The following is a 57,671-nucleotide window of genomic DNA, read 5'->3' as shown; positions in this document are numbered from 1 at the left end:
GGAGCCCACAGCCTTCTTCGTCGCCTCCCGCCCCGCCTCCGGCGAGGGGGAGTTGACCGTCCACCACCCGTACGACGGTCGCCCGGTGGGGCGTACCACGTTCGCCACGACCGACCAGGTCGAAGCCGCCGTCGGCGCGGCGGCCGGGGTGGCCGCGCAGGCCGCGGGCCTGCCCGCGCACGCCCGCGCGGCGGCCCTGGACCACGTGTCCCGGCGGCTCGCCGAGCGTGCCGAAGAGGTCGCCGCCCTGATCACCGCGGAGAACGGCAAGCCGCTGAAGTGGGCGCGCGCCGAGGTCGGGCGGGCGGTGTCGACCTTCCGGTGGGCAGCCGAGGAGGCCCGGCGTTTCTCCGGGGAGTTGCAACGACTCGACACCGACCCCGCCGCCAACGGGCGGATCGCGCTGGTCCGGAGGGTGCCGAGAGGGCCGGTGCTGGGCATCGCGCCGTTCAACTTCCCGCTCAACCTCGTCGCGCACAAGGTGGCACCGGCCATCGCCGTCGGCGCGCCGATCATCGTCAAGCCCGCACCCGCGACGCCCCTGTCCGCGCTGCTGCTCGGCGAGCTGCTGGCCGAGACCGACCTCCCGGAGGGGATGTTCTCGGTGCTGCCGCTGCCCAACGACCGCGCCGCCGAGCTGGTCACCGACCCCCGGCTGCCGGTGGTGTCGTTCACCGGCTCCGGACCGGTCGGCGCGGCCATCCGCCGCGAGGCGCCCCAGAAGCACGTGACGCTGGAACTGGGCGGCAACGCGGCGGCGGTGATCTGCGCGGACTGGACGTCCGACGAGGACCTGGGCTTCGCCGCGCAGCGCATCGCGACCTTCGCCAACTACCAGGCCGGCCAGTCCTGCATCGCCGTCCAGCGGGTGTACGTGCACCACACGCTCTACGCCGACTTCCTGCCCCGGCTGGCGACGGCGGTGCGTGAGCTGCGGACCGGTGATCCCACCTCCGAGCTGACGGACGTCGGGCCGATGGTGTCCGAGGACGCGGCCCGCCGGGTCGAGTCGTGGGTGGCCGAGGCCGTCGCCGCTGGCGCCACCGTCGAGGTGGGCGGCGTCCGCGACGGCGCGACGTACCCCCCGACCGTGCTCACCGGCGTGCCGGCCGACGCCAAGGTCGTCGCCGAAGAGGTCTTCGGGCCCGTGCTGGTGGTCACGCCGGTCGCCGACGACCAGGCCGCGTTCGCCGCGGTCAACGATTCGGCGTACGGCCTGCAGGCTGGCGTGTTCACCCGTCGCCTGGACGTTGCCTTCTCCGCCGCCCGCACGCTGGAGGTGGGCGGGGTGATCGTCGGCGACGTGCCGTCGTACCGCGCCGACCAGATGCCGTACGGCGGGGTCAAGGGCAGCGGCGTCGGCCGGGAGGGGTTGCGCAGCGCGATGGACGACTACACCGAGCCGAGGGTCATGGTGCTGACCGGCCTCGCGCTCTAAGTCGGCCTCATGCTCTAGGTCGGCCTCGCGCTCTAGTCGGCCTGCCAGGTGCCGTCGTCGCGGACCCGGGCGGGGGCGCGGCCGAGCAGCAGAGTGGTCAGCGCGGCGTCGATGGTGTCGCCGAGGAACCACTCGCCGGCCTGATCGAGCGCGAAGACCCGGCCGCGTTCGTCCACCGCCAGGATGCTGTCCTGTTGCTCGGTGCCGATCGGGAAGAGTCGTACGCCGAGCACCGCGCCGAAGTCCGCGAGGGTGTCGGCGGTGTGCGCGATGGTGTGCGGGCGGATGTCGAAACGGGAGATCCACACCTGCTCGCCCCGGCCGCGCCGAGCACCGACCAGGCTGGGAAAGGCGGTCAGCGCCTCCACGGCGGCGGGAAAGACCGCGTGCTGATGGGTCAGCCCCGGCACCGCCGTGACATCCCGCACGGCCGCAGCGGCCATGATCTGGTCCCCGATGTGCGGTGCCCACCCGGCGGCGACCAGCGCGTTGGCAACCTCCGGTGGGAAGCGCCCCGGATCGGGGTCGGGCTGTGTCGGCGCGCGCCACGTCTCGGTGTAGGCCCGAGCCGACTCCGGCAACACGTTGGCGCGCATCAGGAAGGCGATGCAGGAATCGCAGGGCCGGTCGGCGGGGCCACCAGCCGGATCACCCGGCTCACGGATCCGGAAGATCTCGAACCGGGCGCCGTCCAGCAGTGTCGCTGCTTCGGCTCGACCCATCGGCGCGATGCCCTCGGCGGCCCGGCGGTGGTCGTATTCGTGCAGGACGTCGGAGACCACGATCAGCTCGGCATGAGACTCACCCCCGCGGACCAGCTCGCCGGGAGGCAGCTGGTCCAGGTAGGTGCGGACGAGCGGGTGATGGTTCAGCGGGACGTCGCTCTTCGTGCCCTGGGCCGTCCAGATTCGCCCGTCGACGGTCAGGTGCGCAGCGGTGTTCGGCGTGGCCGCCCGATGGATCTCCCGGGCCGGCAGACTCGACGGATCGACAGTGCGGGGAGCGGTCGGCCCGGCGGGCTGGCTGCGCCGGTACATCTCCGCCACCAGGGTGCTCGGCACGCGGGGCCAGGTGGTGACCGTGCCGGTCTGTTTGTCGATGACGGTCGTCGGCAGGTCACCGGGGACCGTCCGGACCTCGGTGGACACGACGGACGTGATGACGTAGCCGAGGTCGAACTCGTCGACCATGGCCGTGCACTCGTGGCCGAGGCGCTGGGAGTCGCGGCGGGCCCAGGTGGCGGCAAGCTGCTCGGCCTGTTGTCGGTCGATCACGTACTGAAACTACCGGACCACACGGATCGATGGCGGCCGGTATCGTCTCGCTCTACCGACGGTGACGGGAGGAGCGGCGGTGAGCGAACAGGTGGACCGGGGTGCCAATCGCGAGCTAAGGGCCCGATTCGACGACGTGTATGGGCAATACCAGCAGCTCAGGTCCGGTTTGGACAGCCTGCAAACGCGGCTCGCCGAGCTGCGGGTGACCCGGCGGTCGCCCGACGGGCAGGTGACGGCGACCGTGGGCGCCCAGGGCCAGTTGATCCAGGTCGAGCTGACGCCGGCCGTCTACCGGGATCGGGACGCCGGGGCGCTCGGCCGGAAGATCACCGAAACGGTCCGCGCCGCCGCGACCGCCGCCGCCGACGCCACCCGCGCCCTCGTCGCCGAGAGCATGCCGGCCGGCTCCGGGTCGGTGGACTTCCTGCGTACCGGAGATTACGCCGCGCTGCTCGGCCGGGCCGATGCCGTGCTCGGCAGGGGTGAGGGGACGGCATGACCGACGGGCAGCTCTGGCTCGATCCGTCCCGGGCCCGCCGGGGCGGTGCCGACCTGGCACTCGCCGGCGAGGCGGTGGCGGCCCGTCGAGCTGCGGTGGGTGGTGCGATCGAGGCCGCCAGCGGTGCCCGGCCATGGGGTCGCGACGACATCGGCGACGCGTTCGAGCGCACCTACCGTGGGTTCGAGCAGACCGTGCTGCGGGCCTGGGCGGGCGTCGGGCACCGGCTCACCGACCTGGGCAGCGACGTGGTTCGCGCGGTCGATGCGAGCGTGCAGACCGACGGGGCCAGCGCCGCCCGGTTCGGTCGGGCCGCCGACCAGAGCTGACGACCGGCGATTCCGATGAGCGTGCTGCCGAGCCCTATCCCGCACCCCCTGGACCACGCGCCCTGGGACGTGCCGGGCTGGATCTACGAGGCCCTCGACTGGGTGGTCGGCGTCCAGTGGCCGGAGGGCAACGAGCGGGCCGTCTGGGACGTCGCCGACCAGTGGTACGCGGTCGCCGCCGTGCTCGCCGGCCCACACGCCGACGCCGTCGCGGCCGCCGTCGAGGTGCACAGTGGGTACGGCGGCGTCGGGGTGGTCGATGCCGCTTTCGAAGCGGCCTGGCGGGGGATCGCCGAGGGTGCTGACGCCCCGCTGCCCGTGCTGCTCGCGGTCACCGCCGACCTGGGCCGTCTGGTCGAGGAGTGCGGCTGCGACATTGAGGGCGCCAAGCTGGAAGTCTGGATCGAGCTGGGCATCCTGGTCATCGAGCTGCTCGCGGTGGCGGTGGCGGCGGTGCTCACCGCCGGGGCCGCGACCCCGGCCGCCGGCGCGGCGATCACCGCGACCCGGCTGCTGGTCCAACAGATCTTCAGGCGACTGATGGGCCAACTGGCCAGCAAGTCCCTCAAACACGGGCTCAAGGAGGCCGGCGAGCGGGCCGCCAAGGAGGTCGCGCGGGGTGGCGTACGCGGGCTCGCCAAGCGGGCCGCCCATGAAGGGCTGGAGGAGGCCGCGGAGGAGTCTGGTGTCACCCTGGCCACCCAGGCGTACCAGAACTCCACCGGACGTGCGCACGGCCTGGACCTGACCGACCTCGGCGCGTCGGCGGTCGGCGGGCTCGCCGGCGGGGCGGTGGCGCCACTGGCCGGCCTGGGCCGGCACGCGACCGGGCGAGCGGCACGGGTCGGGGAGCACCTGGGGCGGGAGATGACCGGCGAGGTGCTCGCCGACGGCGCCGCCGGCCTGGCCACCGGCCGGGGCCTGACCTCGCTGGAGGACGCGGCACGCGCTGCCGCTTCCGGGGCCACCGGTTCGGCGACCGGCCAGACCGACCACGCGTTGCGCGCCCGGCTCGACGCGCAGGCCAACGCCCTCGCCGGAGCAGCACTCGCCGGTCAATCCCTCCCTTCCGTGGCACCTGTTGTGGGCTCCACGGTGGCGTCCTCGGCTTCGGGGGCATCTTCGTGGGCGGGGGCATCTTCTTCGGCGGGGGCGGCGTCTTCGGCGGTCGCGCCGCCGGTCGCCGCGAGTGCGGTGGGTTCGAGTGCGGTGGCGTCGAGTGGGGCGGATTTGTCTCCGGGCGTTCCGGTGCAGTCGGCGACGGCCGTCGTCCCGTCGCAGCCTGACCACGTGGCGCCGCTACAAGCCGAGTTGCTGACCTACTCGGGTAGTGGTCTGTCACAGGTGGCCGAGGTGCCGCCATCGCTCCCCGTCGTCGCAGTGTCCGAGGTGGACGGGGGAAGCCGTTCGATGCCCGCGTCGGACGGGCCGGGCACGTCAAACCCGATCGCGGCCGACCCCACGCTCTCGTCGGCGGTCGTCGAGCCGACGCTCTCGTCCGTTGTCGCACCCGTGGCCGGGACCCTCGAACCGACCAGCGTGCCGGCCTCCGGTGCTGTGCAGGGCCACCCGAGCAGCTCGCACCACACCACCACCGCCGGCCCAACCGCCTGGTCTCCATCGACTGGCATACCAGCACCGCCGACCGCCCCCGGCCCCCCAGCGACGGTCATGGTCGCCACCCCGACCACGACCAGCGGTACGCCGCCGCCGGTCACCTCCACGCCACCGGTGGTGGGCCGAGTCACCGTGCCGTCGCGCGTCCCGCTGCGGGAGACCCTGGCGCCGGTGCGAGCACCCGACCATCCGGCCCGCGGTCGGGCCTCCATCCCCGTCGACGTGGCCGCGTTCGGCGATCCGGCGGTGCCCGCAACCGAGACCAACGACTCGTACGCGGCCCGGTGGGCGGCCGAGGCGGAAGCCGCCGAGCGGCGGCGCTACCAGGGGCACTACGAATCGCAGCGGACCGGGTTCGAGAACAATCGCCGGCAGTCGGAGGCCACCCGACTGCGCGCTCGGGCCGCCGAGCACGACCGCAGGGCCGTCGAGTACGCCACCTACGCCCGACAGCTGCATCAGGCCGGCCACCGGCAGTGGGCCGACGGCTGGCAGCGGGCCGCGAACGACGAGACGCGCGCGTACGCCCAATGGCGTGACCTGGCCGACGCGGTGCTGGTCGGAGCCACGGCGCCGCCGGTCGTGGACATCGGTGCCACCGCCTTTGAGCATGCCAACAGGGACGTGGGCGCCCTCGCGCTCGGCGCGGTGGACACGGCCGGCCCGTCCCGGCTCACCGGCGACGACGTTCCCCCGCCGATCGATGACTCCCGACCGTACGGACAGCCTGGAGGGCTGCGTCCACCACTCGCCCTGCACCAGGTCGACGTCGAACGGCAGATGCCCCGCGAGTCCGACGGCACCATCACCCGCACCGCGGACCCCCGACAGGGCGGCTGGTTCCGGCTCCTGAACGACGGAGGTCCCAGGGCCGACGCCACCCGGGGCATCAACTGCCTCGACTGCACACTGTCGATGTTCGAGACGTGGGTGCACGGGCGGCCACGGGTGTCGGCGCCGCGCACCTTCGACGGCTACCTGGACGGTGACACCCGACGCCCGATCCGTGGCGAGGCCGGCGGCCCGGGCCGCGTGGAGGACGTGACCGGCGGACGCTTCCAGCAACTCCTCTCCCCGCCGGCCGGCCAGCGCCCGCACCCCGAGCAGGCGCGACAGGCCGCCGACCGGGGCTACCGCAACCTGCACGACCAACTGCTGCTGGGAGGGCACGGCAGCTACGCGTTCCTGGTCACCGAGTGGTCGCACGGTGGTTCGCACGCCTGGGTCGCGCTCAACCAGAACGGCACGGTGCTCTACGTGGACCCGCAGAACGGCGTGGTCCGGGACCGGCCGTTGTACCCCGACGTGGTCGGCATCGACGCGCTGGTGCTGAGCGGAGACGGCCGACCGATGCCGCTCGGCGGGCTGCCCCGGGGCCGGTTCAGCGAGCGGCCCGACCTACCGGACCACCCGCCTGCGCACGACGACGGCGGTCACGGTGACCCGTACATCAACCGGATGTACCTGCTGCTGGACGGACCAGGTTCGGTGCAGCATCCGGTCACTCCGGAGGGTGGCGCGGTCGAAGTTGAGGAGCCGGATCCTCTGGGTGTTGATTTGGCGCAGCTGACGGCAGCGGAGTTAACGGCGTTGACGGACCTCCGTGATCGCGCACTCGCCGCTGCCGATCCAGTCGAAAACGCTCTGGCGCAGGTCGGGCAGAACGCGACGGAGACCATGGGCCTCAGCGAGCCGGTGCAGCTGCGCGACCGCGAGTTTCGCGTCAAAGGGTTGGATTCGCTGGCACGGAAGTATCTCGACGAGGCGCGCGGTGCGGACATCGGAGTCGAGGAATTCGCGGAGACAGTCAACGACGTCTTGAGATTCTTGTTGGAGATGCCCTCTGGGGAGAACTATCGGCACGGTGTCCAACTGATACTCGCGGGCCTCGCGGAGGCGGGCTTCTCGGTCCCGCAGTCGGACCTCAAGAACTTCTGGCGCGCCGGTAACAGGTTCTACGGCTTCAACTGCACCCTCCGATCGCCCGACGGTTTCCTGTTCGAGCTGCAGCTGCACACGCGCGAGTCGAGGGAAGCATGGATGCAGACTCACGGCGACTACGAAATCCTGCGCCGGGTCTCAAGCAGGCCGGAGGAGCATGTGCAGGCGTTCCTCCGGATGCTTGCCACGAACCGTGAGCGCCGGATGCCGGAATGTGTCCCACCCGGCTTGGATGATGACTTTCCCACCAAGGACGCCAGCTTCGCCAAGTGGTTGAGTCGGAACGGAGACGCCTGGCAGAAGTATCGATCGTGGCTTGACCGCCACGGGGCTAACTTTTCGCAGGTAGTGCAGGAGTTGGGACTCGAGTCTCGCGACTTCCCGGTAGCAGAGGACGTCGCCATCAAGTTGGAGAAGGAAATTGTTGACGTACTACGTAATTTACCGAAATGACGAGAGGGTGGGAGGGCCGGCCGGCCTGTTCGTCATGGATGTGGGCGTAGGAAAGGCGATCCTCTGGGACCACCGGAGGCGAGACTGGGCCTTCGATCCGGATCTTGTGGTGCGCTTTGTCAACGACCTTCGAAACCTTGACCGCTACGAAACTGTCGATCGTTCGACGGCCGAGAGCGTGGCTGAGATCGTCACGGGTGGCACAGCCCTGCCCAACGAGGAGGCAATCCGCGCCATGTTTGCGGCAAGTGCCAGTGGCGGCGGGCGGCAGTCGTCCGATCAGCAGTGAGCCGCGTGGCGGCAGTAGTGGCGCCGAGGGTGATCGACTCCGGTTCGGCGACATTGCGGCATCCGGGTCCGTGGATAGCCCCATGTCGGTGATGTGGAGTGGATCATGGCGCGCGACGGTGGTGCCGGGCGCGACGGTGGTGCCGGGCGCGACGGCGGTGGCGGGCAGTGTGGCGGAGGCGGTGGCCGTACAGGAGGAGTTGCGGCCGTTGGTCGACCTGGTCGGGCCGGGGCCGAGCGTGCCCGCGACGGTGGCTGGCCTGGACGTCGCGTACTCGCAGGACGGTGACCTGCTGGCGGCGGCCGTGACGGTGCTGGATGCCCGGACGTTGGCCGTGGTGGACTCCGCGGTCAGCGTGGGTCGGCCCTCGTTCGGCTATGTGCCCGGGTTGTTCGCCTTCCGTGAGTTGCCCGCGTTGCTCACCGCACTGGACCGCCTGACCACCCTCCCGGACCTGCTGGTCTGCGACGGGCACGGGCTGGCTCATCCGCGCCGGTTCGGGCTCGCCTGCCACCTCGGGGTGGTCACCGGGCTGCCCGCGATCGGGGTGGGGAAGACGCCGCTGGTCGGGACGTGGGATCCGCCGCCCGCCGAGCGGGGTGCCTGGTCGCCGTTGTGCGACGGCGGCGACGTCGTCGGTCGGGTGCTGCGAACCCGGGACGGGGTGAAACCGGTCTTCGTCAGCGTCGGCCATCGGATGAGCCTGGAGAACGCGACCGCGCAGGTGCTCGCGCTGACCCCGCGCTACCGCCTGCCGGAGACCACCCGCACCGCCGACCGACTCTGCCGCGACGCCCTGGCCCGCACGCAACAGGCGAACTGATCGCCCGAATCAGCCCGACTGGAAACGCGGACCAGCCAACTGGAAACACGGACCGGCCCGACTGGAAACGCCGATCAGCCCGACCAGAAACACGGTTCAGCCCGACCGAGAAGGCTCCCACCGCAGGTCGGCGGGCTGGGCCGTAAACCGTAACGCGGCACACATCTGGGCCGCTCAATGACCGGTGGGGTGAGTGGGCCGGTAGTAGCCTGACCCGCGAACCCCACCCGGGGAGAACGGTGAGGTAATCATGACGGTGCGTCGACGCGCGGCACGGCTCGCGGCGGTCTGCGGTCTGGTGGGCGGCCTGGTGATGCTCGGTGCGTCGCCGGCGCTGGCCGCCGACGACTCGGTCCGCGTGGGTGCGGCCAGCAGCTTCGCCGCAGGCGGCTCGCCGCAGGGGGTGAACGTCGCGGTGCGCAAGCGCTCCGACGGGTGCGTCCTGCTGCGTACCGCGCTCGGTCTGCGTCTTGAGGGTCTCGGGCCGGACCAGGTGAAGGTCGAGGTCAACGCGGGCGGGCGCTGGTTCCCGGTGGCCGTCACCGGCGGTGGCGGCAGTGTCGCGACCGCGCAGACGTCGCCGACGAAGCCGACCCTGTGCAAGGGCAAGGGCGTCACCGTGCGGTACCGGGTGGCGTTCGCCGCAACTGCCCTGGCTGGCCGACTCGTCGTTACCGGCGCGGGTGTCAGCGTGGCAGGCAAGGAGTTGGGCCGGGGAAGCGACTCGGCGAAGGTGACCGGCGGGCGGGTCACCCCGTCGCCGACTCCGACGCCGTCGAAGAAGCCGTCGGCCACTCCGAGCCCGACGGAGGCCGCGACCGTTGATCAAGCGGTGAACCCGGCGGCGCCGGGTGGCGTGTCCGGCGCGCCAGACACCACGGCGACCGCCGCCGATTCGTCCGGCGGAGGATCGCCGGTGATGTTCTTCGGCATCGTGATGGTGGCGATCGGGCTGCTGCTCGTCGGGCTGCTGTTCCGTCGCTCGCGACAGGATCGAAAGCCGTCCGCCGAGCCGCCCGTGCTGCCCGGCAACCCCGGCGGCACCACCTACCGCTCCGGCGGTGGGTCGCCGGCCGCGCCCGGTCGCCCTGGGCAGGTGTACGGCCAGCAGCCGCCGGCCACCGGCTGGGATGCCGTGCCGTCCCCGCGACCCGCCACGAGCGGGGTCTACGGTGCCCGGCCGGACAGCCCCGGTTCGACCCCGGAGGCGACGCAGCCGATGCCGGGGACGCCCGAGGCCCGGCCGCTGCCCGGGGGTCCGCCCACCGACGATGGCGGTCACACCGTGTTCATGCCCCGGCTCCCCGGCTGAGCGGGGCGCGACCCGGACCCTCCGTTAGGCTCAGGCTCGGTGTCTAACTTGCGGCCAAGGAGTGGAACACGTGTCTGATCTGTCCCAGATTGTGAAGGCGTATGACGTCCGAGGGACGGTGCCGGACCAGTGGGACGAACGGGTCGCGGAGGCGTTGGGGGCGGCATTCACCCAGCTGCTCAACTCCACCGACGAGCCGGGCGACGCGGTCGTCGTCGGGTACGACATGCGAGCCACCTCGCCCGGCCTGGCGGCCGCGTTCGCTGCCGGCGTACGGGCCGAGGGGCGCTCGGTGATCGAGATCGGGCTCGCCTCGACCGACCTGCTCTACTTCGCCTCCGGCTCGCTCGACCTGCCCGGTGCGATGTTCACCGCCAGCCACAACCCAGCGCAGTACAACGGCATCAAGATGTGCCGCTCCGGCGCCCGTCCGATCGGCCAGGAGAGCGGTCTGACGGAGATCCGGGATCGGGCCCAGGCTCTCCTGGACTCGGGCGAGACCCGCCCGGCCGGCGAGCCGACCCGGCCGGCCGAGCGGCGCGACCTGCTTCCCGACTACGCCGGCTACCTGCGCAAGCTGGTCGACCTCTCGGGCATCCGCCCGTTGAAGGTGGTCGTCGACGCGGGCAACGGGATGGGCGGCTTCACCGTTCCCACCGTGCTGGGCGACGCCGCCCTGTCGCCGCTGCCGCTGGAGATCGTGCCGCTCTACTTCGAGCTGGACGGCACCTTCCCCAACCACGAGGCCAACCCCCTGGACCCGGCGAACCTGGTCGACCTCCAGCGCGCGGTGGTCGAGCACGAGGCCGACATCGGGCTGGCCTTCGACGGTGATGCCGACCGGTGCTTCGTGGTGGACGAGCGCGGCGAGCCGGTCTCGCCGTCGGCGATCACCGCCCTGGTCGCCGCGCGTGAGCTGGCCAAGCACCCGGGTTCCACGGTGATCCACGGTCTGATCACCTCCAGCGCGGTCGCGGAGATCATCCGTGAGCACGGTGGGCAGCCGGTCGTCGCCCGGGTCGGGCACTCCTTCATCAAGGCGGAGATGGCCCGGACCAATGCCGTCTTCGGCGGCGAGCACTCCGCGCACTACTACTTCCGGGACTTCTGGTTCGCCGACACCGGGATGCTCGCCGCGATGCACACCCTGGCCGCGTTGGGCGAGCAGTCGCTGCCGCTGTCCGTACTGGCCAGCGAGTACGAGCGCTACGTCGCCTCGGGCGAGATCAACTCGACGGTGGCCGACCAGGCGGCGGCGGTGGCCGAGGTGCGGGCCGCGTACCCCGACGCGGTGGCCGACGAGATGGACGGGCTCACCCTGCGTTTCCCCGATGGCGCCTGGTTCAACCTGCGCGCCTCCAACACGGAGCCGCTGCTGCGGCTCAACGTCGAGGCGCCCACCCGGGATCGGATGGTCTCGCTCCGGGACGACGTGCTCGACCGCGTTCGCCGATAAGATCGCCTGCGCCGGTCGGCACCGCCGCCGGTGAAGCCGCACACGTGGAAGGAGCCGTGCCATGGCCCTGGATCCGCAGTTGCTCGAGATTCTCGCCTGTCCGGACACGCACCACGCCCCGCTCACCTACGACGCCGAGGCGCAGACGTTGACCTGCACGGAGTGCGGCCGGATCTTCGAGGTCCGCGACGACGTGCCGGTGCTGCTGCTGGACGAGGCGCGTGGCGGCCCGGGGCAGCCGTCATGATCGACGGTACGGCCGGGGTCAGCGGACGTCGCGATGCCGACGAGGCCCTGCTCGACGACCCGGAGGCGCTGGCCGAGCACGACCCGGGCGGCATGCTCCGGCACACGGCGTCGGCCGGTGCGCAGGTCCGTGAGAGCGCCGCACTGGCTGCCGAGGCGAACCTGGCGGTGCTCGCCGACGACGGGCGGCCCCGAGCCGTGGTCATCGCCGGCATCGGCACGGCGGGGCGTACCGGGGACGTGCTGGCCACGGTCGCCGGGCCGCGCTGCCCGGTCCCGATCATCGGGCACCGCAGCGCTGGCGTACCCGGTTGGGTGGGCGCGGCCGACGTGGTGATCGCGGTGAGCGCGTCCGGTCGTAGCCCCGAGGCGCTCGGCGCGGCCGAGGCGGCGCACCGGCGTGGTGCCCGGCTGGTCGCCGTGGGTGCCCCCGACTCGCAGTTGCAGTCGATCGCCGAGCAGGCCCGGGCGCCGTTCATCCCGGTGCCCCGGCGCGCACCGGCCCGGGCCAGCCTCTGGGCGCTCACCGTGCCGGTCCTGCTCGCCGCCCGTTCGCTCGGGCTCGTGAAGGTCAACGAGGCGGACCTGGCGGAGACCGCGGCCCGGCTCGACGCGGATGCCGACCGCTGCCGGTCCGCCGCGGAGTCCTTCGTCAACCCGGCGAAGTCCCTGGCCCTGGCCCTGGCCGGCTCGATCCCGATCGTCTGGGGCTCGTCCCCGCTGGCCACCGTGGCTGCCCGCCGATTCGGCGACACCCTGTCGGCCAACGCCCGCTACCCGGTGGTCACCGGAGCGCTCGGTGAGGCCGGTCGGGGCCGGGTCGGGCTGCTCGACGGCGTCTTCGGCGGCCTGGCCGAGGGGGAGCGGGACATCTTCGCCGACCCGGCGGAAGAAGACGGCGAGGGCACCCGGCTGCGGCTGGTGCTGCTGCGCGACGGCGGACTGAACGCCGAGGACGACACCGACGAGCCGCTCGCGGTCGAGGAGCGCCGCGCGGACGCGGTGCAGACCCTCGCCGAGCGTCGCGGCGTGCGGTGCGACGTGGTCACCGCCGAGGGCGGCTCCGCTCTGGAGCGGCTGGCCTCGCTGATCGCGGTCCCAGATTTTGCCTCGATCTACCTTGCCCTGGCCCATGGGCTGGACCCGATGGCCGTACCGGCCATCACCGAGATGAAGGAGCTGTCGAACCAGTGAACGAACGTAGGGGGCGGCGCGGCATGCGCGGACCGATCGGCTTCGTCGGGCGAAGCGGAGCGGCGGCATGAGCGCCACCGGTGGGAACAAGGCGATCGTTGCCGCCCTGCTGGCCAACGTCGGCATCGCCGTCACCAAGTTCATTGCGTTCCTGCTCTCCGGTTCGTCGTCGATGCTGGCCGAGGCGGTCCACTCGGTCGCCGACTCCGGTAACCAGGCCCTGTTGCTGCTCGGCGGCAAGCGGGCCAAGCGCGCGGCGACCCCGGAACACCCGTTCGGGTACGGCCGTGAGCGCTACATCTACGCGTTCATCGTGTCCATCGTGCTGTTCAGCATCGGTGGCCTCTTCGCCCTGTACGAGGCGTACCACAAGTGGGACCACGAGGAGGGCATCAAGTCCTGGCACTGGCTGCCCGTCGTCGTGCTGGTGGCGGCGATCGTCATGGAGTCGTTCTCCTTCCGGACCGCCATCAAGGAGTCCAACCACATCCGGGGCAACCAGTCCTGGGTGCGCTTCATCCGCCGGGCCAAGGCGCCGGAGTTGCCGGTGGTGCTGCTGGAGGACTTCGGCGCGCTGGTCGGTCTGGTGTTCGCGCTGTTCGGTGTCGGCATGACTCTGATCACCGGCAACGGCCGGTGGGACGCTGCCGGCACCGCGATGATCGGCGTGCTGCTGGTGATCATCGCGGTGGTGCTGGCCATCGAGACGAAGAGCCTGCTGCTCGGTGAGGGCGCCGAGGCGTCTGAGCTGGCTGCCATCGAACGAGCCGTCACCGACGGCCCCGAGGTGGAGCGGATCATCCACATGAAGACGCTCTACCTGGGGCCGGAAGAGCTGATGGTGGCCGCGAAGATCGGCGTGCCGTCCTGTGAGAGCGCGCACGACCTGGCCCGGGGCATCAACGCCGTGGAGGCGCGGATCCGCGCCGCCGTGCCGACCGCCCGGGTGATCTACCTGGAGCCGGACATCTACAGCGTCGCCGCCGCCGAGGCCGGCACCGGCGCCGCCGCCGACACCGCCGTGCCGCAGCAGCAGGATGCGTCGGGCGAGGCGGCCGGGCGGTCCGGGGGCTGACGGGTGGAGCCACTGTACGGACCGATCCGGGACTACGCCTGGGGGTCGCGCTCGGCCATCGCCCTCCTGCAGGGGCGGCCGGTGCCCAGCGAAGGCCCGGAGGCCGAGCTGTGGTTGGGAGCCCACCCGGGCGCACCGGCCAGCGTGGACCGTGCCGGTCTGCGGGTGAGCCTCTGCGACCTGGTGCGTGACGAGCCGGGGCAGTGGCTCGGCCAGCGGGTGTCCGAGCGGTTCGGCAGCCGGCTGCCGTTCCTGCTCAAGGTCCTTGCAGCGGACGCGCCGCTGAGCCTGCAGGCACACCCGGACGCCGAGCAGGCCCGGGTCGGCTACGCGGCGGATGCGGAGCGCCCCGAGGGGGAGCGCAACTACTCCGACTCGCACCACAAGCCGGAGTTGCTGGTCGCGCTCACTCCGTTCGAGGCACTGTGCGGTTTCCGGGACCCGGCGGAGTCGGCCGAGGCGCTCGCCTCGTTCCGCGTACCGGAGTTGGCGCCGGTGGTCAGCGCGTTACGGACCGGGCCGGCGGGGCTGCGGACGGCGGTGCGGACGCTGCTCGGCTGGCCGGTCGCGGAACGCCCCACGTTGCTGGGTGCCGTGCTGGCGGCGTCGGCCGACGGCCCGGACGCGGAACTGGTCCGCCGCCTGGCCGAGGCGTACCCGGCCGATCCGGGCGCGCTGGTCGCGCTGCTGCTGCACCACGTGCGGCTGACACCGGGGGAGGCGATCTGGATGCCCGCCGGCAACCTGCACGCGTACCTGAGCGGTTGCGGTGTGGAGATCATGGCGGCCAGCGACAACGTGCTGCGCGGCGGCCTGACCCCGAAGCGGGTGGACGTCGACGAGTTGCTGCGGGTGCTGCGTTTCGAGGCGCTCGACGATCCGGTGCGGGCCGCGCAGGCGGTCGGCCCGGGTGTGGACTGGTGGCCGGTTCCGGTGGACGACTTCGCGCTGCACCGGGTGCGGGTTGGTGCGGCGGTGCCGTCGGTCACGCTGCCGCTGCCCGGTCCCCGGGTGGTGCTCTGCGGTGGTGGCTCGATCACCGTGGACGACGGTGCCGGCGCGTTGACGCTCACCTCCGGCGAGGCGGCGATCGGTACGGCGGCCGACGAGCCGCTGCGGATCAGCGGTGCCGGTGAGGCGTACGTGGCGACCTCCGGATTGCGGTGACGCGGACGCTCTGGCGCCGACACAAGTCCGACTTTTCCGGAATAGCTTGACGCTGACTTGCCTGAGTGTGACTCTATGAGTACGCAGCGTTATCGCGACGACGGTCCGAGAACGTGCGGGGAACCAAACCGGGGGGATGCACGGGGCGGGCGGGACGTGGGCGGGAAAGTCTGTCCATCACCGACCGCCCCGTGCGCTGTCCGCGGACCGTCCCCGACGCCCGTCGTCGACGCGCGTAAGGTGGAGGATCGGCGCAGACATCGTTCGACAGGAGCTTTCATGACCAGCACCCTCCCGGCGTCCGCCAGCGGTACGCCGTCCGAGGCTCGGCCGAGCACGCTCGCCGAGGGCGACTTCAAGGTGGCGGATCTGTCGCTCGCCGAGTTCGGGCGCAAGGAGATCCAGCTCGCCGAGCACGAGATGCCCGGCCTGATGTCGATCCGTCGGGAGTTCGCCGAGGCGCAGCCCCTCGCTGGCGCGCGGATCACCGGCTCGCTGCACATGACCATCCAGACCGCCGTCCTGATCGAGACGCTGGTCGCGCTCGGCGCGCAGGTGCGCTGGGCGTCCTGCAACATCTTCTCCACGCAGGACCACGCCGCCGCGGCGATCGTCGTCGGCCCGAACGGCACCCCCGATGCCCCTGCCGGCGTCCCGGTGTACGCCTGGAAGGGCGAGACGCTGCCGGAATACTGGTGGTGCACCGAAAAGGCTCTGACGTGGCCGGACGGCTCGGCTGGCGAGGCCGGCAACGGCCCGAACATGATCCTCGACGACGGCGGCGACGCCACCCTGCTGGTGCACAAGGGCGCCGAGTTCGAGCGGGCCGGGGCGGTCCCGCCGGTCGAGTCCGCCGACTCCGAGGAATACAGCGTCATCCTCGAGCTGCTGCACCGCTCGCTCGCCGAGGACGGCCAGCGCTGGACCCGGATCTCCGCCGGCATCAAGGGCGTGACCGAGGAGACCACCACGGGCGTGCACCGGCTCTACGAGATGCACCGCGCGGGCACCCTGCTCTTCCCGGCCATCAACGTCAACGACTCGGTGACCAAGAGCAAGTTCGACAACAAGTACGGCTGCCGGCACTCGCTGATCGACGGCATCAACCGGGCCACCGACGTGCTGATCGGCGGCAAGATGGCCGTCGTGATGGGCTACGGCGACGTGGGCAAGGGCTGCGCTGAGTCGCTGCGTGGCCAGGGCGCCCGGGTCGTGGTGACCGAGGTCGACCCGATCTGCGCGTTGCAGGCCGCGATGGACGGCTACCAGGTCGCCACCCTGGACGACGTGGTCGAGCAGGCGGACATCTTCATCACCGCCACCGGCTGCTTCGACGTCATCACCAACGAGCACATGGCCCGGATGAAGCACCAGGCCATCGTCGGCAACATCGGCCACTTCGACAACGAGATCGACATGGCCGGCCTGGCCAAGCGCTCGGACGTCGAGCGGGTCAACATCAAGCCGCAGGTCGACCTGTGGCGCTTCGCCGACGGGCACGCCATCATCGTGCTCTCCGAGGGCCGTCTACTGAACCTGGGCAACGCCACGGGGCACCCGAGCTTCGTGATGTCGAACTCGTTCGCCAACCAGACGATCGCCCAGATCGAGCTGTTCACCAAGACCGAGGAATACCCGATCGACGTCTACGTGCTGCCCAAGCACCTGGACGAGAAGGTCGCCCGGCTGCACCTGGGCGCGCTCGGCGCCAAGCTGAGCACGCTGACCAAGGAGCAGGCCGCGTACCTGGGTGTCTCCACGGAGGGTCCGTTCAAGCCGGATCACTACCGCTACTGAGCGACACGTCCGGACCGGGTCGGCTGTTCGCAGCCGGCCCGGTTCGTCGTCTCCGCCTGTGGTCCGGTGTGCTCAGCCCGAACGAGGACCGCGGCGGGTGGGGCGGAACCACGTCCAGACGCACCAGGCCAGCCAGCCGACCGATACGACGGTGGCCAGCGCCCGCAGGCGCAGCGCGCTGAGCAGCAGCACCACCGCCAGCACCGTCAGCCACGGCAGGAATCCCTTCACGGCGGGGATCCTTCCACAGCCGAATGGGGGCGGCCCGCCGTCGGGTGGTTCAAGGGCCTGGCCGCGAGGTGAGTGAACTTGCCATGAACGACTTGACGAGGGCCCTGGCCAGGAGGAAGGTATGCCTGCCCTAAGTTAGCTGAGAAGTGCCTGAAGACCTCGGAGCCGGGATGTTCGCCACCTACCTGATCGGCCTGCGGGAAGGCCTGGAAGCCACCCTGGTGGTCAGCATCCTGGTCGCATTCCTGGTGAAATCGCAGCACCGGAACCGGTTGCCACAGGTTTGGGCGGGCGTCGGCCTGGCCGTGGCGCTCTCGGTGCTCTTCGGTTGGCTGATCGAGTACACGTCGACCTCGCTGCTGGCCCGCTCCGAGGATCGGGAGCTGTTCGAGGCGATCACCTCCGTCGCCGCCGTGGTCTTCGTCACCTGGATGATCTTCTGGATGCGCCGGGCCGCCCGGACCATCGCCGGAGAGTTGCGGGGCAAGCTCACCGAGGCGCTGGCCGTCGGGTCCCTCGCGGTCGCCGGCATGGCCTTCCTCGCGGTGATCCGGGAGGGCCTGGAAACCGCGCTGATCTTCTACTCGGCCGCCCAGGGTGCGGCCGGAGATAGCGGGCCGCTCCTCGCGTTGATCGGCGGCATCGCCACCGCCGTGGTGCTCGGCGTGCTGCTCTACGCCAGTGCTCTGCGGATCAACCTCACCAAGTTCTTCACCTGGACCGGCGCGCTGCTGATCCTGGTCGCCGCCGGCATCCTCAAGTACGGCGTGCACGACTTCCAGGAGGCCGGTGTCCTGCCCGGCCTGAACGACCTGGCCTTCGACATCACCAGCGTGCTCGACCCGAGCACCTGGTACGCCGCCCTGCTCGCCGGCATGTTCAACGTGACTCCCGCGCCCACCGTGCTGGAGATGGTCGCCTGGGTCGCGTACGCCGTGCCGGTCCTGCTGCTCTTCCTGCGCCCGACCCGTCGCAAGCCGGCACCCGTCGCGGCGCCGGCCGGGCCCGCGAGCGAGGCGGCCCCGGCGCCCGGCGCGAGCGACACCGCGACCACCCCCACCACCGTCACCGAGCGCGGGGCCGACACCGGCACCGAGGCCGAGGCCGAGGCGGCGTCCACGCCGCAGCGTGCCTGACCCCACGAGGAGAGACAGCTCAGATGCGTAGCACCCAGTTTTTCGCGCTGGCCGCTGCCGGCGTGCTGGCGACGGCCGGTGTAACCGCCTGCTCCGACGCCGACAAGGGTGATTCGGCCGCTGCCGGCGGCCCGATCGTGGTCAAGGCCAGCGACACCGCCTGCGAGGTCGGTACGACCGACCTGGGCGCCGGCACCGCCACCTTCAAGATCACCAACTCCGGTGCGAAGGTGACCGAGTTCTACGTGTACGCCGACGGCGACCGCGTGATGGGCGAGGTGGAGAACATCGCCCCCGGGTTGAGCCGTGAGCTGCACGTGGAGTTGCCGGCCGGCACGTACCAGACGGCTTGCAAGCCCGGGATGAGCGGCAAGGGCATCCGGGGCGCGCTCAAGGTCAGCGGGTCGGCGCAGCCGCTCACCGCCGACGCCGCGTTGGGTGGTGCCACCGAGAACTACCAGCGCTACGTCAGGAGCCAGACCGCCGCACTCCTGGACAAGACCGAGGAGTTCGTCGCCGCGGTCAAGGCCGGCGACGTGGCGAAGTCCAAGGCGCTCTACCCGGTCGCCCGTACCTACTGGGAGCGGATCGAGCCGGTGGCCGAGATCTTCGGTGACCTCGACCCCAAGATCGATGGCCGTGAGGAGGTCATCGAGGAGGGGATGGAGTTCACCGGCTTCCACCGGATCGAGAAGGACCTCTGGCAGTCCGGCGACATCAGCAAGGACGGCCCGATCGCCGATCGGCTGCTGGTCGATGTCAAGGAGATCGTGGCCAAGGCCAACGCCGAGAAGCTCTCTCCGCTCCAGCTCGCCAACGGCGCCAAGGAACTGCTCGACGAGGTGGCCAGCGGCAAGATCACCGGCGAGGAGGACCGCTACTCGCACACCGACCTGTGGGACTTCGCCGCCAACCTCGAAGGTTCCAAGGCGGCCGTGTCCGCCCTCCGCCCGGCGCTCGAGCAGCGCTCACCGGAGCTGGTCAAGCAGTTGGACACCGAGTTCGCCAACGTCGAGGCGCTGCTCGGCAAGCACCGCGACGGCGACGGGTGGAAGCTGCACACCGCGTTGAGCAAGACCGAGCTCAAGGAGCTCTCCGACGGCATCAACGCGCTCGCCGAGCCGATCAGCAAGGTCGCGGCGACCGTCGCCAAGTGAACGGATGGCAGAAAGAGTCGAGTCGATGAGCGAGAGCAGGTTCACCCGGCGGCGGGCGATCACGCTCGCCGGCGCCGGGGCGGCCGGGGTCGCCGGGATGGCGGTCGGCGCGGGGGTCTTGGTGAACGGCTCCCGTGGCCCGGCCGCGGCGAGCGACCACCCGGCCGGGGCGGTGCCGTTCCACGGCGAGCACCAGGCCGGCATCGTCACCCCGGCGCAGGACCGGCTGCACTTCGTCGCCTTCGACGTGATCACCAAGGACCGGGCCCGGCTGGCGGAGCTGCTTGAGGAGTGGACGGCCGCCGCCGCCCGGATGACCGCGGGGCGGGACGCCGGGGTGCTCGGCGCGGTAGGCGGGATGCCGGAGGCCCCACCGGACGACACCGGTGAGGCGCTCGGCCTGCCCCCGTCGCAGCTCACCCTGACGATCGGCTTCGGGCCGACGCTGTTCCGCGATGCCGACGGCCGGGACCGCTTCGGTATCGCCGACCGGCGGCCGGCCGCCCTTGTCGAGCTGCCGAAGTTTCCCGGCGACGCGTTGCAGCCGCAGCTCTCCGGCGGCGACCTCTGCGTGCAGGCGTGCGCCAACGATCCGCAGGTGGCGGTGCACGCGATCCGCAACCTGGCCCGGCTCGGCATGGGCGTGGTGAGCGTCCGCTGGTCGCAGCTCGGCTTCGGCCGTACCTCGTCGACCTCCCGCGACCAGGCGACCGCGCGCAACCTGTTCGGGTTCAAGGACGGCACGGCCAACCTCAAGGCCGAGGACACCGACCTGCTGCGCGACCAGCTGTGGGTGCAGCCGGGCGACGGGCCGGACTGGATGACCGGCGGCTCGTACCTGGTCACCCGCAAGATCCGGATGCTGGTGGAGACCTGGGACCGGACCTCGCTGGCCGAGCAGGAGGAGATCGTCGGCCGGACCAAGGGCAGCGGTGCCCCACTGGGTCGGACCGACGAGTTCGACGAGCCGGACTTCGCCGCGCGGGGCGCGGACGGCGAGCCCGTGATCGCCGAGCACGCCCACGTCACGCTGGCCCACCCGAGTCGGAACAACGGTGCCCAGTTGCTGCGCCGGGGCTACAACTTCGTCGACGGCTCGGACGGCCTCGGTCGGCTCGACGCCGGCCTCTTCTTCATCGCCTACCAGCGCGATCCGCGCCGCCAGTTCGTGCCGATCCAGACCCAGTTGGCTCGGCACGACGTGATGAACGAGTACCTGCGGCACGTCTCCAGCGGCGTTTTCGCCTGCCCGCCGGGGGTACGCGACGGCGGCGACCACTGGGGGCGGGCACTCTTCGGCTGACCATCGTCCGGATGGCGACAGCGGGATCGGCCGAGGCTGCGGTGGCGCCGGGCGGTGCCGAAGGGGATCATGGTGACAGCCTGGCCCGGAGCTCATCCATTCCGCCAGGCACCGCAGCACGTGGCGCCGCCGCCGCGGGTCGTGGTGACAGGTTCGTCGGCGGCGATATCCATTACCGGCAGTCGCCGGTCCCACCAAACTGAATGAGGATGCAATATTAATCCCATGAGAGCCCGCGTACTGGTGGTCGACGATGACCCCGCGCTCGCCGAGATGCTTGGCATCGTGCTGCGCAGCGAGGGTTTCCTGCCCTCCTTCGTAGCGGACGGGGAGCGGGCGTTGGCCGCATTCCGTGACAGTCGTCCGGATATCGTGCTGCTCGACCTGATGCTGCCCGGTATGAGCGGTATCGACGTCGCCCGGTCGATCCGGGCGGAGTCCGGCGTGCCGATCGTCATGCTGACCGCCAAGAGCGACACCGTTGACGTCGTGCTCGGCCTGGAGTCCGGTGCCGACGACTATGTGGTCAAGCCGTTCAAGCCCAAGGAGCTGGTCGCCCGGATGCGGGCCCGGCTGCGCCGGGGCGAGGACGTGGCCCCCGAGATGCTGACCATCGGGCCGCCCGGCAACCAGATCACCATCGACGTGCCCGCGCACACCGTCAGCCGCAACGACGAGGAGGTGAAGCTGACACCGTTGGAGTTCGACCTGCTGGTCGCGCTCGCCCGCAAGCCACGTCAGGTCTTCACCCGCGAGGTGCTGCTGGAGCAGGTCTGGGGCTACCGGCACGCGGCCGACACCCGCCTGGTCAACGTGCACGTCCAGCGGTTGCGGGCCAAGATCGAGCCCGACCCGGAGCGACCGGAAATCATCCTCACCGTCCGGGGCGTGGGTTACAAGGCGGGGACCGGATAGCCTGGTCGCACTGTGTCGACCTCTCCGCCCCCGCACCCTTCGAGCACGGCTGCCCGCCGGCCCAGCGCCGGCGGGGATTTGTGGCGCGCCGTGAGCGGCCGGGCCGCCCGGGTGGTGGCCGGGGTGCACCAGACCTGGCGCCGCTCGCTCCAGGTCCGGGTCGTGACCATCACGCTGGTCGCGTCCAGCCTGCTGGTCGGCGGCTTCGCGTTCCTGATCGCTGACAAGATCACCACCATCCTGCTCGACAACGCCCGCAGCGACGTCCGCCAGCGGGTGACCAGCGGCGCCAGCTACGCGGCCAAGCAGGTCTCCCTCTACGGCCAGCCGCAGGCGGCGCAGCTCCAGCAGACCGTCGACGGCACGGTCAACTACCTGGCCGGCGGTGACCCCCAGCAGACCAGCGGGGTGGTGGTGGCGATCACGGCCGACGGCTATCCCAACGACATCCAGACGCGCACCGCGCCATCCGCGAACGTCCAGTCGCTGATCAGCCCGGAGCTGCGGGCCTCGATCGCCGACGGCAAGGTGGCCAGCCAGATCCGCACCGGGCGGCTCACCGGTGAGTCGACCAAATACCTGGTCTACGGCTCACCGGTGCCCACCCGCTTCGGCCAGATCGAGCTCTACTACCTGGTGCCGTTGACCCGGCAGGACGCCACCGCGGCCGACGCCCGCGCGACCGTGGTGGCCACCGGAGTCGCCCTGGTGATCCTGCTCGGGCTGCTCGCGGCGCTGGTCACCCGCCTGGTGGTCAACCCGGTCCGGGTCGCCGCACGGACCGCCCAGCGGCTCTCCGCCGGGCTGCTCGACCAGCGCATGGTGGTCAACGGTGAGGACGACCTCGCCCTGCTCGCGGCCTCGTTCAACCAGATGGCCACCAACCTGCAACGGCAGATCCTGCGCCTGGAGGAGATGTCCCGGTTGCAGCGCCGCTTCACGTCCGACGTCTCGCACGAGCTGCGTACCCCGCTGACCACGGTCCGGATGGCCGCTGACCTGATCTTCGCCGAGCGCGACGAGTTCGACCCGGCGGTGGCCCGCAGCGCCGAGCTGCTCCAGGCCGAACTGGACCGGTTCGAGGAGCTGCTCACCGATCTGTTGGAGATCAGCCGCTTCGACGCGGGCTTCGCGATGCTGGACTCCGAGCCGACTGACCTGGTGCCGGTGGTGCACCGGGTCGTCGATCGCTTGGCCGGCCTGGCCGAGCGGGTGGGCGTCCCGATCGAGCTCGACCTGCCGGGCACACCGGTGATCGCCGAGGTCGACCCGCGCCGGGTCGAGCGGGTGTTGCGCAACCTGGTCGGTAACGCCGTCGAGCACGGCGAGGCCCGCCCGGTGCTGATCACCCTCGGCGTCGACGAGACCGCGGTGGCGATCACCGTTCGCGACCGTGGTGTGGGGCTCAAGGTGGGCGAGGAGAAGCTGGTGTTCAACCGGTTCTGGCGGGCGGACCCGTCCCGGGCCCGGCAGACCGGGGGCACCGGGCTGGGCCTGTCGATCAGCCTGGAGGACGCCCGGTTGCACGGTGGCTGGCTGGAGGCGTGGGGTGCTCCCGGGCAGGGCGCGCAGTTCCGACTCACGCTGCCGGCCCGGGCTGGTGACCGGCTGACCACCTCGCCACTGCGGCTGGTGCCGGCCGACGCCGCGCTGCCGTTCGGCGGGCCCCGCGACGGCGGTCCGCTGGCCATCGGGCCCGGCACCGGCGGGGCACTGGCGATCGGCCCAACCTCGGGCGGGGACGCACAGCGGGCGGAGGTGCGCTCATGAGGCGGCCGACTCTGCTCGGGGCACTCGGCGTGGTGGTGCTGCTGAGCGCCGGCTGCGGCATCCCGGCGGCGTCCGACGTGCGGGTGGACGGCAAGGGCGAGGCTGCGACGAAGGCCGGCCGCGTCGACGGCCCGGGCAGTGAGCCGCCGACGCGGACGGCCAGCGGCAGCCTCAACGAGGTGTTCGTGCGCAACTTCCTGTCCGCCGCCGCCGGCGAGCCGGACCGGGCGTACGAGCGGGTCAAGGCGTTCATCGCCCCCGAGGACAAGCCCAGCCTGCAGGACAAGAAGGGCAGCGAGGTCGCGCTGAACGTGGTCCGGCTGCGCGAGGCGGTCTACACCCTGAACAGTGACTCGACCACCACCGTGAAGATCACGGTGCAGCAGATCGGGGTGCTGCGGGCCAACGGCATCCTGGCTCCTCCGGTCGCGACCGAGACGCAGTACGAGTTCGGGCTGCGCAGCGCGGCGTTCGACAGTGATGTCAACGACGAGCGGGCCGGCCTGTACGTCCTCGACCCGCCGAACGTGCTGCTGCTCAGCGACGAGGCCCTCAAGCGGTACTACCAGGACGAGTCGATCTACTTCTGGAGTTCCGACCGCACCCGGCTGGTGCCCGATCAGCGTTACCGGCCGCTGGCGGTGCCGGACGAGCGTCGGGTCAACGAAGTGGTGAAGTGGCTGGTCGGCGGCCCCTCCGACTGGTTGCGCCCGGGCGTCGTCGGGCTGCCCGACGGCACCGAGCTGATCAACAACGCCACCGGCGCCAACGGTCGGTGGGAGGTCAATCTGGACATGTCCGGTGACGACCAGAACGGCATCGACCAGCTGATCACCCAACTCGCCTGGTCGTTGGGCGACCGGCCGGGCGAGCTGGAGTTGAAGGTCCGCAACAACTCGCAGCCCGTGCAGGACCTGGACGAGCGGCGGACCTCCAAGCCCCTCTACCCGAACGCCGTGAGCCCGCAACGGTTCGGCGTGTACGAGGGCGCGATCCATCCGCTCGACTTCGGCAGCGAACTGAGTGGCGCGGTGCCGTTGGCGCCCGCGGCCAACCGCACCATCGTCTCGGCCGACCTCGCACTGGCCAAGGAACAGCGGGTACTCGCCGCGATGGTGGTCACCGGCAGTAGCAAGAGCCGGTACCGACTCGCGGTGGGCACGGGCACGGAACCAATCTCCGTCATCAGCCGCAGCAGTACCGAGTACTCCGCGATCAGTCGCCCGGTCTGGCTGCGTACGGTCGACTCCCGCCCCGGCCGGGGCCTGGTGGTGGCCGACGGGCAGCTCTACCGGTTCGATGAGGCGGCCCGGATGCACCCGGTGCCACTCAACCTGCCCCAGGTCACGGCGGTGGCCGCCGCGCTGGACGGCCAGCGGGTCGCGCTGATCGCCGGCGGCCGGCTCTACGTGGCGGCGGTCAACCCGGACGGCGGCGGGGTCTCCATCGGCCCGCCCCGACAGTTGGTCACCTCGCTGACCGGCCTCACGGCGGTCGACTGGGGCAGGGAGGACCGGCTGGTGGTGGCCGGGTCGGCGGGCCAGCCGGCGATCTACGAGATCAGCGTGGACGGCGCCTTGGAGACGCCCCTGCGGACCGACGTGGGAGCCAAGGTCAACCACCTGACGGCGTACCCGACCAATCGCAACGTGCGGGTGCCCAGCGGGGCGTACATGTACGAGGCGAACGGGGTGGCCTACCGCAGCAGCCCGTTCGAACGGATCGAGCACGACCGTGTGCGGGACATCCCCCCGACACCGGCCGGCGTCCGCGCGAGCAACCCGTCGGCACCGTTCTTCCTCTACTGACGCCGTGCGCGGGCTCTGGGCGGACCTCGCCGACCTGGTGCTACCCGTCGACTGTGCGGGCTGTCGGGAGCGCCGGCCCGGCCTGCGGCACGGGGTCTGCCCGGCTTGTGTCACGGCGCTGGGCGCGCTGCGCCCACGGTCGGTCCGCCCGACCCCCGCCCCGCCGGGCCTGCCGTCCTGCGTCGCACTCGGCCCGTACGCCGGCCCGCTGCGTGAGGCCCTGCTGACCTACAAGGAACACGGCCGGCACGGGTTGGCCCGCCCGCTCGGCGCCCTGCTCGCCGAGGTCGTCGCGGCGGCGGTCGGCGCGGCTCGTCCGTTGGCGCTGGTCCCGGTCCCGGACACTGCGGCGGCGGCCCGGTCCCGTTACGGCGACCACCTGGACCGACTGGCCCGGCACTGTGCGGCCCGGCTCACCCAGGGCGGCTGGGCGGTGCAGGTGCACCGTCCGCTGCGTGCCCTGCCCCGGCCCGACTCGCTCACCCTGGACAGCGCCGGGCGGGCGGCGGCGGCGGAGGCCGCCTTCCAGCCCCGCTCCACAGCACCGGGCGGGGGTCGTGCCGGGGGCGTGGCGCCGGTCGTGGTGCTGCTGGACGACATCGTCACCACCGGCGTCACCCTGGCCGCCGCGGCCCGGGTGCTGACCGCGACCGGATGGGAACCGAGTGTTGCCGCGGTGCTCGCGGCGACCGAAAAACGATACCTTTCGTAACCCACTGTGTTTCCGTTTCACCCGTTGGTGTATGAGCTGCGAAAATTCCTGGGCGGTCTCGGCAACATGGGGTGACGGCCGGGTAAACACGAGTTAGCGTTTCGCTGTCGGGGGTAGGAGGTCTTTCCACCCGCCCCTGGCGGTGAGAGGAGGCGTAGCCGTACCAACCGGTCGACGCCAGCGGGTCTCCCCACGGCGCGCGACCGGGTTACCGGATCGAAGACCGTCCGAACAAGGGAGGTCACGTGGACATCGTGGTCAAGGGCCGAAACGTCGAAGTGCCGGACCATTACCGGGTGCACGTAGCCGAGAAACTCGCAAAGATCGAACGCTACGACCACAAACTTATTCGTGTCGATGTCGAGCTGTTTCATGAGCGCAATCCGCGCCAGGCCGACCACTGCCAGCGGGTGGAGATCACCTGCGTTTCCCGGGGCCCGGTGATTCGGGCCGAGGCCTGCACGAACGACTTCTACAGCGCACTCGACGCGGCCATCGCGAAGCTCGACACCCGGCTGCGCCGCGCGGCCGACCGCCGCCGCGTACACCGAGGTCGCCACGCGCCGATCTCCGTCGCCGAGGCCACCGCGGGCCTGCCGGTCGCGGACCTGGTGGCCACCCCGCTGAGCGCGCCGGGTGACGGTGCCCGCGCCGGCACCGCCGTCGCGGAGCGGGTCGAGGAGGAGTACGACGACCAGCAGCCGTGGCACATCGCCCGGGAGAAGGTGCACCCGGCGGAGCCGATGACCATCGACGACGCGCTGTTCGAGATGGAACTGGTCGGCCACGACTTCTACCTGTTCCAGGACAAGGAGTCCGGCCGCCCGAGCGTCGTCTACCGGCGCCACGCGTACGACTACGGCATCATCTCCCTCGCCACCTGACCGGTAGCCCGACCCGTGTCGATCATGGAGTTGTGGTGGGGAACGCCCGCCACAACTCCATGATCTGTCAACGGAGTCCGGAGGGGAGCAGCGCGAAGGTCAGGTCGTCCAGGCGGGCACCGGCCAGCCCGGGCAGACGGCCGCGCTGCAGGGCCTCGCGCTGGAACCCGACCCGCTCCAGCACGCGGTGCGACGCGATGTTGTCCGGCACCGTGCCGGCGGTCAGCCGGGCGATACCGGCTGGGCCGAACGCCCAGCCCGCGAGCAGTCGGACCGCCCGTGTCGCATACCCCCGGCCGCGCCAACCGGGCAGCAACGCGTAGCCGACCGACCCCTCGCCAGCGGCCACGTCGGTGAACGACAACCCGCAACTGCCCGCCGGCTCCCCGCTGGCCACGTCCGTGATCAGCAGCCGGGCGATCTCACCGGTCAGCCATCCGCTCTCCGCGAGACGGCACCGACGCGCGATCGCCTCCCGCGTCGGCGGCACGGGCGGCGCCTGGTTCGCCACCACCTCGGGTCGGCTGTGCAGCCGGTACATCAGCTCCGCGTCGTCCGGCGCGAGCCGGCGCAGGGCCACCACCTGATCGGTGAGCACCCCGCCGGGCAGGTCCGGTAGCAGCCGGGTGGCCGGGCCGGGCGGATCGTCGGCGAGGCGTACCCAGGCCAGCAGATCGTGCCGGCCCTCGTCGCGGGTGGAACCGGCCGACCGGCGCACACCCTCGTACCCGAAGCCGGCCGCCAGCGCGACCCGCTGGCTCGGGCCGTTCTCCGCCTCGGTGAGCAATTCCAACCGGACCGTCCCGGTAGCGAACGCGTGCTCGCTCAGCGCCCGCGTGGCCGCGCCGGCCACTCCGCGCCCACGCGCCGCCGACCGCACCCAGTAGCCGATCTCGGCCTGCCCACGCGCCGGCACCGGGTTGTTCAGTCCCACCGCGCCGAGCAGTCGGTCGGTGGCCGGGTCCGCGATGGCGTACGCCGCGCCGCCCCCGGTCCAGGCCGCCGGGGCGCCCACGTCGATCCACCAGCGGGCATCCGGTTCGGTGTACGGCGTCGGCAGGCCCGAGACGAACCGCTGGGTGAGCGGGTCCGCGCAGCCGTCGACCACGTCGGCGGTGTCCTCGGCGCGGAATGGACGCAGCCGCACCCCGTGCGCCTCCACGACCGGTAACAGCGTCATGCCAGGTCCTTGCCGAGCAGCGCGCCCACCCACACGTCGGCACGCTCGCCCCGGTGCTGCACCCCGCCCCGGGCGATCCCCTCGAACGTGAAGCCCGCCTTCTCCGCCACCCGGCGGGAGGCGGTGTTGCCCACGTTCGCCTTCCACTCGATCCGGGCCAGCCCCAGCGTGGTGAAACCCCAGGCGCTGACCGCGATCAACGCGCTCGGCAGGTAGCCCCGGCCACGGAACGCCGGGGCGGTCATGAATCCCACGTCGGCCAGTAGCGGGTCGGCGGGGGACAGCCGCAGGTCGAGCGTGCCCGCGTACCGGTCATCCGGGTCGGCGATCACGAAGCAGGCGGAGTCTCCCCGGGCCCAGGCGTCTCGGCTGTAGACCTGGTAGCCCTGCGCGTCGGCGCGCTCGTACGGGTCCGGCACGGACGTCCAGCGGATGGTCTCCGGGTCCCGACAGGTCTGCACCACGGCGTCCAGGTCCTGCTCCTCCATCGGCCGCAGCCGCAGCTCGCCGGCCCCGGCCGTGGCGAACAGGATGGGCTGCGGGCGGCCGAAGACCGCGGCCCTCCGGGCGGCCAGGGTGGCCGGACCGGCCGGCCCGGCCGACCCGGGAGCGGGCACCTCGCCGGGCAGCAGCGACCCGATCCAACCGTCCGCGCCGGGAGGCAGCGCCGGGTCGGCCAGCCGCAACCGGCCGTCGATCCGGAAGCCGGCGCGAAGTGCGACCAGACGGGATGCGTGATTGCCCACCTCGGCCTGCCAGATCAGCCGGCGTAGCCCGAGGGTGTCGAAGGACCAGCGGGCCACCGCCCTGGTGGCCCGGACCATCACTGCCCGCCCGCGCGCCCAGGGGGCTGTCCAGTAGCCGATCTCACCGGTGCCGGCTCGGTCGATGGAGATCAACCCGCAGGAGCCGAGGAGATCACCGGTCGCCGGGTCGCAGACCGCGAAGGGCGCACTGGTGCCCTCCGCCCAGGCCCGCCCGCTCAACTCGGTGACGAACCCGTGGGCGTGTTCCGGCAGATATGGACGCGGCACCCTGGTCCAGCGCTGAATGTCCGGATCCTGGCACGCTCGGTGAACGGCGTCGGCGTCGGCCTCCCGCCAGGGTCGCAACAGCACGCCATCCTCGGTGATCTCCACGGGCTCCACCCGTGCATCGTGCCGGAACGTTCGCCGACGGCGTAACCGGATATCCTTTGGCGCACAACCAGTGCGTGCGTTATGTCGGGTTCGGCGAGGCGGACCGCCGCCACCAGTGACCATCGCGCCGATGGAGCGCCTACGATGGTTCGAGACTGTCTAGGGGAGCGTTGATCCGTGTCGATTCTGGAAAAGGTCCTTAACGCGGGCGAGGGCCGCATGGTGCGCCGGCTCAAGGCCGTCGCCGCTGCCGTGAGCTCGATCGAGGACGACTACGTCAACCTCAGCGACGAGGAACTGCGCGGCATGACCGAGCAGTTCCGGGAGCGGCTCGTCGACGGCGAGACCCTCGACGACCTGTTGCCGGAGGCGTTCGCGGTGGCCCGCGAGGCGTCCGCCCGGGTGCTCGGCCAGCGGCCGTACGACGTCCAGGTGATGGGCGGCGCGGCGCTGCACTTCGGCAACATCGCCGAGATGAAGACCGGTGAGGGTAAGACGCTGACCTCGGTCATGGCCGTCTACCTCAACGCGCTCTCCGGCGAGGGCGTGCACGTGGTCACCGTCAACGACTACCTCGCCCAGCGCGACGCGGCCTGGATGGGTCAGGTGCACGAGTTCCTCGGGCTGACCGTCGGCGTGGTGCTGCCCAACCGGCCGGCCACCGACCACAAGGCCGCCTACGAGTGCGACATCACCTACGGCACCAACAACGAGTTCGGCTTCGACTACCTGCGCGACAACATGGCCTGGTCGAAGGACGAGCTGGTCCAGCGGGGTCACAACTTCGCGGTGGTCGACGAGGTCGACTCCATCCTGATCGACGAGGCACGCACCCCGCTGATCATTTCCGGCCCGGCCGAGCACTCGGCCCGCTGGTACGGCGAGTTCGCCGGCGTCGTGGCCCGGCTCCAGCCCGGCACCGACGGCGAGGGCGACTACGAGGTCGATTACGCCAAGCGCACCATCGCGGTCACCGAGCGCGGCGTCGCCAAGGTCGAGGACCGGCTCGGCATCGACAACCTGTACGAGTCGGTGAACACTCCGCTGGTCGGCTACCTGAACAACGCCATCAAGGCCAAGGAGCTCTACAAGCGCGACAAGGACTACATCGTCAGCGACGGTGAGGTCCTGATCGTCGACGAGTTCACCGGCCGCATCCTGCACGGTCGTCGCTACAACGAGGGCATGCACCAGGCGATCGAGGCCAAGGAGGGGGTGGAGATCAAGCAGGAGAACCAGACCCTGGCCACGATCACCCTCCAGAACTACTTCCGCCTCTACGGCAAGCTGTCCGGGATGACCGGTACGGCGCAGACCGAGGCGAGCGAGTTCAACAAGGTCTACAAGGTCGGCGTCGTGACCATCCCGACCCACCGCCCGATGGTCCGCGCGGACCGGCCGGACGTCATCTACAAGACGGAAAAGGCCAAGTTCAACGCCGTCATCGAGGACATCGTCGAGCGGCACCAGATGGGCCAGCCGGTGCTCGTCGGCACCGTCTCGGTGGAAAACTCCGAGATCCTCTCCCAGCTGCTGCGCCGCCGGGGCATCCCGCACGAGGTGCTGAACGCCAAGTTCCACGCCCGGGAGGCCGAGATCATCGCCCAGGCCGGGCGCAAGGGTGCGGTCACCGTGGCCACCAACATGGCCGGCCGTGGCACCGACATCCTGCTCGGCGGCAACGCCGAGTTCCTTGCCGCGAACGAGCTGCGCCAGCGTGGTCTCGACCCGCTGGAAAACGAGGAGGAGTACGCCAAGGCGCTGGAGGAGGTCCTGCCGACGTGGAAGCAGGCCTGCGACGCCGAGGCGGACGAGGTCTCCGCCGCCGGCGGCCTGTATGTGCTGGGCACCGAGCGGCACGAGTCCCGGCGGATCGACAACCAGTTGCGCGGTCGCGCCGGCCGGCAGGGTGACCCGGGCGAGTCCCGTTTCTACCTGTCCCTCCAGGACGAGCTGATGCGGCGCTTCCGGGCCGGCGCGGTCGAGGCGGTGATGGAGCGCTTCAACATCCCGGAGGACGTGCCCATCGAGTCGAAGATGGTCAGCAAGCAGATCAAGAGCGCGCAGGCCCAGATCGAGGGCCAGAACGCCGAGATCCGCAAGAACGTGCTCAAGTACGACGAGGTGCTCAACAAGCAGCGCCAGGTCGTCTACGCCGAGCGCCTCCGGGTGCTCAACGGTGAGGACCTCTCCGAGCAGGTCCGCAACATGATCGACGACACCGTCGAGGCGTACGTGCGGGGTGCCACCTCCGACGGCTACGGCGAGGACTGGGACCTTGAGCAGCTCTGGTCCAGCCTCAAGCAGCTCTACCCGGTCGGCGTGACGATCGAGGAGCTGGAGGAGGAGGCCGGCGGTTCCCGGTCCGGCATGGACGCCGACTTCCTGGTCGCCCGCCTCAAGGACGACGCGAACGCCGCGTACGACCGGCGTGAGGAGCAGGTTGGCACCGAGGGGGTACGCCAGCTCGAGCGGATGGTGCTGCTCCAGGTCATCGACCGTAAGTGGCGCGAGCACCTCTACGAGATGGACTACCTCCAGGAGGGCATCAACCTTCGGGCGTACGCCCAGCGCGACCCGGTGGTGGAATACCAGCGCGAGGGCTTCGACATGTTCGCCACCATGATGGAGGGCATCAAGGAGGAGACGGTCGGCTTCCTCTACAACGTCGACGTCCAGGTGACCGAACCGGAGCCGGACGCGGGGTCGGACGAGGTCACGCTGCTCGACAAGCCGGTGGAGATCCGGGCCAAGGGCCTCAACCGCGCTCCGCAGCGGCAGGGCCTGCAATACTCCGCTCCCACCATCGACGGTGAGGCCAGCCCTGGCGCGGTCGCCGTGGAACAGGCCGAGCAGCAGGCTCCGGCGCTGGGTGTGGGTCGACCGGCCTCGGGTGCTCCGGCGACGCCGGGGCAGAGCGCGCCGTCCGCACCGCAGCGGCCGGCCTCCGGGCTGCGCGGCCCGGCGGTTCCGTCGGCCGCCTCCCGCCGGTCGGCACCGAACCAGGCGGAGGCGAGCAACGGCCCGTCCCGCAACGCGCCGTGCCCGTGTGGCTCGGGCCGCAAGTACAAGCGCTGCCACGGCGCCCCCAACGGCGGCAACTGACAGACAGCACCTGACCAACGGGTCCCGGCCGATCAGGCCGGGGCCCGTCGGCGTCTCCGGGGTTGGTCAGAGGACCTGCAGGGCGGTGCAGAGCCAGCGGCCTCGGCGATGCTCCAGGCGGAGCGCCAGCGCCCAGCTCCGACCACCCGCGCCGGTGAGAACGGCCGCCGCCTCCACCGCGGCCTCCCGGGGCTCGCAGACTCGCAGGCGGAGCAGCCGGACCACCGGCCGGCCGGTGCGGCGACGAGGTGCCCCGGCTCGCCCGGACGCGCGGGCCAACTCGGTCAGCAGGTCACCCGCCCGGGTCGGGTCGAGCAGTGCCCGCACCTGCGCCGGCGAACGGTAGCCGTTGACCACCTCCAGACAGGTGCCGACGAAGCGATGTGCGGCTCGGGTGGCCTCCGGGGCGGTCGCCGGCGGTAACGGCGTGACGGGGTGGGTGGTGGACCGGCTGGGCACCGGCCGGAGAGCTGCCCGGCGCTCCGGTGGCCGGACCGGGTCTGGCCGGGTCGAGGCGAACAGGTCGAGGGCGAGCTGACCGTGCGTCGGTGCCGGCCAGTACGGCCCGTCGGTCTCGTCCGCGTACGGCGGGTCGATGGGCGGGACGGGACGCAGCCGCACGGGTGGTCGGGATGGACCCGGTCGCGCCTCGCTCATCGCTGCCTCCGTCGATCTTGCGTTTGCCTTCGTTTGCTTTCGACACCATCAATTCTGAGTGATGGAGCGGCCCCGGTCAATGGCTCGGGTGGAAGGGCGACCTGTCGCGCGCGTGATCCACTCCGCTTCGCCGACATCGCGGTATCCCGGCAGCCTGGCACCCCAACTTCGGCGATACGGAGTGGATCACGCGGGCGGGCCGGGCTGGGCTCGCTACTCGGGGTCGCGGTCGACCAGCGGATTGCTGTGCACCCAGTCGGCGGTCTCGTCGTACTTGCGCGCTATGTACTCCTCCAGGCGCGCGCGCTCGACGCGCCACTGGCCGCGCCCGCCGATCTTGATCGCCGGCAGTTCACCGCTGCGCACCATGTGGTAGACCTGCGAGTCCGACACGTTCAACTCGGTGGCGACGTCGGAGAGCAGCAGGAACCTCGGCTCCACAGATAACTCCCGGGGTTGATGTCGTTTGGCTCAGTTTGCCACCGACAGCTCCCGCCGCCCAACACCCGGCCGGTCGGGTGGCAGGCCAACCGCGCGTGACACACCGGCCGGGAACTTCCACCGGCCGGAGGCGGGGTGTATGACGGTCACGGCGTGCGGCATGATCTGCGCCCGTGCCGGCGGCCGCCGGTGGAGGACGAAGCGGGGGGAGACGACCGGTGACCAACGAGCTTGTCCGGGTGTACGTGCCGGCGACCGTACCGATGCTGGCCCGGCTGCGTGAGGACGGGCTGGCCGCCGACCAGGCGCACGCCGTGACCCCGGCGCTGCGCGAGTGGTACGCCGAGGGCGACGAGGAGGAGCTGGAGTACGTCGCGTTCACCCGGGCCGCCCAGGACGCGCTGCACCTGCTCCGGGCCGATCCGACCGCTCCCCGTCGCCGCGTCGTCGTCTCGGTCGACCTGCCGGCGGGCGCGCTCGGGCGGGGTGACGGTGAGCTGGGTTCCAGCACGGTGACGTTGGCCGACGCCGTGCCGGTGGCTGCCGTCGCGGCCCTCCACGTGGACGGCACGGACGCGGTCGAGGAGGTCGCCGCTGCGGCCGAGGTGGTGGCCGAGGCAGCCGCTGGCGACCCTGACGCCCAGTTCACCGTCGACGGCGCCGAGGACCACGAGCTGGAGTGGTACGACGTGACAGAGCTGGACCTGCTGCTACGCGCGGCCGGCTGAGTCGGCCGACGTCAGCGGGACGGATCCGCCTTGGCCGGGTCCGCGTCGAATGCCTCGGTCGGGATGGGCTCGTCCTCCGGGTCGACCTGGCCTGCGGCGGTGTCTGAGCTGTCAGCCGGTTCGTCGTCGTCGGTGTGGGCCGGGCCGAGCGTGCGACCGAACGCGATGAGCGCGGTCAGCGCCCCCACGAAGAGCACCCAGATGCCGTTGTCCACCCGCGAGGTGCCCAGCGAGGTCTGCGCCACCGCGTCCGCCTCGCTGAGCGCGCTGGCCAGATCGAGCAGCGACCGGCCGCCGATCCGGATGATCACTTCGGCGAGCAGCAGGAGCAGCCCCGGCCCGGCACCGGCGAGCAGGTACGCCGGCCAGCGCAGCGCCGGGGTCTCGGGATCGCGGCGGACGGCCCGACGCCTCGCCCAGGTCAGGTAGCCGAAGGCGAGCAGCCCGGCCAGCAGGCCGGCGACGAGCGATTCGGTGCGGGACACCCACTTGGCGGCGTCGACCACCGACTGCTGGCTGTCGCCGGCCCCGAAGAGGTCGAACAGCGGGTCTCGGGCGCGGCTGAACGCGACCACGAAAGCCAGCGTGCCCAGTGCGGCGGTCACCACCGCACCGACCGCCGGGGCAGTCCGCGCGCCGGCTACCGCGCCACCGATGATCGCCGCAGCCGCGGTGGTGCCGGCGATCACGTTGGTGGTCGAGGTGTCGAAGTAGGTGAGGTTGATGGCCAGCGCGGCGGCCAGCCCGACGAGCATTCCGCCGCCGATCGCCCCGGCGAAGCGCAGGGTGGCCCAGTCGCCGTACCAGCGGGCCAGCAGGTTGCCGACGGCCAGCGCGACGGCCGCCCCGGCCACCAGCGCGGCCGAGATCACGCCGGGCAGGGCGAACGCGGAGAGACTGATCGCGGTGACACCGGCCGCCGCCGAGGTGATGGCCTCTCGCGTGGACCAGAGCATGGCGGTCAGCCACCCGAGCGCCAGCAGGGCGAGCACCGCCGCGCCGGGCGCGGACACCGGCCGACTGCTGGTGCCGGCCGCGTCGACCGCCGACTCGTCCGACTCCGCGGCCGGGACGCGGCCGGGCTGCTTGGTCATCGTCTCCCCTTCGAGGCGGCAGGTCACCGACCATTCAGGGTACGCGGGCCCGCTGGGCCGTCCGCCGCCCCGGGACGGACGCGAGTGACCCGGGAGTAGCCCGGGTCGGCCCGGCTCCTCGGCGGACGGGTCGCCCCGTGTGCGGTCGGGTCACCCGTCCGGGTGTCGCCGGTAAGGAGAGGAGGGGTGGGCCGGTCCTTGGCGGAGGGCGGTGGCGGAGGTGGCGCGTGGAGCCCGCCATGGGAGAATCATGGGAGGTCCCGCCGCTGCTCGGCCCTCCCGTGTGGCGTCCGGTGTCCGGCCGTCCGGTCGGTGCCTGCGGGTCCGGTTTCGCCACTGCTGTCGAGATCGCCAGGAGCCTTGATGGATGCCGTGTTCTCCGTTCCCGAGCCGCGCAACGAGCCGGTTCGCAACTACGAGCCGGGCAGCCCCGACCGGGACCGGCTCCAGCGGCGGCTGACCGAGCTCGCCGCCGAGCGCATCGACCTGCCGATGACCATCGGCGGCGAGCAGCGGATGGCCGGCGGTGACCCGATCAACGTGGTGCAGCCGCACCGGCACGCGCACGTGCTGGGCGTGACCGCGCACGCCACCCACGACGACGCCCACGCCGCGATCAAGGCGGCCAAGGATGCCGCCCCGATGTGGCGGGCGCTGCCCTTCGAGGAGCGCGCCGCGATCTTCCTGCGCGCCGCCGAGCTGCTCGCCGGCCCCTGGCGCGACACCCTCAACGCCGCCACCATGCTCGGTCAGTCCAAGACCGCGATCCAGGCGGAGATCGACGCGGCCTGCGAGTTCATCGACTTCCTCCGGTTCAACGTGCACTTCGCCCGCCGCCTGCTCGAGGAGCAGCCGGCGTCCTCGCCCGGCGTCTGGAACCGCTTCGACCACCGCCCGCTGGAGGGCTTCGTCTACGCGGTCACTCCGTTCAACTTCACCGCGATCGCCGGCAACCTGCCGTCGGCGCCGGCCCTGCTGGGCAACACGGTGATCTGGAAGCCGGGCCCGACGCAGCAGTTCGCCGCGCACTTCACCATGCGGTTGTTCGAGGCCGCCGGCCTGCCGCCCGGCGTGATCAACATGGTCACTGGCCGGGGCGAGGAGGTCTCCGACGTCGTGCTCGCCGACCCGGACCTGGCCGGCATCCACTTCACCGGCTCGACCAAGGTCTTCCAGCAGCTGTGGCGGACCGTCGGCGACAACATCGCCCGCTACCGGGGCTACCCGCGCCTGGTCGGGGAGACCGGTGGCAAGGACTTCGTGGTCGCGCACACCAGCGCCGACGTCGACGCCCTGCACACCGCGCTGATCCGTGGCGCGTATGAATACCAGGGCCAGAAGTGCTCGGCGGCCTCGCGAGCGTACGTACCGCGCTCGATCTGGGAGGGTGGGCTGCGCGACCGGCTGGCCGCCACCACCGACTCGCTGACCTACGGCGACGTGGCCGACTTCAGCAACTTCGGCGGTGCCGTGATCGACGACAAGGCGTTCGCCCGGCACACCGCCGCACTGGACCTGATCGCCGGCGACGACAGCTGCCGGGTGCTGGCCGGTGGCACCGCCGACGACTCGGTCGGGTACTTCGTCCGGCCGACGCTCTTCGAGTGCGGCGACGCCTCGCACGAGACCTTCACCACCGAGTACTTCGGGCCGATCCTGGGCGTGCACGTGTTCGACGACGCGCGCTTCGACGAGGTGGTCGCCCAGGCCGAGTCGATCGCCCCGTACGCGCTGACCGGCTCGGTGTTCGCCACCGACCGCCGGGTGGTCGACGCCGTCGGCGAGCGCATGCGGTACGCGGCCGGCAACTTCTACATCAACGACAAGCCGACCGGCGCGGTGGTCGGGCAGCAGCCCTTCGGTGGCGCCCGGGCCAGCGGCACCAACGACAAGGCGGGCTCCTGGCTCAACCTGGTCCGCTGGGTGTCGCCGCGGACGATCAAGGAGACCTTCGTGCCGCCGACCGACCACACGTACCCCCACATGGGCTGACCGGCGACGACCCGCCGGCGGCGTGCGTGACGCCGCCGGCGGTCGGCCGAATGTCGCAACCCATCGATAGTCCTCAACGGACAGTCTGCCGCCGACAGTGCACTTAGGAAGTCCTGTCGGGTGGCAAACTGGCAAATCCTGGACGCCGGGTGCGCAAAGTGGCAGCGTGTTGGGCATGGCGGATTCCGGAGTCAACCCTACGGCGGCGGCCCTGCTCGGGCTCCTCCATGAGGGCCCGATGACAGGCGGTCAGTTGATGGCCGCCGCTGAGCGCCGTCTGGCGCCGTACTGGTCAATGACCCGCAGTCAGGTCTACCGCGAGTTGCCGGTGCTGGCCGAGCGGGGTTTCGTGCGGCTCGGCAAGCCGGGGCCGCGGATGAGCCAGCCGTACTCGCTCACCGCCAGCGGCAAACGGACATTTTCCCGTTGGCTGACGGAGAACCCGGGGCGAGACACCATCCGCAACCCGATAGCGCTCCGGATGGCCTTCGGCAATCTGCACTCCGCCAGTCAGCTGAAGGGCCTGTACGCCTCGGCCAACGAATACCACACCGAGGCCCTCGCACAGGTCCGGGAGCAGGTGAAGAACGCCAAACGGGACGGCGAGACGTACGACGCCAGCGCGCTGGAGTTCGCCGTCGCCTACCACCGGGCGGCCCTGTCGTGGTTGAAGTCCGCCCCCGTCGGGTGACCTCCGGCGGGTTCGTCGACACGGAACGAGCCGCTCGGCCCACGGCAAAGTACGCTTGTCTGTCGTGACCGCTGCCGATTACGCCGAACAGCTCAAGGAACTCGACGCGACCCTGCGAAACATCGAGGCCGTCCTCAACCTCGACCGACTCCACGAGGACAAGGCCCGCCTTGAGCAGGAGGCGTCCGCCCCCGACCTGTGGGACGACCAGGCCAAGGCTCAGCAGGTGACCTCGCAGCTGTCGTACGTCAACGGCGAGATCAGCAAGCTGGGCAGCCTGCGCTCACAGCTCGACGACGCCAAGATCCTGCTGGAGCTGGCCGAGGCCGAATCCGACCCGGGCGTGCTGACCGAGGTCGAAGCGGAGATCACCGGGCTGACCAAGGCCATCCAGGAGATGGAAGTCCGCACCCTGCTCTCCGGCGAGTACGACTCCCGGGAGGCGCTGGTCGCCATCCGGGCCGGCGCCGGTGGCGTGGACGCGGCGGACTTCGCCGAGATGCTGCTGCGGATGTACCTGCGCTGGGCGGAGCGGCACGGCTACCCGACCGAGGTCTACGAGACCTCGTACGCCGAGGAGGCGGGCCTGAAGTCGGCCACCTTCGCGGTCAAGGTGCCGTACGCGTACGGCACGCTCAGTGTCGAGTCGGGCACGCACCGCCTGGTCCGGATCAGCCCGTTTGACAACCAGGGCCGCCGGCAGACCAGCTTCGCGGGTGTCGAGGTCCTGCCGGTCACCGAGCAGACCGACCACATCGACATCCCCGAGAACGAGATCCGGATCGACGTCTACCGCTCGTCGGGCCCCGGTGGGCAGAGCGTCAACACCACCGACTCGGCGGTCCGGCTGACCCACATCCCGAGCGGCATCGTGGTGACCTGCCAGAACGAGAAGTCCCAACTGCAGAACAAGGCCTCCGCACTGCGCGTGCTCCAGTCCCGACTGCTGGAGCGCAAGCGCCAGGAGGAGCAGGCCAAGCTCGAAGGTCTCAAGGAGAACGCCGCCGGCTCGTGGGGCGACCAGATGCGCTCCTACGTCCTGCACCCGTATCAGATGGTGAAGGATCTCCGAACCGAGCAGGAGACCGGCAATCCGACCGCGGTCTTCGACGGTGAGTTGGACGGTTTCATCGAGGCCGGCATCCGCTGGCGTAAGCAGCGGCAACTCGCCGGCGACGGTGCGTAACGACACGCGGGCGGAGCGCGTCATCGATCTCCAGGTAGAGGCCTGATTCGACGACTCGCGCCGGATCGGCGGGGCGTGGGGCTTGGCTCAGTTGTTACACCGCGTAGACTCACCACCCGTGATTCAGCTTGAGCAAGTGACGAAGACGTACCCGAAGGCGTCCCGGCCTTCGCTCGACAACGTGTCCGTCTCGATCGAGAAGGGTGAGTTCGTCTTCTTCATCGGTCCATCAGGCTCCGGCAAGTCCACGATCATCAAAATGCTGCTGCACGAGGTCGCCCCCAACAAGGGGCGCGTCGTCGTCAACGGCAAGGACGTCACGTCGATGCGTTCCTGGAAGCGACCCCACTTCCGGCGCTCGATCGGCTGCGTCTTCCAGGACTTCCGGCTGCTGCCGAACCGCACCGCCTACGAGAACGTGGCGTTCGCCCTTGAGGTGATCGGCAAGACCAAGGCGGTTGCCCGCCGGGTCGTGCCGGAGGTGCTGGAGCTGGTCGGGCTCGGTGGCAAGGAGCACCGCTACCCGCACGAGCTCTCCGGTGGTGAGCAGCAGCGGGTCGCCGTCGCCCGGGCGTTCGTGAACCGCCCGCTGATCCTGCTGGCGGACGAGCCCACCGGAAACCTGGACCCGGACACCTCGATCGAGATCATGCGCCTCCTGGACCGGATCAACCGCACCGGCACGACCGTCGTGATGGTCACCCACGACTCCAACATCGTGAACCAGATGCGCCGCCGCGTCGTTGAGATTGAGAGCGGTCGCGTCGTGCGTGACCAGGCCCGCGGCGTCTACGGGTGAGCCGGCGCTCCACCCCTGCGCAGCCTGACGACGAACTCTTCATGCCGGAGACCCGGAGGAAATCCCGATGCGCGTGAAATACGTCCTGTCCGAGGTACTGGTCGGACTGTGGCGCAACGTGACCATGTCCATCGCGATGATCATCACGATGGCGGTCTCGCTGACCATGCTCGGCGCCAGCGGTCTCATGTACCGCCAGGTCGACGACATGAAGGACCTCTACTACAAGAACATCGAAGTCTCGATCTTCTTGAAACAGGAGGTGAGCGAGCAGGAGCGCACCGACCTGGACACCAAGCTGAAGAGCGACCCCCTGGTGAAGGAGGTCTTCTATGTCGACAAGGACGAGGCGTACAAGCGCTTCAAGGAGATGTACCAGGACGCTCCGGACCTGGTGAACGCGGTCAAGCCGGACCAGCTGCCCGAGGCGTTCCGGCTCAGGCTGAACAACCCGGAGCAGTACAAGAACATCTACGACCAGTACAAGGACACCGCGGGTGTCGACGAGATCATCGATCAGAGTCGACTGCTCGACAAGATCTTCAACATCCTCACCTCGATCCAGAACATCGCCCTGGCCGCAGCCATCGTGATGGCGGTCGCCGCCCTCCTGCTGGTCGCGAACACCATTCAGGTGGCCGCGTACAGCAAGCGGCGTGAGGTGGCGGTCATGAAGCTGGTCGGCGCGTCCAACTGGTTCATCCAGGCGCCGTTCGTGCTGGAGGCGGTGGTGGCGGGCCTGATCGGCTCGCTGCTCGGCCTGGTCGGCCTGATCGCGGCCAAGTACCTGCTCTTCGATGGATCGTTGAGTGCGTTGCAGGGCCTGCTGTCGCCGATCACCTGGGGCGACATCCTGTTCATCTTCCCGCTGATGGCCGGCGTCGGTGGTCTGGTCAGCGCGGGCACGGCCTGGATCACCCTGCGCTTCTACCTGCGGGTCTAGGCGCCATACGGGTCGTCCCGTCGTCTACCCGGGGACCCTCCCGCGGCCGGAAATAAACGGCGCGGGAGGGTCCTTGTCATTCAGGTAGCATGATCGGTTGTCCGGCCGGGGTGAGCCCGGCCACGGACGTCCGGGGGAGAGGGGGTGGCACCGATGCCACGGGAAAAAGGGCGCAAGGTGGTCGCCTCCAACAAGAAGGCGCGCCACGACTACGCGATCCTCGACACGTACGAGGCGGGCATGGCGCTGACCGGCACCGAGGTCAAGTCGCTGCGGGCCGGGCGGGCGTCGCTGGTCGACGCGTTCGCGCAGGAGCGCGACGGTGAGTTGTTCCTGCACTCCATGCACATCCCGGAATACACCCAGGGCACCTGGACCAACCACGAGCCCCGGCGTACCCGCAAGCTGTTGCTCAACCGGGGTGAGATCGACAAGCTCGTCGGCAAGACGCGCGAGGGCGGTCTGACGATCGTCCCGTTGCAGGTCTACTTCTCCGACGGCTGGGCCAAGGTCGAGATCGCCCTGGCCAAGGGCAAGAAGTCGTACGACAAGCGTCAGGACCTCGCCAAGCGGGACGCGGACCGGGAGATTGCCCGAGTGTCCGGTCGACGTGGCAAGGGCATGGGCGACTGATTCATCCTGTTTGTCCGGATCGGCGTGCCGGCCCGGGGCTCGGGATGAAAGCTGTTGCGGCAGGCGTTAGTCTTGTCAGTGCCACCACATCGGTGGCCTGTCGAGGGGGTGACTGGTTTCGACTTCGTACGCAGCGACAGGGGAAGCGAGCCGAGGAAGCCGACGTCGTCTCGAGAATCGGTCGTCGGAAACTTATAAGCGCCAAGAACAATCGCGCTGACTTCGCTCTCGCCGCCTGAGGCGAGTAGCTAAGTCTGTCGGCCTGGGAACGCCTTCGTCCCAATAGCCGGCATCAGCTAGGAGGCTGGCCAATCGGACCCGGTCGCGGGGTCCGTGCGGCGAGATTAATCAGCGACTGGGCCCGTCACACCAACTTGCTCGCGTGAGCGGTGGGGCCGAGTAGAGGCACAGCGAGCTGCGCTCGGAGAAGCCCTGACAAACCGGCGAAGGACCCGGGTTCGATTCCCGGCACCTCCACCACCTCGAAGCGATGCGCCCCGGCCCACCGGCCGGGGCGCTTCGTTGTGTCCGGGGCTTCGCGTGTGCGACGGCGGCAGATTGATCATCGGAGCACTGGCTGGGACCACGGCCACCGGCTCGGTCACCTACGCTGCCTCCCGTGAGCAACCAGGAGCTGCGCCTGTCGGTCGGTGCGTCCCCCGGCCAGCGCACCGTGGCGGTGTTGGTCGGCGTCTTCATCGCCACCGTTGGTGCGGCGTTCGTGGCGCTGCCCCTGATCGCCGACGGGCTGCTGCGCCGGCTGACCGGCCCGGGTGACTCGTTCGCCTCCTATGAGGAGGCCCGTGACCTGCCGCCGGGAATGCTGCCGCCCGCGCTGCGGGACTCCGGCGGCGGTGTTGATCAGACCGGCCCTGGTCCGTTCATTGGGCTGTGCGCGCTGCCATTCGTGCTCTTCGGTGTCTACCTCGTGCTGCGGGTGCTCCGCACGGCCGCATGGCTGGACGGCAGCCGGGCACGGGTGCGAGGTGCGTTCCGTACCCACACGGTCGACCTTGCGACCGCCCGGATCGACGCCGGCGTGGTGTCCTATCGCGAGGCGGGGGACGACTACCCGGCGGGTCGACAGCGGGTGCCGACAATCATCGCGACCGACCAGGAGAGTGCGAGGCGGGTCATCATCCCGCTGCGCGGCATGGGCCTGGCCAGTCTGCCCCCGTCCGAGCTGCGGGCGCTGGCCGAGGCGATCACGACGGGCCGACCAGTCGACGGGCGGGACGGTGACGCGCACACCGTCGCCGCCCAACTGCACCGCCTGGCGGAGCACCCGCTGGGCGGCTGAGCGGGCGGTGCGTGGGGCTGGCGGGGCCGCTGGGGCGAATGGGGCAGATGAGTCGCGCGAAGGCCCTGGACAGGGCGGGCCGGGCAGGCTCACCATCGCGGTATGGGGTAGCAGCGCAGCGCGGGAGGTGCCATGGTCACCGGTCCGGTCCAGCAGCCGTCACTCGTCGCCCGGCCGTCCGCCGCGCACCCGCCCCCGACCAGGCTGCCCGCCAATCCGCACCTGGTCGGGCTGCCCGGTGAGCCGCACCCGGCCGGGCTCGCCGGTGACGTACGTGCGCTCGGCCGGGCCGTCGCCGTCGCCACCACCGAGCCGTGTTGGCGCGAGGAGGTCCTGCTCCGGCTGCGTCCGGTGGGTCAGGGCTTCGCCGAGCACGTCCGGGTCACCGAGGGCCCCGCTGGCCTCTACCGGGAGCTGCTCAGCCAGTCGCCCCGGCTGGACCACGGGGTGCGACTGCTGACCCGCGAGCACGCCGCCATCGTCGCGGCGATCCTGGCGGTTCAGCAGATCGCCGAGCGGCCCGAGGCACACCCCGACGAGCTGCGGCACCGGGCCGGGCACCTGCTGCGGAGGTTGGCCCGGCATCGGCGGCGCGGGGCCGACCTGCTCTGGGAGGCGTACCAGACGGATCTGGGTGGCGAGACCTGAGCCCAGGCCAGGGGAACCGGGGGGTCGACGGCCGCGTCGAACCGTACATGCGTCGTGGACCGGTCCTGCTGCTCGTACTCCCGTTGCTGCTCGTGGCGGGGTGTGCCTCCATCGGCGCTGATCGGGCCAACGGGCCCAGCAATCCGACGGGCCGCACGGAGGCGTTCGACCAGCGGGCGACCGAGGTCGCCGAGGCGTGGCAGCCCGGCCCCGACTGGCGCACGGGGTACGTGCCGCTGGAGGGGCCGACCGTGCTCACCGGGGACCCGGGCTTCACCCCTGACACGGAGGCGGCCTTCCGAGCCGGCTGGTACCGCGCGCAGGTCCCGATCCCGCCCACCCGGGTAGGTGCCGAGATCCGGTTCCCGGACGGTCGGCTGACGCTGCCGTTGGTCAGCGCGGCCGAGGCGTACCGGCAGCTCGACCAGGGTGATCCGCTGCCCTGCCCGGGGCGACCGAAGCGACCCGGCCTGCCGACCCCCGGCGGCCCCACCGTCGAACCTGGACCGGATGGTTGGGCCACCAGCGCGACGCAGACCGCCTGCCTTCCGCTGACCGTCACCGGGGTCAGGCTCGGCACCGTGCCGGTCCGCACGAGCCGGGGTGAGGCTCAGGTTCCGGCCTGGCTGTTCACCATCGAGGAGCTGGCCACCCCGGTGGCCCGGCTCGCCGTCGCGCCGACGGCGGTCACATCGGTTCCCGAGCCCACCGCGCCGTCCCGGCCGATGCCGGACGGGTTGGTGGCCGCCCAGGACCTCGCGGCGGTCGACGGCACCCGGTTGACCGTGCGGCTCGGCGTCGGTGCCTGCGACACCGGGATCATGCCGCTGGTCTGGGAACAGCCGAACGTCGTGGTGGTCGGTGGCAGTGTCACCCGGGCCACCGGCGACTGCATCGACCTGCTCAAGCTGGAGCCGGTCACCGTCACCCTCGCGGCACCGCTGGGCGCCCGGCCGGTCCTGGACGTCTCCAGAGGCGCCCTGCTGTCGATCGCCCCGCGCTGACAGGCCGGGCTCAGAGGATGCCGGGCACGTCGGTGCTGATCGGCACCGGCAACACGGTGGGCCGGTCGGCGTGCAGCCCGCTGGCGAGCGCCACGCCGAGTTGGTCGGGGGTCTCCACCACCTCGGTGGCACAGCCGTAACCGGCCGCTATCGCGATGATGTCCAACCCCGGTAGGTCCAGGCCGGGCACCCCGGGAGTGTCCTTCAGCTCGGCGAACGCCTTGAGGATCGCGTACTGCTGGTTGACCGGAACGACGACCACCACCGGCAGTGACAGGCGCGCGGCGGTCCACAGCGCCTGCACCGAGTAGTGGAATGAGCCGTCGCCGACCACCGCCACCACCGGACGGCCGCGTCCGGTGTCCCGTTCGGCGAGTGCCACCCCGATCGCGGCCGGCAGGCCGTAGCCGAGGCCGCCGCTGGCCATCGTGAAGTACGACGCCGGGCGGTTGATCCGCAGCTGGCGGCGCAGCGCGGACAGATTGGACGGTGACTCCTGGACCAGCACTCCGTCCGTCGGCCAGTGCGCGGCCAGCGCGGCGAACAGGGCGTCGGGGCTCAGCGGGGCGGTGACCTCCGGCGGTGTCAACGCGTCCCGGGGCGCGGGCGGCGGTCGATCGGCCGGCGGTACCCGCTCGACCAGCGCGGCCAGGGTCAGCCCGGGGTCGCCGAGCAGGCTGTCCCCGACCGGGGCACGTGCGGCCTCGTCGGGGTCGTCCGTGACGTGCAGCAGCCGGGTGCCGTCGGGCAGGTGCTCACCCGGCACGTACGGGTAGTAGCGGAACACCGGGGCGCCGATGACCAGCACCGTGTCGTGCCCCCGCAGCGCCTCGGCCAGCGGACCGATCGCGTACGGCAGCACCCCTCTGAAGTGTGGGTGGTCCTCCGGGAACACGGCCCGCTCCGGTGCGGGGGCCGACCAGACCGGTGCGGCCAGTCGCTCGGCCAGCGCGACCGCGGTCGACCAGCTGCCGGAGCGGTCGACCCCCGGCCCGTACACCAGCGCCGGGTTGCGACTGTCGGCCAGGACTCGGGCGAACTCGTCCAACCGCTGCGGGTCCGGTGCGAACCGGGTGGCCACCGAGCGCGGTGCGGGCGGCGAACCGGCGGGCTGGGCCCAGTCGTCCATCGGCAGGGAGAGGAAGACCGGCCCGGCCGGCGGCTGCACCGCCGTCGCGTACGCCCGCAGCACCGCTCCGGGGATGTCCTGCGCCCGGGCTGGCTCGTAGGCCCACTTGACGTACGGCTGCGGAAGCTCGGTGGGCCGCCGGCTGGTCAGCCGGGGTTCGAGCAGCAGCATCTCCCGGGTCTGCTGGCCGGCGGTGACGATCAGCGGGGTCTTGTTGTGCCAGGCGGTGACCAGATTGCCCATGCCGTTGCCGGTGCCCGGGGCGGTGTGCAGGTTGACGTGGGCGGGTGTTCCGCTGGCCTGGGCGTAGCCGTCGGCCATCGCGACCGCCGTCGCCTCGTGCAGCGCGTGGACGTAGTGGAAGTCGGTGGGAAAATCCTGCAGGAACGGCTCCTCGGTGGAGCCGGGGTTGCCGAAGACGGTGGTCATGCCGAGGGTGCGGAGCACGTCGTACGTCGCGTCCCGGACCGTTGCCATCGCCACCCGCCCCCGTGTCGCGGGCAGGGACGATCGCGGTCGCCTTCCCGATCAGCCGAATCTATCGGGATGTGACGGACCTTTCGGGCGTTTCCCGGCCGTCGGTGGCCCGGTTTCGTCGATCACCGCCACGTCCGGCGTCGCTGTCGTCGACCCGCCGTGTCAACTGTCTGATCACCGGCCGGTCAGACCTTAGCCAGCGCCCGGGACGCAGGCTATGGTGCCAGGCATGGCGTTGACGGCGCGGTTGATCCCGGTGCATCCCGCGAATCCAGCGGGTGACGGAGCTCCGGCGCGGGCTCACGGTTGACGGGTGTGTGGGATGCAGGGAGAGGGCCAGGCGATCGGCGGACGAGCGATGGAGTTGATGACCGGGCGGCTGCTGGTCGCGACTCCGGCGCTCAAGGACCCGAACTTCGACCGTACGGTGGTGCTGCTGGTCGCCCACGAGCCGGGCGGCGCGCTCGGCGTGGTGCTGAACCGGGCCACCGAGGTGCCAGTCGCCGACGTGCTCGGGGACTGGAGCGACCTGGCCCGCCACCCGGCGGTGCTCTTCGAGGGCGGCCCGGTGCAGCCCGACTCGGCCATCTGTCTGGCCCGGATGCGGCACCCGATGCGCCGGCTCAAGGGCTTCCACCAGGTCTCCGGAGCGGTCGGCACGATCGATCTCTCGGTCGACCCGGAGCGACTGCGGGAGAGCATCGGCGGCATCCGCGTATTCGCCGGCTACTCCGGCTGGGGCAGCGGCCAACTGGAGCAGGAAATCGCCGACGGCTCCTGGTTCGTGCTGGACGCGCTGCCCGGTGACGCCTTCGTCGACCGGCCCGACGACCTGTGGCCAATGGTGCTGCGCCGGCAGGGCGGGATGATGGCCGCGGTCGCCCACTTCCCGCCGGACGTGGCGCTCAACTGACCCGGCTCGGCGTGGGACCCCGCGAGATGACCATGCCAGCCGGTCTGTGTATAGTTTCCCAGTGCCCGGGAGACCGGGACGACAGCAAGGGGCCGTGGCGCAGCTGGTAGCGCACCACACTGGCAGTGTGGGGGTCAGGGGTTCGAGTCCCCTCGGCTCCACCCTTGTGAAACGCAGGGCAGCGGCCCGGTTGATGATCATCAACCGGGCCGCTGCTTGTCGTTCACCACTCGATCGTTGTTGTAGTGGCCTCGGGCGTCTCGGAGGCCACTACAACAAGGAAACTGCGCGTTCGGATACGCGGAAACGCCCTGACCGGGAGTGACCCGGTCAGGGCGTTTCCGACTGTATGTCTGGTAAGGGCGTGATCAGCCCTGGCGGCTCTTCCACTGCGGGTTCGCGCGGTTCACCACGACCACCCGGCCACGACGGCGGACCACCACCGAACCCGGCTTCTGCTTCAGTGCACGCAACGAGCTACGTACCTTCATGTCTGCCTCCTCGGTTCCAGCGGTTCCGAGTATCGAAACGCTCCGCCCACCCGCCGGATTCCCGCCGGTCGTCGTCGAACCTTTGTCGGCCGCCGGCCGTACCAGTGGGCGGAGGTCATCCTCATGCCCGTACGCCGGCTCCTCGCCACGGTGCTGGTCGCTGCCGCGACCGTGCCGCTGGCTGCCACACCCGCCGCCGCGCACGGCGCCCCGACCGACCCGATCAGCCGGGCGGCGGCCTGCGGGCCAGAGGGCCGGTACGCGGCCACCGCCGCCTGCCGGGCCGCTGTCCAGGCGGGCGCTGCCGTCCGCGAGTGGGACAACGTCCGGGTCGCCGCGATCAACGGGCGGGACCGGGAGCGGATCCCGGACGGCGAGCTGTGCAGCGGCGGGTTGTCCGCGTACCGGGGACTGGACCTGCCCCGGACCGACTGGCCGTCCACCGAGTTGACGACCGGTGCGAAGTTCACCTTCCGGTACCGGACCACCATCGAGCACCGGGGCACCTTCCGGCTCTACGTCACCGGGCCCGACTACGACCCCAAGGCTCCGCTGACGTGGGCTGACCTGGAGACGCGCCCGTTTCTGACGGTGACCGACCCACCGGTGCGGGCCGGGGCGTACCAGCTGGCGGGCCGGCTGCCCGCGGGCCGTGAGGGCCGGCACCTCATCTACACGATCTGGCAGAACTCGAACACGCCGGATACCTACTACTCCTGCTCGGACGTGGTGTTCCGTGGCGCCAAGGCCGCCGCCTCCCCGCCCAGGGCCGCCGCGACGAAGAGCGCTGCGCGTACCGCCGCGAGTGGGCCGGCCACCACCGACCCGGCGGTGGCGGCGGCGGCCGACCCGGGCGTGCCGGTGGCGTCGGTGACCGACCTCGGTGGCCGGTGGCCGGTGCTGGTTGGCGCTGCCACCGTGCTGATCCTGGTGCTGCTGATCGGCGCGAGCCGGCGCCGACGCGGCGCGGTCGCGCCGGTGGGTCGGGAGTGCGGGGTACGCAACCACCGGGCCGGGCGGCGCCGGATCTGGTGACCCGGGCCGCCGACGGCTCGGTGGGGCTCAGCCCAGGTGCCGGTCGATCTCGGCCAACTCCTCGGCGGTGAAGTCGAGGTTGTCCAGCGCGGCGATGTTCGTCTCCAACTGCTCGACGCTGCTCGCCCCGATGATCAGGCTGGTCATCCGTGGGTCGCGCAGCGCCCAGGCCAGCGCGAGCTGGGCCAGCGACTGGCCGCGGCTCTCGGCGACCGCACCGAGCCCGCGGATCGTGGCCATCTTCTCCTCGCTGAGGTCGCTCTCGTTGAGGAATACGCTGGTGCGCACCCGCGAGTCGGCCGGGATGCCGCCCAGGTAGCGGTCGGTCAGCAGGCCCTGGGCCAGCGGGCTGTACGCGATGCAGCCAGCGCCGACCTGCTCCAGCGTGTCGAGCAGGCCGTCGGACTCGGTCCAGCGGTTGAGCATCGAGTACGACGGCTGGTTGATCAGCAGCGGCGTACCCAGCTCGCGCAGGATCGTGGCGGCCCGCGCCGTCTGCTCGGAGTTGTAGTTCGAGATGCCGACGTAGAGCGCCTTGCCGGAGCGGACGATGGCGTCGAGCGCGCCCATCGTCTCCTCCAGCGGGGTGTCCGGGTCGAACCGGTGCGAGTAGAAGATGTCCACGTAGTCCAGCCCCATCCGGCCCAGCGACTGGTCCAGCGACGAGATCAGGTTCTTGCGCGAGCCCCACTCGCCGTACGGGCCGGGCCACATCAGATAGCCGGCCTTGCTGGAGATGACCAGCTCGTCCCGGTACGCCTTCAGGTCGGTGGCGAGCATCCGGCCGAAGTTCTCCTCCGCCGAGCCGGGCGGCGGGCCGTAGTTGTTGGCCAGGTCGAAGTGGGTGACACCCAGGTCGAAGGCGCGCCGGACGATGTCGCGCTGCCGCTCATGGGGGCGGTCCGGGCCGAAGTTGTGCCACAGGCCGAGGGAGACGGCGGGCAGCCGCAGACCACTGCGTCCGCTGCGCCGGTAGGTCATGGTGTCGTAGCGGTCATCCGCGGCGAGGTAAGTCACGATCATGAGCCTAGCTCCGGCCCGGGGTGCCCAGGATCAGGCGTGTGAACCGGACAACGGGGGTAGTTTCGACGCCATGCGCTTCATCCCGCTCGACACGCCCAAGCCACTGTCCAAGATCGGGTTGGGTACCTGGCAGTTCGGCTCCCGCGAGTGGGGCTACGGTCCGGCCTTCGAAGCCCAGGCGACGCAGATCGTCCGGCGGGCCGTGGAGCTGGGCGTGACCGTCTTCGACAGCGCGGAGATCTACGGCTTCGGGCGGAGCGAGCGGATCCTCGGTGCGGCCCTCGGCGACGACCGGCCCAAGGTGGTGATCGCCACCAAGATCTTCCCGATGCTGCCGGTGGCCGCCGTGGTGCAGCAGCGGGCGGTCGCCTCGGCAGCCCGGCTCGGCGTCAGCAGCATCGACCTCTACCAGGTGCACCAGCCCAACCCCCTGGTCGCCGACCACACCACCATGCGCGGCATGCGGGTCCTGCAGGACGTCGGGCTGGTCAGCGAGGTCGGGGTGAGCAACTACGGGCTGCGCCGCTGGCAGGTCGCCGAGGCGGCACTCGGCCGGCGGGTGCTCAGCAACCAGGTCCGCTACAGCATGCTGGACCGCGCGCCCGAGCAGGAGCTGCTGCCGTACGCGCGGGATGCCGGCCGGGTGGTCATCGCGTACAGCCCGCTGGCGCAGGGCTTCCTCTCCGGCCGCTACGACGCGAAGAACCCGCCGACCGGGGCGGTCCGGCGCGCCAACCCGTACTTCCTGCCGGAAAACCTGGAACGTGGCGCGGTTCTGATCGACACGCTGCGCCAGGTCGCCGACGCCCACGACGCCACCCCCAGTCAGATCGCGCTGGCCTACCTGCTGCGCCACCCGAACGTGCTCGCCATCCCCGGCGCATCCAGCGTGGAGCAGATGGAACGCAACGCCGCCGCCGCGGACATCGACCTCGCCGACGATGAGTACGCCGTGCTGGCCGAGGCCGCGAAACGCTTCCGCCCGGTCACCGGACTCGCCGCGATGGTGCGTGCCCGGTTCGCCAGCCAAACGGGAAAGTGAGCACAGTGGACGACATCACCGCACTGATCCTGGACGACCACGCCACCTTCCGGCGCGGCTTCGCCCGCCTCGACGACGCCCGCGACGAGCAGGAGATGCTCGCCATCTGGGACGCCCTCGCCCTGCACCTGGACATCCACGCCGAGGCGGAGGAAGCGATCCTCTACCCGCACCTGGTCAAGCACGGCGACGACGGCGAGGACGAGATCGCCGACGCGATCGGCGACCACAACAAGATCCGGGATGCCATCGCCGAGGCGAAACTGCACTCCGTCGGTTCGGAGCAGTGGTGGGCGGCGGTCGGCACGGCCCGTCGGGAGAACAGCGAGCACCTGGCCGAGGAGGAGGACGAGGCGCTGCCCGACTTCCGCCGGCACGCCAGCACCGAACTCCGCGCCGAGCTGGGCCAGCGCTGGCTGACCTTCTACGGCGAGCACAAGAACGGCCGTAACCTCCCGTTCCGCGACAAGGACCCACAGCAGTACGTCGCCGACCACCGCTGAGATCTCCCCGGCACGGGGGAGTCACGCAGGCTGATCCCGGCAGCAGAATGACGAGGTGACCCTCCGAGCGGCACTGACCCCGCTGGTCGCCGGCACCACCTGGCGACGCGGCGTGTTCCTGCTGCTGGGCGGGGTGCTGGCGCTGCCGTACGGGCTGCTCGCGGTGACCTTCGCCCAACTGCTCGCCGACTCGGAGATCCCCCGCCCGCTGGTGTACGCCCTGCTGGTGATCGCGGTGCTGATCGCCGTGGTGCCGCTGCTGGTGGACGGCAGCCGCGCCCTGGAGATCGCCGCCGTGCGGGCGTTGCTCGGCGTCGACCTGCCCGAGCCCACACCAGGGCATCGCGGCGACCGGGAAACCCGGCTACGCAGCGCGCTCTGGATCGCCACCCACCTCATCATCGGCGCTCTGGTGATGATCGCCCTGGTCACCGCCGTGCCGATGGCGTTGGCCTTCATCGCCCAGCAGTTCGGCATCGGCGCCGAGGTGACCAGCCGGGAACGGTTCGGGCCCTTGCACGGCCGGGACACCGGCTGGCTGACAGTGACCGGGGTGGCCCTGCTGGTCGGCCTCGGCTACGCCGTCGCCGGGCTCGGGGCTCTCGCCGGTTCGATGGCGCCGGTGCTGCTCGGCCCGGCCCCGGCCGAGCGGATCGCCGCCCTGGAGGCGCAGGCCACCCGGCTCGCCGAACGCAACCGGCTGGCCCGGGAGCTGCACGACTCGGTCGGCCACGCGCTGACCGTGGCCACCCTCCAGGCCGGGGCCGCCCGCGAGGTTCTCGACACCGACCCGGAGTTCGTCCGGCGGGCGCTCACCGCCATCGAGGAGACCGGACGGACCGCCATGGACGAGCTGGACCACGTGCTCGGGCTGCTCCGGGAGACCGGCCGCGACCGGCCGGTGGTGGCGCCGCAGCGTACCCTCGCCGACCTGGACCGGTTGGTCACCGACGCCCGCGCGGCCGGGCTGGCGGTGCACGCGCATCGCGTCGGCGACCCGGCGCGGGTGCCCGCGGCGGTCTCCCGGGAGGGCTACCGGATCGTCCAGGAAGGACTGACAAACGCCGCCCGGTACGGCGATGGGCCAATCACGCTGCGGCTGGACCTGCTCCCAGGGGCGCTGGAACTGGAGCTGGTCAACGCGGTGAGCCCACCGGATCGCGCCGACCCGGGCCGGGGCGGCCGGGGCCTGGACGGCATGCGGGAGCGGGTGCTGCTGCTCGGCGGTCGGCTCACCGTGGGCCCGGACGGCGACCGGTGGCTGATCCGGGCCCGCCTGCCGTACGAGGAGACGCGATGACCACCGGCGTGCTCATCGTCGACGACGACGAGTTGATCCGGATCGGGCTGCGGGCCATCATCGACGCCCAACCCGACCTGCGCGTGCTCGCCGAGGCCGCCGACGGCGCCGAGGTGCCGCCGCTGGTCGCCCGGCACCGGCCGGACGTGGTGCTGATGGATGTGCGGATGCCCGGCATCGATGGCATTCAGGCCACCCGGCACCTGCTGACCACCTCCGCCGACCCGCCCCGGGTGCTGGTGGTCACCACGTTCGCCAACGACGAGTACGTCTACGAGGCGCTCCGCGCCGGCGCCTCCGGTTTCCTGCTCAAACGGGCCCGGCCCGCCGAGGTGGTGGAGGCGGTCCGGGTGGTCGCGGCGGGGGAGTCGCTGCTCTTCCCGGCCGCGATCCGTCAGCTGGTCGGGGCGTACGGGCCGGTCGGCGGTGACCGCCTGCGCGCGGCTCGGCTCACCGAGCGGGAGGCCGAGGTGCTGCGGTTGATGACCACCGGCCGTTCCAACCCGGAGATCGCCGCGCACCTGGTGGTCGGGGTGGAGACGGTCAAGACGCACGTTGGCAACGTGCTGGCCAAGCTGGGCGTACGGGACCGTACCCAGGCGGTCATCGCCGCCTACGAGTCGGGCTTCGTCACCCCGTCCGGCTGAGCGCAGCCTCCGTCGTTCTGAGCGGTCCCTCCGTCGGGGGAGCGGGTTCACCGCCACCCGGGAGGATCCCGACCGGCCGTCGGCCAAGGCTGAGAGCATGACGACGATCACTGCCTCCCCACCCCGTCCCGCCTCCCGCTGGCCGGACCGGCTCGCCCCGTTGGCCGCCGGCTGGCTCGCCCTGTGGGGCATGCTCGCCCTGCTCGGCACGCTCACCGGCGCCGGCTACCCGTTCGGCGCGAACGACACCCACGGCGGCGACGTCAACCTGCTGCGCCTCGTACCGGTGGACCTGGCCGCCCCGCTCTTCGCCGGCCTGCTGCTGACCGCTGCGGTGGCCGCACTGGCCATGAGTCGACCGGCGGTACGCCCGCCCGACCCGCTGCGGGCGCTGCTCGCCGGCTACGGCTGGGCGGTGGCGTTCGTGCTCGCCGTGGTCGTACCGGACGCCCGCCTGCTGGTCATCCTCGGCTACCTGCCGATGCTGATCATCGGGGCGCCGTTCGGCTGGCCGCCGGTGGACTATGCCGAGATCTTCAACTGGGCGTTGTTCGCACGGTTCGCCGCGCTGGTCGGCGGGTTACTGCTGGCCGGGGCGGTGCTCGCCTGGCAGCGCCGCACCGCCGTCGCCTGCGTGGGTTGCGGCCGTGGCGACACCGACCGGGCCTGGACCACCCCGGCCGCCGCCGCGCGCTGGGGTCGGTGGGCCGCAGGGATCGCCGCGGCCATTCCGTTGACGTACGCGCTGACCCGGTTCGCCTGGGCCGCCGGCATCCCGCTGGGCATCTCCCGGGAGTTCCTGACCGAGATGCAGGACACCGGGCTGGTCTGGGCCGGGTTCGGGCTGGGCGCGTTCGCCACCGTCGGCGCGATCCTCACCCTCGGGCTGGTCCAGCGCTGGGGCGAGCGGTTCCCGCGCTGGATGGTCGGGCTCGCCGGCCGCCGGGTGCCGGTGAAGCTGGCCGTGGTGCCAGCCACCCTGGTCGCCGTCGCCGTGACCGCGGCCACGTTGGGCCTGCTCAGCAACCCCGAGTTCTGGAAACTGACCGGTGGGTTCAGCCTGACCGGGGCGCCGATGCTGCTCTGGCCGCTGTGGGGCGTGGCGCTCGGCGCCGCCACCTACGCGTACCACCTGCGCCGCCGGGGAACCTGCCGGCGGTGCGGTCGGGGCTGAGGGTGGCAGTGGGGGTGCCCCCTGATGCCCGGGGCACCCCTGCGAAGGTGAGCTAGCGTGGGTCGGGTGACTGCGCCTACCCCGGTAATTCCGGTTCCACCGGCCGACCTGCCCGGCACGCTTGGCGCGCTGCGGGCGGCCGGTCACCAGTACCGCACCGTCAAGCAGGAACTCCGCGACAACCTCCTGGCCCGGATGCGCTCCGGCGAGGCCCGTTTCCCCGGCATCGTCGGCTACGACGACAGCGTGCTGCCCGAGGTCGAGCGGGCCCTGCTCGCCGGGCACGACATGGTGCTGCTCGGTGAGCGCGGCCAGGGCAAGACCCGGCTGATCCGCTCGCTGGGCGCGTTGCTCGACGAGTGGACCCCGGTCATCCCTGGTTCCGTGCTCAACGAGCACCCGATGCACCCACTCACCCCGGCGTCCCGAGCCCAGGTGGCCGAGGCCGGCGACGACCAGCCGGTCGGCTGGCTGCACCGGTCGATGCGCTACGGCGAGAAGCTTGCCACCCCGGACACCAGCGTCGGCGACCTGATCGGTGACGTCGACCCGATCCGGATCGCCCAGGGCCGCACCCTCGGCGACCCGGAGACCATTCACTTCGGGTTGGTGCCCCGCACCAACCGGGGCATCTTCGCCGTCAACGAGCTGCCCGACCTGGCCGAGCGGATCCAGGTGGCCCTGCTCAACGTGCTGGAGGAACGGGACATCCAGGTCCGGGGCTACCAACTGCGGCTGCCACTGGACCTGCTCCTGGTGGCCAGCGCCAACCCGGAGGACTACACGAACCGGGGCCGGATCATCACCCCGCTCAAGGACCGGTTCGGCGCGGAGATCCGTACCCACTACCCAATCGACCTGCAGTTGGAGCTGGCGCTGATCCGGCAGGAGGCCGACCTGGTCGCCGAGGTGCCGGAGCACGTGCTGGAGGTTCTGGCCCGGTTCGCCCGCGCCGTGCGGGAGTCCCCGTCGGTGGACCCGCGCTCCGGTGTCTCCGCCCGGTTCGCCATCGCCGCCGCCGAGACGGTTGCCGGTGCCGCGCTGCGTCGCGCCGGGCTGCTCGCCGCCTCCGACACCCCGGACGGACGGCCGGAGGCCGCGGTGGCCCGGGTCGGTGACGCGGTGTCGGTGACCAGCACCCTGCGCGGCAAGGTGGAGTTCGAGAGCGGCGAGGAGGGACGGGAGATCGAGATCCTCGCCCACCTGCTGCGTACCGCGACCGCGGAGACGTTCCGGGCCCACCTCGCTGGACTGGATCTGTCCGGCTTCACCGGGCTCGTCGAGGAGGGCGCGGCGATCGAGACCGGCGAGCTGGTCGGCGCCGCCGAGCTGCTGCGTCAGGTGGGCACCGTGCCCGGGTTGGCGAAGGTCCTCGATCGGCTCGGCCTGGGCGACGCGCCCACCCCGGAGGAAGCGGCGGCCGCCGTCGAGTTCGTGCTGGAAGGGTTGTACCTGACCCGTCGGCTCGGCAAGGACGTCACCGACTCGGGGCGCACCGTCTACGGCGGCCGGGGCTGACCGTGGCCGGCAACCGGTTCCGGTACGGGCAGTGGCGCGGCGGGCCCGACCCGCTCGCGCCCCCGTACGACGTGCAAGAGGCGGTGGACGCGGTCGGCGCCGAGGTGCTGGCCGGCGGCAGCCTGCGGGAGGCGCTGCGCGACCTGCTGCGCCGTGGGCCGCAGGGGCGGGGTGGGCTGGACGACCTGGCCGCCCGGGCTCGGCGGCTGCGCCGGGAGGCGCTTCGTCGTGGCGACCTGGACGGCGCGGTGACCAGGGCTCAGGCCCTGCTCGACCAGGCGCTTGCGGCCGAGCGGGACGAGCTGCGCGGTCGTGCTGACGACGACGCGCGGTTCGCCGAGTCGGTGCTGGACAACCTGCCCCGGTCCACCGCGCGGGCGGTGGAGGAACTGGCCGGCTACGAGTGGGCCAGCGACGACGCCCGCCGGTCGTACCAGCAGATCCTCGACCAGCTCCGCGACGACGTGCTCGGCCAACGGTTCGCCGGGCTGCGCGACGCCGTGCGCGCATCCGCCGACCCGGCCGCCCAGCAGCGGCTCGCCGAGATGATGCGGGACCTGAACGACCTGCTGGCACGGCACGGCCGCGCCGAGGACACCACCGACGCGTTCGCCGAGTTCATGCGCAGGCACGGCGACTTCTTCCCCGAGCGGCCGGAGACCGTCGACGAGCTGATCGACGTGCTGGCCCGGCGTTCGGCAGCCGGTGAGCGGCTGATGAACTCGCTCTCCGACCGGCAGCGCGCCGAGTTGGCCGGTCTGATGCAGCAGTCGCTCGGTGACCGCCTCGCGGGGGAGTTGTCCACGCTCGACGCGAACCTGCGGGCACTTCGACCGGATCTGCGGTGGGGGCGCGGCGAGCGGGTCCGGGGCGACCAGCCGCTGGACTACGCCGACGCGGCCGGTGCGCTGGGTGAGATCGGCGAGCTGGACGACCTCCTGGACCAGCTCGACCAGGAACACCCGGGGGCGACCCTGGACGACGTGGACGTCGACGCGGTGGCCCGGACGCTGGGCCGGGACGCGGCCGACGACGTTCGCCGGCTGCGTGATCTGGAGCGGGAGCTGCGCCGGCAGGGTTGGGTGAGCCGGGACGCGGACGGGCTCACGCTGAGCCCGAAGGCACTGCGCCGGCTCGGCGGAACCGCCCTTCGACGGGTCTTCGCCGACCTGACCGCCGGGCCGCGCGGGCAGCACGACCTGCGCTCCGCGGGGGCCGCCGGCGAGGTCAGCGGCGCGTCCAGACCCTGGGAGTACGGCGACGAGCAGCCGTTGGACGTGGTCCGGACGCTGACCCGGGCCGTCAGCCGGGCCGGGTCGGGCGTGCCGGTACAACTCGTGGTGGACGACTTCGAGGTGGTGGAGACCGAGAAGCGGTCCTCGGCGGCCGTGGTGCTCTGCGTCGACCTGTCGTACTCGATGATCTCCCAGGGCCGCTGGGGGCCGATGAAGCAGACGGCCCTGGCGCTGGCGCACCTCATGGAGACGCGCTTTCCGCAGGACGCCCTGCAGATCGTGGGCTTCGGTCGAGAGGCGATGACGCTCACCCAGCAGGAGTTGGCGGCCGTTGAGCCGGACATGGAGCAGGGCACCAACCTCCAGCACGCGCTGCGGTTGGCAGGTCGGCACCTGCGCCGGCACCCGGATGCCGAGCCGGTGGTGCTGGTGGTCACCGACGGGGAGCCGACCGCCCATCTGGATCCGGACGACGGGGAGGCGCTGTTCCACTGGCCGCCGCTGCCGGAGACGATCGAGGCGACGGTCCGCGAGGTGGACCGGCTCAGCCGCTACGGCGCCACGCTCAACCTGTTCATGCTCGGCGACGACCCCGGTCTGCGCCGCTTCGTCGACGCGGTGGCCCGCCGCAGCCGAGGCCGCATGTTCACCCCGGATACGGACGACCTGGGCGAGTACGTCGTGTCCGACTACCTCCGAGCCCGCCAGTCCCGCCGCTAACCCACCCCCACTCCCCACCCCCGCCCCCGCCCCCGCCGCCCGCCGCAAGATCGTGCTACATCCTGGTTGCAGTGGCATCAGAAGGGCTGCGAGGC

Annotated in this window: 51 protein-coding genes, 1 tRNA gene and 1 other RNA gene (1 of these 53 running past the window's edge); 43 read left to right on the top strand and 10 right to left on the bottom strand. The window is 71.3% G+C overall.

Annotated features, from left to right (window positions below):
* Nucleotides 1–1,438: the 3' portion of an aldehyde dehydrogenase family protein gene (locus tag ABZT18_RS06900; protein ID WP_354995662.1), read on the top strand. It extends 2 nt beyond the left edge of the window; 1,438 of the gene's 1,440 nt are visible here — the last part of the coding sequence; the start codon is cut by the window's left edge — 1 of its three bases falls inside, at nt 1; its stop codon occupies nt 1,436–1,438.
* A gap of 32 nt (nt 1,439–1,470) precedes the next feature.
* On the opposite strand, the gene ABZT18_RS06895 is transcribed toward ABZT18_RS06900, so the two are convergent.
* A complete protein-coding gene (locus ABZT18_RS06895) occupies nt 1,471–2,712 on the bottom strand; it encodes an SUKH-3 domain-containing protein (protein ID WP_354995661.1) in 1,242 nt (413 codons plus the stop codon).
* A 79-nt stretch (nt 2,713–2,791) separates the two neighbouring features.
* Here ABZT18_RS06895 and ABZT18_RS06890 point away from each other — a divergent pair, with 79 nt between their 5' ends.
* From ABZT18_RS06890 to ahcY, 12 genes are all read left to right on the top strand, one after another.
* A complete protein-coding gene (locus tag ABZT18_RS06890; protein WP_354995660.1) occupies nt 2,792–3,214 on the top strand; it encodes a YbaB/EbfC family nucleoid-associated protein in 423 nt (140 codons plus the stop codon).
* Entirely contained in the window at nt 3,211–3,543 is a 333-nt protein-coding gene (locus ABZT18_RS06885; RefSeq protein ID WP_354995659.1) for a hypothetical protein, read from the top strand. Before ABZT18_RS06890 ends, ABZT18_RS06885 begins: the two co-directional genes overlap by 4 nt.
* A gap of 15 nt (nt 3,544–3,558) precedes the next feature.
* Nucleotides 3,559–7,554 (top strand): toxin glutamine deamidase domain-containing protein, encoded by a 3,996-nt coding sequence (locus ABZT18_RS06880; protein ID WP_354995658.1) that lies wholly within the window; start codon nt 3,559–3,561, stop codon nt 7,552–7,554.
* Nucleotides 7,526–7,843 (top strand): hypothetical protein, encoded by a 318-nt coding sequence (locus ABZT18_RS06875; RefSeq protein WP_354995657.1) that lies wholly within the window; start codon nt 7,526–7,528, stop codon nt 7,841–7,843. Before ABZT18_RS06880 ends, ABZT18_RS06875 begins: the two co-directional genes overlap by 29 nt.
* An 82-nt stretch (nt 7,844–7,925) precedes the next feature.
* Nucleotides 7,926–8,666: a deoxyribonuclease V gene (gene nfi / locus ABZT18_RS06870; RefSeq protein WP_354995656.1), complete on the top strand. Its 741-nt coding sequence runs from the start codon at nt 7,926–7,928 to the stop codon at nt 8,664–8,666.
* 250 nt (nt 8,667–8,916) lie between these two features.
* Nucleotides 8,917–9,978, top strand: a complete 1,062-nt coding sequence (locus ABZT18_RS06865) for a hypothetical protein (protein ID WP_354995655.1) — start codon at nt 8,917–8,919, stop codon at nt 9,976–9,978.
* 70 nt (nt 9,979–10,048) lie between these two features.
* Nucleotides 10,049–11,434, top strand: a complete 1,386-nt coding sequence (locus ABZT18_RS06860) for a phosphomannomutase/phosphoglucomutase (RefSeq protein ID WP_354995654.1) — start codon at nt 10,049–10,051, stop codon at nt 11,432–11,434.
* Between the two features lie 61 nt (nt 11,435–11,495).
* Entirely contained in the window at nt 11,496–11,681 is a 186-nt protein-coding gene (locus tag ABZT18_RS06855; protein ID WP_030490836.1) for a Trm112 family protein, read from the top strand.
* Entirely contained in the window at nt 11,678–12,874 is a 1,197-nt protein-coding gene (locus ABZT18_RS06850) for an SIS domain-containing protein (RefSeq protein ID WP_355250753.1), read from the top strand. Before ABZT18_RS06855 ends, ABZT18_RS06850 begins: the two co-directional genes overlap by 4 nt.
* A gap of 67 nt (nt 12,875–12,941) precedes the next feature.
* Entirely contained in the window at nt 12,942–13,949 is a 1,008-nt protein-coding gene (locus tag ABZT18_RS06845) for a cation diffusion facilitator family transporter (protein WP_355250750.1), read from the top strand.
* 3 nt (nt 13,950–13,952) lie between these two features.
* Nucleotides 13,953–15,116 carry a mannose-6-phosphate isomerase, class I gene (manA, locus tag ABZT18_RS06840; protein ID WP_354995651.1) on the top strand — a complete coding sequence of 388 codons (1,164 nt, stop codon included), beginning with the start codon at nt 13,953–13,955 and terminating at the stop codon, nt 15,114–15,116.
* Between the two features lie 279 nt (nt 15,117–15,395).
* A complete protein-coding gene (gene ahcY, locus ABZT18_RS06835; RefSeq protein WP_354995650.1) occupies nt 15,396–16,913 on the top strand; it encodes an adenosylhomocysteinase in 1,518 nt (505 codons plus the stop codon).
* A 72-nt stretch (nt 16,914–16,985) separates the two neighbouring features.
* On the opposite strand, the gene ABZT18_RS06830 is transcribed toward ahcY, so the two are convergent.
* Nucleotides 16,986–17,144: a hypothetical protein gene (locus ABZT18_RS06830; RefSeq protein ID WP_272615629.1), complete on the bottom strand. Its 159-nt coding sequence runs from the start codon at nt 17,142–17,144 to the stop codon at nt 16,986–16,988.
* 170 nt (nt 17,145–17,314) lie between these two features.
* On the opposite strand from ABZT18_RS06830, the gene efeU reads away from it, so the two are divergent.
* The 8 genes from efeU to raiA all read left to right on the top strand — a co-directional run bounded on the left by efeU (nt 17,315) and on the right by raiA (nt 26,829).
* Entirely contained in the window at nt 17,315–18,280 is a 966-nt protein-coding gene (gene efeU / locus ABZT18_RS06825) for an iron uptake transporter permease EfeU (protein ID WP_354995649.1), read from the top strand.
* A 23-nt stretch (nt 18,281–18,303) separates the two neighbouring features.
* Complete coding sequence (gene efeO / locus ABZT18_RS06820) at nt 18,304–19,437, top strand: iron uptake system protein EfeO (RefSeq protein WP_354995648.1); 1,134 nt, start codon at nt 18,304–18,306, stop codon at nt 19,435–19,437.
* Between the two features lie 25 nt (nt 19,438–19,462).
* Nucleotides 19,463–20,740 (top strand): iron uptake transporter deferrochelatase/peroxidase subunit, encoded by a 1,278-nt coding sequence (gene efeB / locus ABZT18_RS06815; RefSeq protein ID WP_354995647.1) that lies wholly within the window; start codon nt 19,463–19,465, stop codon nt 20,738–20,740.
* Between the two features lie 225 nt (nt 20,741–20,965).
* Nucleotides 20,966–21,655, top strand: coding sequence for an MtrAB system response regulator MtrA (mtrA, locus tag ABZT18_RS06810; protein WP_007455837.1), 690 nt, complete (start codon nt 20,966–20,968; stop codon nt 21,653–21,655).
* Between the two features lie 12 nt (nt 21,656–21,667).
* The gene (mtrB, locus tag ABZT18_RS06805; RefSeq protein ID WP_354995646.1) at nt 21,668–23,425 is read left to right on the top strand and encodes an MtrAB system histidine kinase MtrB; all 1,758 of its coding nucleotides are present in this window, start codon (nt 21,668–21,670) and stop codon (nt 23,423–23,425) included.
* The gene (locus ABZT18_RS06800) at nt 23,422–25,233 is read left to right on the top strand and encodes an LpqB family beta-propeller domain-containing protein (RefSeq protein WP_354995645.1); all 1,812 of its coding nucleotides are present in this window, start codon (nt 23,422–23,424) and stop codon (nt 25,231–25,233) included. The genes mtrB and ABZT18_RS06800 overlap by 4 nt, the downstream gene beginning before the upstream one ends.
* Nucleotides 25,234–25,237: 4 nt before the next feature.
* Nucleotides 25,238–25,945: a ComF family protein gene (locus ABZT18_RS06795; RefSeq protein ID WP_354995644.1), complete on the top strand. Its 708-nt coding sequence runs from the start codon at nt 25,238–25,240 to the stop codon at nt 25,943–25,945.
* 245 nt (nt 25,946–26,190) lie between these two features.
* Nucleotides 26,191–26,829 (top strand): ribosome-associated translation inhibitor RaiA, encoded by a 639-nt coding sequence (gene raiA, locus ABZT18_RS06790; protein WP_354995643.1) that lies wholly within the window; start codon nt 26,191–26,193, stop codon nt 26,827–26,829.
* A gap of 67 nt (nt 26,830–26,896) precedes the next feature.
* Here raiA and ABZT18_RS06785 read toward each other — a convergent pair whose 3' ends face one another.
* Nucleotides 26,897–28,009 (bottom strand): GNAT family N-acetyltransferase, encoded by a 1,113-nt coding sequence (locus tag ABZT18_RS06785; RefSeq protein ID WP_354995642.1) that lies wholly within the window; start codon nt 28,007–28,009, stop codon nt 26,897–26,899.
* A complete protein-coding gene (locus tag ABZT18_RS06780; protein WP_354995641.1) occupies nt 28,006–29,157 on the bottom strand; it encodes a GNAT family N-acetyltransferase in 1,152 nt (383 codons plus the stop codon). Before ABZT18_RS06780 ends, ABZT18_RS06785 begins: the two co-directional genes overlap by 4 nt.
* A gap of 168 nt (nt 29,158–29,325) precedes the next feature.
* Between ABZT18_RS06780 and secA the strand changes: the two genes are divergently transcribed.
* Nucleotides 29,326–32,253 carry a preprotein translocase subunit SecA gene (gene secA / locus ABZT18_RS06775; protein ID WP_354995640.1) on the top strand — a complete coding sequence of 976 codons (2,928 nt, stop codon included), beginning with the start codon at nt 29,326–29,328 and terminating at the stop codon, nt 32,251–32,253.
* A 66-nt stretch (nt 32,254–32,319) separates the two neighbouring features.
* Here secA and ABZT18_RS06770 read toward each other — a convergent pair whose 3' ends face one another.
* Both ABZT18_RS06770 and ABZT18_RS06765 read right to left on the bottom strand, forming a co-directional pair.
* Nucleotides 32,320–32,910 carry an Rv3235 family protein gene (locus tag ABZT18_RS06770; RefSeq protein WP_354995639.1) on the bottom strand — a complete coding sequence of 197 codons (591 nt, stop codon included), beginning with the start codon at nt 32,908–32,910 and terminating at the stop codon, nt 32,320–32,322.
* A 213-nt stretch (nt 32,911–33,123) separates the two neighbouring features.
* On the bottom strand, nt 33,124–33,351 hold the full coding sequence (locus tag ABZT18_RS06765; protein WP_354995638.1) for a helix-turn-helix domain-containing protein: 228 nt from the start codon (nt 33,349–33,351) through the stop codon (nt 33,124–33,126).
* Nucleotides 33,352–33,569: 218 nt separating this feature from the next.
* Here ABZT18_RS06765 and ABZT18_RS06760 point away from each other — a divergent pair, with 218 nt between their 5' ends.
* Entirely contained in the window at nt 33,570–34,079 is a 510-nt protein-coding gene (locus ABZT18_RS06760) for a hypothetical protein (protein ID WP_354995637.1), read from the top strand.
* 11 nt (nt 34,080–34,090) lie between these two features.
* On the opposite strand, the gene ABZT18_RS06755 is transcribed toward ABZT18_RS06760, so the two are convergent.
* The gene (locus tag ABZT18_RS06755; protein WP_354995636.1) at nt 34,091–35,173 is read right to left on the bottom strand and encodes a hypothetical protein; all 1,083 of its coding nucleotides are present in this window, start codon (nt 35,171–35,173) and stop codon (nt 34,091–34,093) included.
* 363 nt (nt 35,174–35,536) lie between these two features.
* Here ABZT18_RS06755 and pruA point away from each other — a divergent pair, with 363 nt between their 5' ends.
* From pruA to ABZT18_RS06705, 10 genes are all read left to right on the top strand, one after another.
* Nucleotides 35,537–37,165, top strand: coding sequence for an L-glutamate gamma-semialdehyde dehydrogenase (pruA, locus tag ABZT18_RS06750; RefSeq protein ID WP_354995635.1), 1,629 nt, complete (start codon nt 35,537–35,539; stop codon nt 37,163–37,165).
* Between the two features lie 175 nt (nt 37,166–37,340).
* Nucleotides 37,341–37,856 (top strand): PadR family transcriptional regulator, encoded by a 516-nt coding sequence (locus tag ABZT18_RS06745; protein WP_354995634.1) that lies wholly within the window; start codon nt 37,341–37,343, stop codon nt 37,854–37,856.
* Between the two features lie 64 nt (nt 37,857–37,920).
* The gene (gene prfB / locus ABZT18_RS06740) at nt 37,921–39,042 is read left to right on the top strand and encodes a peptide chain release factor 2 (protein ID WP_354995633.1); all 1,122 of its coding nucleotides are present in this window, start codon (nt 37,921–37,923) and stop codon (nt 39,040–39,042) included.
* 118 nt (nt 39,043–39,160) lie between these two features.
* Nucleotides 39,161–39,841 carry a cell division ATP-binding protein FtsE gene (gene ftsE, locus ABZT18_RS06735; RefSeq protein ID WP_272615658.1) on the top strand — a complete coding sequence of 227 codons (681 nt, stop codon included), beginning with the start codon at nt 39,161–39,163 and terminating at the stop codon, nt 39,839–39,841.
* A 67-nt stretch (nt 39,842–39,908) separates the two neighbouring features.
* Nucleotides 39,909–40,784 carry a permease-like cell division protein FtsX gene (ftsX, locus tag ABZT18_RS06730; protein ID WP_354995632.1) on the top strand — a complete coding sequence of 292 codons (876 nt, stop codon included), beginning with the start codon at nt 39,909–39,911 and terminating at the stop codon, nt 40,782–40,784.
* A gap of 153 nt (nt 40,785–40,937) precedes the next feature.
* Nucleotides 40,938–41,417, top strand: a complete 480-nt coding sequence (gene smpB / locus ABZT18_RS06725; RefSeq protein WP_354995631.1) for an SsrA-binding protein SmpB — start codon at nt 40,938–40,940, stop codon at nt 41,415–41,417.
* A 104-nt stretch (nt 41,418–41,521) separates the two neighbouring features.
* Nucleotides 41,522–41,897: a transfer-messenger RNA gene (ssrA, locus tag ABZT18_RS06720) on the top strand.
* Between the two features lie 139 nt (nt 41,898–42,036).
* Nucleotides 42,037–42,717, top strand: a complete 681-nt coding sequence (locus tag ABZT18_RS06715) for a hypothetical protein (protein ID WP_354995630.1) — start codon at nt 42,037–42,039, stop codon at nt 42,715–42,717.
* Nucleotides 42,718–42,849: 132 nt separating this feature from the next.
* Nucleotides 42,850–43,365 carry a hypothetical protein gene (locus tag ABZT18_RS06710; RefSeq protein ID WP_354995629.1) on the top strand — a complete coding sequence of 172 codons (516 nt, stop codon included), beginning with the start codon at nt 42,850–42,852 and terminating at the stop codon, nt 43,363–43,365.
* Nucleotides 43,366–43,412: 47 nt separating this feature from the next.
* The gene (locus tag ABZT18_RS06705) at nt 43,413–44,369 is read left to right on the top strand and encodes a hypothetical protein (RefSeq protein WP_354995628.1); all 957 of its coding nucleotides are present in this window, start codon (nt 43,413–43,415) and stop codon (nt 44,367–44,369) included.
* Between the two features lie 10 nt (nt 44,370–44,379).
* On the opposite strand, the gene mdlC is transcribed toward ABZT18_RS06705, so the two are convergent.
* Entirely contained in the window at nt 44,380–45,975 is a 1,596-nt protein-coding gene (gene mdlC / locus ABZT18_RS06700) for a benzoylformate decarboxylase (RefSeq protein ID WP_354995627.1), read from the bottom strand.
* Between the two features lie 322 nt (nt 45,976–46,297).
* On the opposite strand from mdlC, the gene ABZT18_RS06695 reads away from it, so the two are divergent.
* Both ABZT18_RS06695 and ABZT18_RS06690 read left to right on the top strand, forming a co-directional pair.
* The gene (locus ABZT18_RS06695) at nt 46,298–46,888 is read left to right on the top strand and encodes a YqgE/AlgH family protein (protein WP_354995626.1); all 591 of its coding nucleotides are present in this window, start codon (nt 46,298–46,300) and stop codon (nt 46,886–46,888) included.
* An 88-nt stretch (nt 46,889–46,976) separates the two neighbouring features.
* Nucleotides 46,977–47,049: transfer RNA gene (locus ABZT18_RS06690), tRNA-Ala, on the top strand.
* A gap of 207 nt (nt 47,050–47,256) precedes the next feature.
* Here ABZT18_RS06690 and ABZT18_RS06685 read toward each other — a convergent pair.
* On the bottom strand, nt 47,257–47,379 hold the full coding sequence (locus ABZT18_RS06685) for a 50S ribosomal protein L36 (RefSeq protein WP_030490864.1): 123 nt from the start codon (nt 47,377–47,379) through the stop codon (nt 47,257–47,259).
* 123 nt (nt 47,380–47,502) lie between these two features.
* On the opposite strand from ABZT18_RS06685, the gene ABZT18_RS06680 reads away from it, so the two are divergent.
* Nucleotides 47,503–48,414 (top strand): lytic polysaccharide monooxygenase, encoded by a 912-nt coding sequence (locus ABZT18_RS06680; protein ID WP_354995625.1) that lies wholly within the window; start codon nt 47,503–47,505, stop codon nt 48,412–48,414.
* Nucleotides 48,415–48,441: 27 nt separating this feature from the next.
* Here the strand turns inward: ABZT18_RS06680 and mgrA are convergent, their stop codons facing one another.
* On the bottom strand, nt 48,442–49,437 hold the full coding sequence (gene mgrA / locus ABZT18_RS06675) for an L-glyceraldehyde 3-phosphate reductase (protein WP_354995624.1): 996 nt from the start codon (nt 49,435–49,437) through the stop codon (nt 48,442–48,444).
* Here mgrA and ABZT18_RS06670 point away from each other — a divergent pair.
* From ABZT18_RS06670 to ABZT18_RS06640, 7 genes are all read left to right on the top strand, one after another.
* Nucleotides 49,436–50,479, top strand: a complete 1,044-nt coding sequence (locus ABZT18_RS06670; RefSeq protein ID WP_354995623.1) for an aldo/keto reductase — start codon at nt 49,436–49,438, stop codon at nt 50,477–50,479. The two genes, mgrA and ABZT18_RS06670, sit on opposite strands and share 2 nt — an antisense overlap.
* Nucleotides 50,480–50,484: 5 nt before the next feature.
* Nucleotides 50,485–50,982: a hemerythrin domain-containing protein gene (locus ABZT18_RS06665; protein WP_354995622.1), complete on the top strand. Its 498-nt coding sequence runs from the start codon at nt 50,485–50,487 to the stop codon at nt 50,980–50,982.
* 55 nt (nt 50,983–51,037) lie between these two features.
* Nucleotides 51,038–52,282 carry a histidine kinase gene (locus tag ABZT18_RS06660; RefSeq protein WP_354995621.1) on the top strand — a complete coding sequence of 415 codons (1,245 nt, stop codon included), beginning with the start codon at nt 51,038–51,040 and terminating at the stop codon, nt 52,280–52,282.
* On the top strand, nt 52,279–52,929 hold the full coding sequence (locus ABZT18_RS06655; RefSeq protein ID WP_354995620.1) for a response regulator transcription factor: 651 nt from the start codon (nt 52,279–52,281) through the stop codon (nt 52,927–52,929). The genes ABZT18_RS06660 and ABZT18_RS06655 overlap by 4 nt, the downstream gene beginning before the upstream one ends.
* 97 nt (nt 52,930–53,026) lie before the next feature.
* The gene (locus tag ABZT18_RS06650; RefSeq protein WP_354995619.1) at nt 53,027–54,103 is read left to right on the top strand and encodes a hypothetical protein; all 1,077 of its coding nucleotides are present in this window, start codon (nt 53,027–53,029) and stop codon (nt 54,101–54,103) included.
* Between the two features lie 57 nt (nt 54,104–54,160).
* A complete protein-coding gene (locus ABZT18_RS06645; protein ID WP_354995618.1) occupies nt 54,161–55,621 on the top strand; it encodes a sigma 54-interacting transcriptional regulator in 1,461 nt (486 codons plus the stop codon).
* Nucleotides 55,622–55,623: 2 nt separating this feature from the next.
* Nucleotides 55,624–57,576: a VWA domain-containing protein gene (locus tag ABZT18_RS06640; protein ID WP_354995617.1), complete on the top strand. Its 1,953-nt coding sequence runs from the start codon at nt 55,624–55,626 to the stop codon at nt 57,574–57,576.
* The last annotated feature ends 95 nt before the right edge of the window (nt 57,577–57,671 follow it).

Source organism: Micromonospora sp. NPDC005291, assembly GCF_040607415.1.
In the GTDB taxonomy this organism is placed as follows: Bacteria; Actinomycetota; Actinomycetes; order Mycobacteriales; family Micromonosporaceae; genus Micromonospora.
Note: the sequence above shows the minus strand (reverse complement) of the source record. Positions and strands in the feature narration are given on the sequence as shown.

Excerpts from the sequence above, each read along its gene's own strand:
- ABZT18_RS06885 (WP_354995659.1), top strand. The coding sequence starts at position 3,211 with ATGACCGACGGGCAGCTCTGGCTCGATCCGTCCCGGGCCCGCCGGGGC.
- ABZT18_RS06880 (WP_354995658.1), top strand. The coding sequence starts at position 3,559 with ATGAGCGTGCTGCCGAGCCCTATCCCGCACCCCCTGGACCACGCGCCC.
- nfi (WP_354995656.1), top strand. The coding sequence starts at position 7,926 with ATGTCGGTGATGTGGAGTGGATCATGGCGCGCGACGGTGGTGCCGGGC.
- ABZT18_RS06865 (WP_354995655.1), top strand. The coding sequence starts at position 8,917 with ATGACGGTGCGTCGACGCGCGGCACGGCTCGCGGCGGTCTGCGGTCTG.
- ABZT18_RS06855 (WP_030490836.1), top strand. The coding sequence starts at position 11,496 with ATGGCCCTGGATCCGCAGTTGCTCGAGATTCTCGCCTGTCCGGACACG.
- ABZT18_RS06850 (WP_355250753.1), top strand. The coding sequence starts at position 11,678 with ATGATCGACGGTACGGCCGGGGTCAGCGGACGTCGCGATGCCGACGAG.
- ABZT18_RS06845 (WP_355250750.1), top strand. The coding sequence starts at position 12,942 with ATGAGCGCCACCGGTGGGAACAAGGCGATCGTTGCCGCCCTGCTGGCC.
- ahcY (WP_354995650.1), top strand. The coding sequence starts at position 15,396 with ATGACCAGCACCCTCCCGGCGTCCGCCAGCGGTACGCCGTCCGAGGCT.
- efeU (WP_354995649.1), top strand. The coding sequence starts at position 17,315 with ATGTTCGCCACCTACCTGATCGGCCTGCGGGAAGGCCTGGAAGCCACC.
- efeO (WP_354995648.1), top strand. The coding sequence starts at position 18,304 with ATGCGTAGCACCCAGTTTTTCGCGCTGGCCGCTGCCGGCGTGCTGGCG.
- efeB (WP_354995647.1), top strand. The coding sequence starts at position 19,463 with ATGAGCGAGAGCAGGTTCACCCGGCGGCGGGCGATCACGCTCGCCGGC.
- mtrA (WP_007455837.1), top strand. The coding sequence starts at position 20,966 with ATGAGAGCCCGCGTACTGGTGGTCGACGATGACCCCGCGCTCGCCGAG.
- ABZT18_RS06800 (WP_354995645.1), top strand. The coding sequence starts at position 23,422 with ATGAGGCGGCCGACTCTGCTCGGGGCACTCGGCGTGGTGGTGCTGCTG.
- ABZT18_RS06785 (WP_354995642.1), bottom strand. The coding sequence starts at position 28,009 with ATGACGCTGTTACCGGTCGTGGAGGCGCACGGGGTGCGGCTGCGTCCA.
- ABZT18_RS06770 (WP_354995639.1), bottom strand. The coding sequence starts at position 32,910 with ATGAGCGAGGCGCGACCGGGTCCATCCCGACCACCCGTGCGGCTGCGT.
- ABZT18_RS06755 (WP_354995636.1), bottom strand. The coding sequence starts at position 35,173 with ATGACCAAGCAGCCCGGCCGCGTCCCGGCCGCGGAGTCGGACGAGTCG.
- pruA (WP_354995635.1), top strand. The coding sequence starts at position 35,537 with ATGGATGCCGTGTTCTCCGTTCCCGAGCCGCGCAACGAGCCGGTTCGC.
- ABZT18_RS06745 (WP_354995634.1), top strand. The coding sequence starts at position 37,341 with ATGGCGGATTCCGGAGTCAACCCTACGGCGGCGGCCCTGCTCGGGCTC.
- ftsX (WP_354995632.1), top strand. The coding sequence starts at position 39,909 with ATGCGCGTGAAATACGTCCTGTCCGAGGTACTGGTCGGACTGTGGCGC.
- smpB (WP_354995631.1), top strand. The coding sequence starts at position 40,938 with ATGCCACGGGAAAAAGGGCGCAAGGTGGTCGCCTCCAACAAGAAGGCG.
- ABZT18_RS06710 (WP_354995629.1), top strand. The coding sequence starts at position 42,850 with ATGGTCACCGGTCCGGTCCAGCAGCCGTCACTCGTCGCCCGGCCGTCC.
- ABZT18_RS06705 (WP_354995628.1), top strand. The coding sequence starts at position 43,413 with ATGCGTCGTGGACCGGTCCTGCTGCTCGTACTCCCGTTGCTGCTCGTG.
- mdlC (WP_354995627.1), bottom strand. The coding sequence starts at position 45,975 with ATGGCAACGGTCCGGGACGCGACGTACGACGTGCTCCGCACCCTCGGC.
- ABZT18_RS06695 (WP_354995626.1), top strand. The coding sequence starts at position 46,298 with ATGCAGGGAGAGGGCCAGGCGATCGGCGGACGAGCGATGGAGTTGATG.
- ABZT18_RS06685 (WP_030490864.1), bottom strand. The coding sequence starts at position 47,379 with ATGAAGGTACGTAGCTCGTTGCGTGCACTGAAGCAGAAGCCGGGTTCG.
- ABZT18_RS06680 (WP_354995625.1), top strand. The coding sequence starts at position 47,503 with ATGCCCGTACGCCGGCTCCTCGCCACGGTGCTGGTCGCTGCCGCGACC.
- ABZT18_RS06670 (WP_354995623.1), top strand. The coding sequence starts at position 49,436 with ATGAGCCTAGCTCCGGCCCGGGGTGCCCAGGATCAGGCGTGTGAACCG.
- mgrA (WP_354995624.1), bottom strand. The coding sequence starts at position 49,437 with ATGATCGTGACTTACCTCGCCGCGGATGACCGCTACGACACCATGACC.
- ABZT18_RS06655 (WP_354995620.1), top strand. The coding sequence starts at position 52,279 with ATGACCACCGGCGTGCTCATCGTCGACGACGACGAGTTGATCCGGATC.
- ABZT18_RS06650 (WP_354995619.1), top strand. The coding sequence starts at position 53,027 with ATGACGACGATCACTGCCTCCCCACCCCGTCCCGCCTCCCGCTGGCCG.